This is a genomic window from Bacillus sp. DWP3-1, assembly GCF_049896565.1.
Taxonomy (GTDB): Bacteria; Bacillota; Bacilli; order Bacillales; family Bacillaceae; genus Bacillus.
This window is the reverse complement of the sequence record NZ_JAFCUN010000001.1, coordinates 113,648-170,381: the sequence shown is the minus strand read 5'-3', so window position 1 is coordinate 170,381 and position 56,734 is coordinate 113,648. Positions and strand designations below refer to the sequence as shown.

Annotated in this window: 65 protein-coding genes (1 of these 65 only partly in view); 18 read left to right on the top strand and 47 right to left on the bottom strand. The window is 40.8% G+C overall.

The features are described from left to right. Window positions 1-318 carry the 3' portion of a YhcN/YlaJ family sporulation lipoprotein gene (locus ACP7A0_RS00920; RefSeq protein WP_034662638.1) on the top strand. Its footprint begins 300 nt before the window's first position, so 318 of the gene's 618 nt are visible here — the last part of the coding sequence; its start codon lies beyond the left edge, outside the window; its stop codon occupies window positions 316-318. Window positions 319-419: 101 nt separating this feature from the next. Continuing rightward, window positions 420-650, top strand: coding sequence for a YlaI family protein (locus ACP7A0_RS00915; RefSeq protein ID WP_012009835.1), 231 nt, complete (start codon window positions 420-422; stop codon window positions 648-650). A gap of 31 nt (window positions 651-681) precedes the next feature. On the opposite strand, the gene ACP7A0_RS00910 is transcribed toward ACP7A0_RS00915, so the two are convergent. Next, window positions 682-963: a YlaH-like family protein gene (locus tag ACP7A0_RS00910; RefSeq protein ID WP_044334035.1), complete on the bottom strand. Its 282-nt coding sequence runs from the start codon at window positions 961-963 to the stop codon at window positions 682-684. A gap of 96 nt (window positions 964-1,059) precedes the next feature. Continuing rightward, the gene (typA, locus tag ACP7A0_RS00905) at window positions 1,060-2,898 is read right to left on the bottom strand and encodes a translational GTPase TypA (protein WP_034662645.1); all 1,839 of its coding nucleotides are present in this window, start codon (window positions 2,896-2,898) and stop codon (window positions 1,060-1,062) included. Between the two features lie 113 nt (window positions 2,899-3,011). Between typA and ACP7A0_RS00900 the strand changes: the two genes are divergently transcribed. Together ACP7A0_RS00900 and ACP7A0_RS00895 are read left to right on the top strand one after the other, a co-directional pair. After that, complete coding sequence (locus tag ACP7A0_RS00900) at window positions 3,012-3,191, top strand: DUF5325 family protein (protein WP_375567390.1); 180 nt, start codon at window positions 3,012-3,014, stop codon at window positions 3,189-3,191. A 275-nt stretch (window positions 3,192-3,466) separates the two neighbouring features. After that, complete coding sequence (locus ACP7A0_RS00895) at window positions 3,467-4,102, top strand: hypothetical protein (protein ID WP_106036758.1); 636 nt, start codon at window positions 3,467-3,469, stop codon at window positions 4,100-4,102. A gap of 41 nt (window positions 4,103-4,143) precedes the next feature. Here the strand turns inward: ACP7A0_RS00895 and ACP7A0_RS00890 are convergent, their stop codons facing one another. The 6 genes from ACP7A0_RS00890 to ACP7A0_RS00865 all read right to left on the bottom strand — a co-directional run bounded on the left by ACP7A0_RS00890 (window position 4,144) and on the right by ACP7A0_RS00865 (window position 8,379). Next, on the bottom strand, window positions 4,144-4,440 hold the full coding sequence (locus tag ACP7A0_RS00890) for an anti-sigma factor family protein (protein WP_060596170.1): 297 nt from the start codon (window positions 4,438-4,440) through the stop codon (window positions 4,144-4,146). Next, on the bottom strand, window positions 4,437-4,955 hold the full coding sequence (locus ACP7A0_RS00885) for a sigma-70 family RNA polymerase sigma factor (RefSeq protein ID WP_060596398.1): 519 nt from the start codon (window positions 4,953-4,955) through the stop codon (window positions 4,437-4,439). The genes ACP7A0_RS00890 and ACP7A0_RS00885 overlap by 4 nt, the downstream gene beginning before the upstream one ends. Then, window positions 4,955-5,218, bottom strand: coding sequence for a hypothetical protein (locus tag ACP7A0_RS00880; RefSeq protein ID WP_060596169.1), 264 nt, complete (start codon window positions 5,216-5,218; stop codon window positions 4,955-4,957). Before ACP7A0_RS00880 ends, ACP7A0_RS00885 begins: the two co-directional genes overlap by 1 nt. Beyond that, window positions 5,208-7,139, bottom strand: coding sequence for a hypothetical protein (locus ACP7A0_RS00875; protein WP_106030792.1), 1,932 nt, complete (start codon window positions 7,137-7,139; stop codon window positions 5,208-5,210). The genes ACP7A0_RS00880 and ACP7A0_RS00875 overlap by 11 nt, the downstream gene beginning before the upstream one ends. A 111-nt stretch (window positions 7,140-7,250) precedes the next feature. Beyond that, complete coding sequence (locus ACP7A0_RS00870; RefSeq protein WP_060596168.1) at window positions 7,251-8,057, bottom strand: inositol monophosphatase family protein; 807 nt, start codon at window positions 8,055-8,057, stop codon at window positions 7,251-7,253. Between the two features lie 133 nt (window positions 8,058-8,190). Beyond that, window positions 8,191-8,379 (bottom strand): hypothetical protein, encoded by a 189-nt coding sequence (locus ACP7A0_RS00865; RefSeq protein WP_003211901.1) that lies wholly within the window; start codon window positions 8,377-8,379, stop codon window positions 8,191-8,193. Between the two features lie 288 nt (window positions 8,380-8,667). On the opposite strand from ACP7A0_RS00865, the gene ACP7A0_RS00860 reads away from it, so the two are divergent. Beyond that, complete coding sequence (locus ACP7A0_RS00860; RefSeq protein WP_060596167.1) at window positions 8,668-9,303, top strand: DUF1054 domain-containing protein; 636 nt, start codon at window positions 8,668-8,670, stop codon at window positions 9,301-9,303. A 229-nt stretch (window positions 9,304-9,532) separates the two neighbouring features. Here the strand turns inward: ACP7A0_RS00860 and ACP7A0_RS00855 are convergent, their stop codons facing one another. Continuing rightward, window positions 9,533-9,802 (bottom strand): UPF0223 family protein, encoded by a 270-nt coding sequence (locus tag ACP7A0_RS00855; RefSeq protein ID WP_060596166.1) that lies wholly within the window; start codon window positions 9,800-9,802, stop codon window positions 9,533-9,535. Between the two features lie 190 nt (window positions 9,803-9,992). Between ACP7A0_RS00855 and ACP7A0_RS00850 the strand changes: the two genes are divergently transcribed. Then, on the top strand, window positions 9,993-11,465 hold the full coding sequence (locus tag ACP7A0_RS00850) for an aminotransferase class I/II-fold pyridoxal phosphate-dependent enzyme (protein WP_106036756.1): 1,473 nt from the start codon (window positions 9,993-9,995) through the stop codon (window positions 11,463-11,465). A 43-nt stretch (window positions 11,466-11,508) separates the two neighbouring features. On the opposite strand, the gene ACP7A0_RS00845 is transcribed toward ACP7A0_RS00850, so the two are convergent. Continuing rightward, on the bottom strand, window positions 11,509-11,628 hold the full coding sequence (locus ACP7A0_RS00845) for a GapA-binding peptide SR1P (RefSeq protein WP_003212464.1): 120 nt from the start codon (window positions 11,626-11,628) through the stop codon (window positions 11,509-11,511). Window positions 11,629-11,944: 316 nt separating this feature from the next. Between ACP7A0_RS00845 and ACP7A0_RS00840 the strand changes: the two genes are divergently transcribed. Further along, window positions 11,945-12,325: a hypothetical protein gene (locus tag ACP7A0_RS00840; RefSeq protein ID WP_223250460.1), complete on the top strand. Its 381-nt coding sequence runs from the start codon at window positions 11,945-11,947 to the stop codon at window positions 12,323-12,325. A gap of 117 nt (window positions 12,326-12,442) precedes the next feature. Here ACP7A0_RS00840 and lpdA read toward each other — a convergent pair whose 3' ends face one another. The 5 genes from lpdA to ACP7A0_RS00815 form a co-directional block, all read right to left on the bottom strand. Then, entirely contained in the window at window positions 12,443-13,855 is a 1,413-nt protein-coding gene (gene lpdA, locus ACP7A0_RS00835; protein ID WP_034662665.1) for a dihydrolipoyl dehydrogenase, read from the bottom strand. A 4-nt stretch (window positions 13,856-13,859) separates the two neighbouring features. After that, entirely contained in the window at window positions 13,860-15,200 is a 1,341-nt protein-coding gene (locus ACP7A0_RS00830; RefSeq protein WP_024426891.1) for a dihydrolipoamide acetyltransferase family protein, read from the bottom strand. Between the two features lie 107 nt (window positions 15,201-15,307). Next, window positions 15,308-16,285: a pyruvate dehydrogenase complex E1 component subunit beta gene (gene pdhB / locus ACP7A0_RS00825; protein WP_012009824.1), complete on the bottom strand. Its 978-nt coding sequence runs from the start codon at window positions 16,283-16,285 to the stop codon at window positions 15,308-15,310. A 3-nt stretch (window positions 16,286-16,288) separates the two neighbouring features. Further along, window positions 16,289-17,404 carry a pyruvate dehydrogenase (acetyl-transferring) E1 component subunit alpha gene (pdhA, locus tag ACP7A0_RS00820; RefSeq protein ID WP_060596162.1) on the bottom strand — a complete coding sequence of 372 codons (1,116 nt, stop codon included), beginning with the start codon at window positions 17,402-17,404 and terminating at the stop codon, window positions 16,289-16,291. Between the two features lie 411 nt (window positions 17,405-17,815). Next, window positions 17,816-18,484, bottom strand: a complete 669-nt coding sequence (locus ACP7A0_RS00815) for a YkyA family protein (protein ID WP_066030955.1) — start codon at window positions 18,482-18,484, stop codon at window positions 17,816-17,818. 234 nt (window positions 18,485-18,718) lie between these two features. On the opposite strand from ACP7A0_RS00815, the gene ACP7A0_RS00810 reads away from it, so the two are divergent. Together ACP7A0_RS00810 and def are read left to right on the top strand one after the other, a co-directional pair. Further along, complete coding sequence (locus ACP7A0_RS00810) at window positions 18,719-18,910, top strand: YjcZ family sporulation protein (protein WP_106030973.1); 192 nt, start codon at window positions 18,719-18,721, stop codon at window positions 18,908-18,910. Between the two features lie 112 nt (window positions 18,911-19,022). Next, window positions 19,023-19,580 carry a peptide deformylase gene (gene def, locus ACP7A0_RS00805; RefSeq protein ID WP_034662672.1) on the top strand — a complete coding sequence of 186 codons (558 nt, stop codon included), beginning with the start codon at window positions 19,023-19,025 and terminating at the stop codon, window positions 19,578-19,580. A 39-nt stretch (window positions 19,581-19,619) separates the two neighbouring features. On the opposite strand, the gene ACP7A0_RS00800 is transcribed toward def, so the two are convergent. Next, window positions 19,620-20,399 (bottom strand): Cof-type HAD-IIB family hydrolase, encoded by a 780-nt coding sequence (locus ACP7A0_RS00800; protein ID WP_106041769.1) that lies wholly within the window; start codon window positions 20,397-20,399, stop codon window positions 19,620-19,622. Window positions 20,400-20,794: 395 nt separating this feature from the next. Between ACP7A0_RS00800 and ACP7A0_RS00795 the strand changes: the two genes are divergently transcribed. Both ACP7A0_RS00795 and rnjA read left to right on the top strand, forming a co-directional pair. Further along, a complete protein-coding gene (locus ACP7A0_RS00795) occupies window positions 20,795-21,004 on the top strand; it encodes a DNA-dependent RNA polymerase subunit epsilon (RefSeq protein WP_003211882.1) in 210 nt (69 codons plus the stop codon). A gap of 5 nt (window positions 21,005-21,009) precedes the next feature. Continuing rightward, window positions 21,010-22,677: a ribonuclease J1 gene (rnjA, locus tag ACP7A0_RS00790; RefSeq protein ID WP_012009818.1), complete on the top strand. Its 1,668-nt coding sequence runs from the start codon at window positions 21,010-21,012 to the stop codon at window positions 22,675-22,677. 101 nt (window positions 22,678-22,778) lie between these two features. On the opposite strand, the gene ade is transcribed toward rnjA, so the two are convergent. The 5 genes from ade to ACP7A0_RS00765 all read right to left on the bottom strand — a co-directional run bounded on the left by ade (window position 22,779) and on the right by ACP7A0_RS00765 (window position 28,052). Then, window positions 22,779-24,509 (bottom strand): adenine deaminase, encoded by a 1,731-nt coding sequence (ade, locus tag ACP7A0_RS00785; RefSeq protein WP_106038782.1) that lies wholly within the window; start codon window positions 24,507-24,509, stop codon window positions 22,779-22,781. A gap of 262 nt (window positions 24,510-24,771) precedes the next feature. After that, window positions 24,772-25,440: a potassium channel family protein gene (locus tag ACP7A0_RS00780; RefSeq protein ID WP_034662681.1), complete on the bottom strand. Its 669-nt coding sequence runs from the start codon at window positions 25,438-25,440 to the stop codon at window positions 24,772-24,774. A gap of 37 nt (window positions 25,441-25,477) precedes the next feature. After that, window positions 25,478-26,314, bottom strand: a complete 837-nt coding sequence (locus ACP7A0_RS00775; RefSeq protein ID WP_106030785.1) for a gamma-glutamylcyclotransferase — start codon at window positions 26,312-26,314, stop codon at window positions 25,478-25,480. Window positions 26,315-26,318: 4 nt separating this feature from the next. Further along, the gene (locus ACP7A0_RS00770; protein WP_034662683.1) at window positions 26,319-27,629 is read right to left on the bottom strand and encodes an ATP-binding protein; all 1,311 of its coding nucleotides are present in this window, start codon (window positions 27,627-27,629) and stop codon (window positions 26,319-26,321) included. Between the two features lie 144 nt (window positions 27,630-27,773). Continuing rightward, a complete protein-coding gene (locus tag ACP7A0_RS00765) occupies window positions 27,774-28,052 on the bottom strand; it encodes an AbrB/MazE/SpoVT family DNA-binding domain-containing protein (RefSeq protein ID WP_034662686.1) in 279 nt (92 codons plus the stop codon). Window positions 28,053-28,328: 276 nt separating this feature from the next. On the opposite strand from ACP7A0_RS00765, the gene mreBH reads away from it, so the two are divergent. The 3 genes from mreBH (at window position 28,329) to ACP7A0_RS00750 (ending at window position 30,882) form a co-directional block, all read left to right on the top strand. Beyond that, the gene (gene mreBH / locus ACP7A0_RS00760; RefSeq protein ID WP_012009812.1) at window positions 28,329-29,336 is read left to right on the top strand and encodes a rod-share determining protein MreBH; all 1,008 of its coding nucleotides are present in this window, start codon (window positions 28,329-28,331) and stop codon (window positions 29,334-29,336) included. A gap of 74 nt (window positions 29,337-29,410) precedes the next feature. Further along, on the top strand, window positions 29,411-29,542 hold the full coding sequence (locus ACP7A0_RS00755) for a protein YkpC (RefSeq protein ID WP_003210922.1): 132 nt from the start codon (window positions 29,411-29,413) through the stop codon (window positions 29,540-29,542). Between the two features lie 107 nt (window positions 29,543-29,649). Next, complete coding sequence (locus tag ACP7A0_RS00750) at window positions 29,650-30,882, top strand: aminopeptidase (protein WP_375567376.1); 1,233 nt, start codon at window positions 29,650-29,652, stop codon at window positions 30,880-30,882. Between the two features lie 236 nt (window positions 30,883-31,118). Here ACP7A0_RS00750 and ACP7A0_RS00745 read toward each other — a convergent pair whose 3' ends face one another. Continuing rightward, a complete protein-coding gene (locus ACP7A0_RS00745) occupies window positions 31,119-32,738 on the bottom strand; it encodes an ABC-F family ATP-binding cassette domain-containing protein (protein ID WP_034662692.1) in 1,620 nt (539 codons plus the stop codon). Window positions 32,739-32,881: 143 nt separating this feature from the next. Between ACP7A0_RS00745 and ACP7A0_RS00740 the strand changes: the two genes are divergently transcribed. After that, a complete protein-coding gene (locus ACP7A0_RS00740) occupies window positions 32,882-33,157 on the top strand; it encodes a hypothetical protein (RefSeq protein ID WP_060596158.1) in 276 nt (91 codons plus the stop codon). Window positions 33,158-33,222: 65 nt separating this feature from the next. On the opposite strand, the gene lepB is transcribed toward ACP7A0_RS00740, so the two are convergent. The 8 genes from lepB to ACP7A0_RS00700 all read right to left on the bottom strand — a co-directional run bounded on the left by lepB (window position 33,223) and on the right by ACP7A0_RS00700 (window position 41,521). Then, window positions 33,223-33,795 (bottom strand): signal peptidase I, encoded by a 573-nt coding sequence (gene lepB / locus ACP7A0_RS00735; protein ID WP_034663870.1) that lies wholly within the window; start codon window positions 33,793-33,795, stop codon window positions 33,223-33,225. 211 nt (window positions 33,796-34,006) lie between these two features. Continuing rightward, entirely contained in the window at window positions 34,007-35,902 is a 1,896-nt protein-coding gene (locus ACP7A0_RS00730; RefSeq protein ID WP_375567374.1) for a PTS fructose transporter subunit IIABC, read from the bottom strand. 13 nt (window positions 35,903-35,915) lie between these two features. Continuing rightward, on the bottom strand, window positions 35,916-36,827 hold the full coding sequence (pfkB, locus tag ACP7A0_RS00725; RefSeq protein ID WP_106047741.1) for a 1-phosphofructokinase: 912 nt from the start codon (window positions 36,825-36,827) through the stop codon (window positions 35,916-35,918). Then, on the bottom strand, window positions 36,824-37,579 hold the full coding sequence (locus ACP7A0_RS00720; RefSeq protein WP_034662703.1) for a DeoR/GlpR family DNA-binding transcription regulator: 756 nt from the start codon (window positions 37,577-37,579) through the stop codon (window positions 36,824-36,826). The genes pfkB and ACP7A0_RS00720 overlap by 4 nt, the downstream gene beginning before the upstream one ends. Window positions 37,580-37,900: 321 nt before the next feature. Then, a complete protein-coding gene (locus tag ACP7A0_RS00715) occupies window positions 37,901-39,094 on the bottom strand; it encodes an ABC transporter permease (RefSeq protein ID WP_060596155.1) in 1,194 nt (397 codons plus the stop codon). After that, complete coding sequence (locus ACP7A0_RS00710; RefSeq protein WP_060596154.1) at window positions 39,081-39,782, bottom strand: ABC transporter ATP-binding protein; 702 nt, start codon at window positions 39,780-39,782, stop codon at window positions 39,081-39,083. The genes ACP7A0_RS00715 and ACP7A0_RS00710 overlap by 14 nt, the downstream gene beginning before the upstream one ends. Then, the gene (locus tag ACP7A0_RS00705) at window positions 39,779-40,885 is read right to left on the bottom strand and encodes an efflux RND transporter periplasmic adaptor subunit (RefSeq protein ID WP_375567370.1); all 1,107 of its coding nucleotides are present in this window, start codon (window positions 40,883-40,885) and stop codon (window positions 39,779-39,781) included. The genes ACP7A0_RS00710 and ACP7A0_RS00705 overlap by 4 nt, the downstream gene beginning before the upstream one ends. Before the next feature lie 9 nt (window positions 40,886-40,894). Continuing rightward, on the bottom strand, window positions 40,895-41,521 hold the full coding sequence (locus tag ACP7A0_RS00700) for a YIP1 family protein (RefSeq protein WP_375567368.1): 627 nt from the start codon (window positions 41,519-41,521) through the stop codon (window positions 40,895-40,897). 516 nt (window positions 41,522-42,037) lie between these two features. On the opposite strand from ACP7A0_RS00700, the gene ACP7A0_RS00695 reads away from it, so the two are divergent. Next, window positions 42,038-42,415 carry a hypothetical protein gene (locus ACP7A0_RS00695; protein WP_003211488.1) on the top strand — a complete coding sequence of 126 codons (378 nt, stop codon included), beginning with the start codon at window positions 42,038-42,040 and terminating at the stop codon, window positions 42,413-42,415. Between the two features lie 46 nt (window positions 42,416-42,461). Here the strand turns inward: ACP7A0_RS00695 and moaD are convergent, their stop codons facing one another. Genes moaD through ACP7A0_RS00665 form a run of 6 tightly spaced genes read right to left on the bottom strand, consistent with a single transcriptional unit; the run spans window position 42,462 to window position 46,596 of the window. Then, window positions 42,462-42,695, bottom strand: coding sequence for a molybdopterin converting factor subunit 1 (gene moaD, locus ACP7A0_RS00690; RefSeq protein WP_060596152.1), 234 nt, complete (start codon window positions 42,693-42,695; stop codon window positions 42,462-42,464). Beyond that, window positions 42,688-43,179: a molybdenum cofactor biosynthesis protein MoaE gene (locus tag ACP7A0_RS00685; RefSeq protein WP_060596151.1), complete on the bottom strand. Its 492-nt coding sequence runs from the start codon at window positions 43,177-43,179 to the stop codon at window positions 42,688-42,690. The genes moaD and ACP7A0_RS00685 overlap by 8 nt, the downstream gene beginning before the upstream one ends. Next, window positions 43,176-43,700, bottom strand: a complete 525-nt coding sequence (gene mobB, locus ACP7A0_RS00680; protein ID WP_034662725.1) for a molybdopterin-guanine dinucleotide biosynthesis protein B — start codon at window positions 43,698-43,700, stop codon at window positions 43,176-43,178. The genes ACP7A0_RS00685 and mobB overlap by 4 nt, the downstream gene beginning before the upstream one ends. Further along, on the bottom strand, window positions 43,682-44,959 hold the full coding sequence (gene glp / locus ACP7A0_RS00675; RefSeq protein WP_034662728.1) for a molybdopterin molybdotransferase MoeA: 1,278 nt from the start codon (window positions 44,957-44,959) through the stop codon (window positions 43,682-43,684). Before glp ends, mobB begins: the two co-directional genes overlap by 19 nt. Before the next feature lie 9 nt (window positions 44,960-44,968). Then, a complete protein-coding gene (locus ACP7A0_RS00670; protein WP_106030779.1) occupies window positions 44,969-45,985 on the bottom strand; it encodes a thiazole biosynthesis adenylyltransferase ThiF in 1,017 nt (338 codons plus the stop codon). Window positions 45,986-46,014: 29 nt separating this feature from the next. After that, window positions 46,015-46,596 carry a molybdenum cofactor guanylyltransferase gene (locus tag ACP7A0_RS00665; RefSeq protein ID WP_106038788.1) on the bottom strand — a complete coding sequence of 194 codons (582 nt, stop codon included), beginning with the start codon at window positions 46,594-46,596 and terminating at the stop codon, window positions 46,015-46,017. A gap of 84 nt (window positions 46,597-46,680) precedes the next feature. On the opposite strand from ACP7A0_RS00665, the gene ACP7A0_RS00660 reads away from it, so the two are divergent. Continuing rightward, window positions 46,681-47,598: a sigmaE regulated sporulation protein gene (locus tag ACP7A0_RS00660; RefSeq protein WP_375567366.1), complete on the top strand. Its 918-nt coding sequence runs from the start codon at window positions 46,681-46,683 to the stop codon at window positions 47,596-47,598. Between the two features lie 49 nt (window positions 47,599-47,647). On the opposite strand, the gene ACP7A0_RS00655 is transcribed toward ACP7A0_RS00660, so the two are convergent. From ACP7A0_RS00655 to ahpA, 3 genes are all read right to left on the bottom strand, one after another. Next, on the bottom strand, window positions 47,648-48,229 hold the full coding sequence (locus ACP7A0_RS00655) for a hypothetical protein (RefSeq protein ID WP_034662739.1): 582 nt from the start codon (window positions 48,227-48,229) through the stop codon (window positions 47,648-47,650). Window positions 48,230-48,710: 481 nt separating this feature from the next. Then, window positions 48,711-49,169, bottom strand: coding sequence for a TlpA family protein disulfide reductase (locus tag ACP7A0_RS00650; RefSeq protein WP_375567363.1), 459 nt, complete (start codon window positions 49,167-49,169; stop codon window positions 48,711-48,713). Window positions 49,170-49,251: 82 nt separating this feature from the next. Then, window positions 49,252-49,794, bottom strand: a complete 543-nt coding sequence (ahpA, locus tag ACP7A0_RS00645) for a biofilm-specific peroxidase AhpA (protein WP_034662744.1) — start codon at window positions 49,792-49,794, stop codon at window positions 49,252-49,254. Between the two features lie 271 nt (window positions 49,795-50,065). Here ahpA and ACP7A0_RS00640 point away from each other — a divergent pair, with 271 nt between their 5' ends. Further along, the gene (locus tag ACP7A0_RS00640) at window positions 50,066-50,875 is read left to right on the top strand and encodes a mechanosensitive ion channel family protein (protein ID WP_060596146.1); all 810 of its coding nucleotides are present in this window, start codon (window positions 50,066-50,068) and stop codon (window positions 50,873-50,875) included. A gap of 26 nt (window positions 50,876-50,901) precedes the next feature. On the opposite strand, the gene ACP7A0_RS00635 is transcribed toward ACP7A0_RS00640, so the two are convergent. The 8 genes from ACP7A0_RS00635 to ACP7A0_RS00600 form a co-directional block, all read right to left on the bottom strand. Next, the gene (locus ACP7A0_RS00635; protein WP_003211408.1) at window positions 50,902-51,144 is read right to left on the bottom strand and encodes a YkuS family protein; all 243 of its coding nucleotides are present in this window, start codon (window positions 51,142-51,144) and stop codon (window positions 50,902-50,904) included. A 50-nt stretch (window positions 51,145-51,194) separates the two neighbouring features. Beyond that, entirely contained in the window at window positions 51,195-52,325 is a 1,131-nt protein-coding gene (locus tag ACP7A0_RS00630) for an N-acetyldiaminopimelate deacetylase (RefSeq protein ID WP_060596145.1), read from the bottom strand. Window positions 52,326-52,409: 84 nt separating this feature from the next. Beyond that, complete coding sequence (dapD, locus tag ACP7A0_RS00625; RefSeq protein WP_375567360.1) at window positions 52,410-53,120, bottom strand: 2,3,4,5-tetrahydropyridine-2,6-dicarboxylate N-acetyltransferase; 711 nt, start codon at window positions 53,118-53,120, stop codon at window positions 52,410-52,412. A 109-nt stretch (window positions 53,121-53,229) separates the two neighbouring features. Further along, on the bottom strand, window positions 53,230-53,688 hold the full coding sequence (locus ACP7A0_RS00620; protein WP_081311417.1) for a flavodoxin: 459 nt from the start codon (window positions 53,686-53,688) through the stop codon (window positions 53,230-53,232). Window positions 53,689-53,704: 16 nt separating this feature from the next. Next, complete coding sequence (locus ACP7A0_RS00615) at window positions 53,705-54,598, bottom strand: WD40/YVTN/BNR-like repeat-containing protein (RefSeq protein WP_060596393.1); 894 nt, start codon at window positions 54,596-54,598, stop codon at window positions 53,705-53,707. Then, window positions 54,588-55,064, bottom strand: a complete 477-nt coding sequence (locus tag ACP7A0_RS00610; protein WP_060596144.1) for a flavodoxin — start codon at window positions 55,062-55,064, stop codon at window positions 54,588-54,590. The genes ACP7A0_RS00615 and ACP7A0_RS00610 overlap by 11 nt, the downstream gene beginning before the upstream one ends. Window positions 55,065-55,250: 186 nt before the next feature. Then, entirely contained in the window at window positions 55,251-55,673 is a 423-nt protein-coding gene (locus ACP7A0_RS00605) for a DUF4275 family protein (protein WP_066030966.1), read from the bottom strand. 118 nt (window positions 55,674-55,791) lie between these two features. Further along, a complete protein-coding gene (locus ACP7A0_RS00600; protein ID WP_003211236.1) occupies window positions 55,792-56,673 on the bottom strand; it encodes a LysR family transcriptional regulator in 882 nt (293 codons plus the stop codon). Window positions 56,674-56,734 lie beyond the last annotated feature (61 nt).

Genomic DNA, 56,734 nt, shown 5'->3' with positions numbered 1-56,734 from the left:
ATTAAATATTCAGTTGCAAAAGCGCTGAAAAATGACCCAGAAGGTGCGAATGCTGTTGTAGTCGCTGATCCGGATACAGTCAGCCGGTTAAAAGAAATGGGCAAAGAAATACAAGCAGGCCGTCCTGTAAGTGGGATTATGGATGAACTAGCTGCCATTGTCGGCCGCGTGATGCCAGAGATGCCGAGAAATGAAATCGATCGTCACGAAAAAGACCCGACGAATGAGCCAAATGATCAGCTCAAACAAAACGATCAAAAGCAGTTAGACAAACATCAAAATGATCAATCAAACCATCATATGAATCAGAAGAAATAAAGAGAACGGCTTATATCTCCTGTGATATAAGCCTTTTTCTACGCTGATTTCAAGTGCTTGGAAAACATGCTATAATAAATGCAATAAGTGAGGTGAAAATGATGAGAGTGAAGTGCTCATTATGTGAGAAGCTTGAAACAATTGATGATGATACACTCGTTGCTAAGCGGTTAAGAAATCGACCGATTCATACATATATGTGCGATGACTGTCAGGAACGCATTAAAGTAAAGACAGAAGCACGCATCAAAACTGGCAGATTCTCTCTTTATCAAGATCCTGCGACGAAAGAGAAAAAGAAGAAAAAAGGAAAAAAAGAACAAAAGACATAAAAAAGACCTGACACATGTTCAGGTCTTTTTTTTACGTATTCACTGTTCCTTCTTTTTTTGCACGATGCAGCCGTATTTTATAAATAATCAAAATGGCAGCTGCCACGACTAGGCCTTCCGCTACTGGCAGAAAGATTCCTAGAAATGTGAGAAACGTGCAGCCAAAAATCAAAAACAAGTAAATCACGAGTGCTTTTAAAATCGGTAAACGTCTAGCAAAGCCGAGCTTAAAAACAATAATCGCTAAAACAAGGATGGTACCATATAGGAGCCACATCCCTGTTTGCGGATTTTCATCGACACGAAACAGCATCGCGAAAAAGGATAGATTTTCACTTACTTCCTGATCATTCAAAAAGATTCCCTCCCCTTATCTTTCAGGGTTCTATCTTTTTAATTCTTCATGGAATTACGATAATCCTGCTAGCTTTTTCTTCTTCGCTGCTTTCTCACGTTCGTTTTTATCTAAAATTTTCTTTCTTAAACGAATCGATTCAGGTGTAACCTCACAGTATTCGTCTTCATTCAAGTACTCAAGAGATTCCTCAAGTGACATAATACGTGGTTTCTTCATGCTCACCGTTTGATCTTTCGTCGCTGAACGTACGTTTGTTTGTTGTTTCATACGGCTCACGTTGACAACAAGATCGTTCTCACGGTTATGCTCACCAACAATCATTCCTTGGTATACTTCAGTACCCGGCTCAACGAAGATCACACCGCGCTCTTCAACGCCTTGGATTCCGTAAGCAGTCGCTTTACCTGTTTCCATTGAAACAAGTACACCTTGACGGCGTCCGCCAACTTGGCCAGACTGCATTGGCTGGTAGCTGTCAAACGTATGGTTTAAAATACCAAAACCACGAGTTAATGAAAGAAATTCAGTTGTATATCCGATTAAACCACGTGATGGCACTGTAAAGATCAGGCGAACTTGACCGTTACCATTATTGATCATGTCAATCATTTCACCTTTTCTTGCGCCCATTGATTCCATGATAGAGCCAGTGTGCTCTTCTGGCACATCAATTTGAACGCGTTCAACAGGCTCACATCGAACACCATCAACTTCTTTTACAATAACTTCTGGCTTCGATACTTGTAATTCAAATCCTTCACGTCTCATATTCTCAATAAGAATGGATAAGTGAAGCTCTCCGCGTCCAGATACAACCCAAGCATCAGGTGAATCAGTTGGATCCACACGAAGACTGACGTCTGTTTGAAGCTGCTGCTCTAAGCGCTCTTCAATTTTACGTGATGTCACGTATTTTCCTTCACGGCCTGCAAATGGGCTGTTGTTTACAACAAACGTCATTTGAAGTGTCGGCTCATCAATACGAAGGATTGGCAGGGCCTCTTGGTGTTCTACCGGACAAACCGTTTCACCTACGTTGATGTCTTCCATTCCCGATACAGCAACAAGATCTCCTGCTTTTGCTTCGTTGATTTCCACTCGTTTTAACCCTTGGAAACCAAAAATCTTTGTCACACGGAATTGCTTCACACTGCCGTCAACTTTCATTAAGGCCACTTGCTGTCCTACTTGCATTGTTCCTCTGAATACACGGCCGATCCCGATTCTTCCAACATAATCATTGTAATCAAGTAGTGCCACTTGGAATTGAAGCGGCTCTTCATGGTTATCAACTGGGCAAGGGATATGGTTAACAATGGCTTCAAACAAAGATTCCATGTTTTCATCTTGCTTGCTCGCATCGTTACTTGCTGTACCATTGATTGCTGATGCATAGACAACTGGGAATTCAAGCTGTTCTTCTGTTGCATCCAATTCAATGAACAAGTCAATTACTTCATCGACTACTTCAGCCGGACGAGCAAAGTCGCGGTCAATTTTGTTGACAACAACGATTGGTGTTAAGTTTTGCTCAAGTGCTTTTTTCAGCACAAAGCGTGTTTGAGGCATACAGCCTTCATAAGCATCCACAACGAGAAGTACACCATCTACCATTTTCATGATACGCTCAACTTCACCACCGAAATCGGCGTGTCCTGGTGTATCTAAAATATTAATGCGTGTATCTTTATAATGGATCGCAGTATTTTTAGCTAAAATCGTAATACCGCGCTCTCGCTCTAAATCATTTGAATCCATGGCTCTCTCAGCGATATTTTCATTCGCACGGAAAGTACCAGCTTGATGGAGCAATTGGTCAACAAGCGTCGTTTTACCATGGTCAACGTGGGCAATAATTGCGATGTTGCGAAGATCTTTTCGAAGTTTCACATTTTCATCTCCTAAAATAATTAGATAACTTTCATATTATATCACAATCCCCTTTAAATGCCGATCGTTTTTCTGTAAACTTATATTAACTCTAAAAAAAGGGATGGAGACAAATGAAACAAATCAAATGGCTTCTATTATTATGTGCATTACTTGCAGTTGTCAGTATGGCGTTTATTGGGGTATCTCTTGCAGAAAAAAACGTGCTGGGTATTTGTCTAAGTATTATGTTGGCCATGATTTTCATGGGTACAGGATTTACATTAAAAAGAAAATTAAACGTGCAATCATAAAATTCCTCAAAAGCCTTTTACATTCTACATGTAGAAGGCTTTTTATTTTGAGTAAAAATAAGACCAACCACCTATGAAAGCTCGAGTGTAGAGACAAAACATATCATATAGAATTGGCAAAAGTAAGCAATCTGAACCTCTTCATTTTTCGACAATAATGTTTATAGTTCTCCAAAACCAAACATAAAGTTACAATTTTCCTATTCTTCCACAAAGTTTCTCATGGTATGCTGTTCTTGCAACAAAATTTAACAGAAAAGGGAGAGAAAAGAAGCATGAAGAAGTTTTTGAGCAAATCGCTCAGCTCTGTTGTATTTTTCGCTTTAGCTATTATCCTTACTTTCACAACAGTAGCTCCTGGGCAAGCAAGTGCTGCAACTTTCAAAGGGATTCCTTTTGAACAGCAGCAAATCATTAAAGAATTATTGGAGAAAAACGAGCGCGTCATCAACATTCTCATCAATTCATTTGTTGAAGAAGACAACAGCTACACATTTGATGTGAAAAAAGCTGTTGAGCTCGGACTAACTGAAGAAGAAGCGGCGACTGCTGAGAAATTCTTAGATCGCGCAGCTGTTCTTACAATCGTTTTCAGTGAAAGCATCACTAAAAACGAAAAAGGGAAATTGATCTTTGATGCAGCAAAAGCTGTTGAACTTGGTCTTACGAAAGAAGAAGCTGCTAAATTCGAAAAACTTTTCAAATCAGTGATCAGACTTGCTGATCTTGCTGGTGATGCACTTGTTCTAGACAAAAAAGGAAACGTTGTAATTGATTCAAAAATTGCAAAAGGTCTTGGATTCAGCTCTACTGAATTACTTGTTTTCAACCAAATGCTGAAGAAAATTCCTCAAGAGCAATTAAAAACGTTCTATGATGCAGTTCAAATTGCGAAAGAAAAATTAAGCTAAGCTCGAAAACCCCCCACCTGGTTCGCCCAGATGGGGGTTTTTTATTTCAGCCAATAAAGAATGATCATCATGACGTACCCTAAACCAAACACGATGCTTGCTCGGAATATTAACTTGCCATAGTAGCGCTTCTCGAACCTTCTTTTTTCTTCCTTTTCATTTATATATGGCGTCCGATCAGGTGTCTGTATAAGAGTGATTGGTTCTTTCATTTCTTGATAAAGTTGCCGGCAGCTCTCGCAAGATTGTAGATGCTCGGCTATTATTTTATTGGTTTCTGCACTTGTGTCTCCCTCTATATAAAGTGGTAACAATTCTTCGATCAAATAACAGCTCATTTATTGAACTCCTCACAATGTAGCATTCGCTTCAGCTCTAATCTGGCTCGATGAAGGGTTGTTTTGACTTTAGATAAAGTCCAATTCAAAATTTCAGCTACTTCTTCATATGACAATTCCTGAATATCTCTTAAAATGAGGACCTCTCGGTATGAATCCTTCAGCTGATTGATATGATGCCACAGCCTTTGAATGTCAGCTTGTGTTTCGATGTGGTCCTCTGGTGTCATAAAGGACTGCTGCTCTAAGTAATCAACATCTTCTACATTCGTAAATGTCCATTTGATTTTCCGGCGATAGTCATTCACAAATGTATGATAAGCAATGGTATAAAGCCATGTTTTCATACTAGAGTGTCCTTTAAAAGAGGATAATCCATGTAAAGCCTTCATAAAAACATCCTGCGCAAGATCCTTGGCCGTTTCCATATTTCCTGTCCGCCGATATAAATATTTGGTGATTTCCTGAAAATATTCTTCATAGATTTTTTCAATTTGATCAGCTGGTCTGGACATTAGAAATAAAACCACACAGTCATCCAAATCGATAAGACAATGAAAAAGAAGTATAACGAGTAAATAAACCCCTTCATGCGCTTTAACTCATTATAGTCATTCTGATCTTCAATCAGCGCTGAACCCTGTTCATTCCCTATGACAACATGCTGAAATTGCTGTTCATGTGTCTTCATCCAGCTGGCTGCCTCGTCACCCAGCTCCCCTTCTTGATACAGTTCATATAAGTCTTGAAAGATGGCTTGTTTTTCTTTATCTGTCAAAACGGTGCACCTCTTTTGTTCGTCCATTTACTTCATAGATTTTACGCTCATTTGATCCGAAGGTTTGAATGATGACAAGCCATGAAATGTCCATGTCCCCTTCTTCGTTGATCATTCTGACTGGTTTTATTTGTTTTTTATAAATCATAGATGGTTTTTCACTTTTCAATACTTGTTGATAGACTTCATCACGATCTTTATTCGATACGGCATCCGGTATAAAGGACACTGGTTCCAGCCTCAGTTCAATTCCATCATGATCTCTAAACACACGCAGTAGATGAGAGGATCGGTTAAATGTATACTGTTTGGTTTCATTAGTGCCTGTCTTTTTCTTCACGTCTTCTGGCTTTTTCTCTATGAGCTTTAACAAATTCTCATCGCTGATTTCCCCTTTTTTCTGTTGAAGAAGCGATTTAGACAGCTTTAAATTGATAACATCTTTTGTGGAGCCATTAAACCGAAACTCCGATTGATCATTTGTTGTCACATTCACTTCATGCTGCCAATCCAAATAAAAATCATCAATACCTGTGATTTGATAAACTGGCGGCTTTAGATGTAAGTTTTGATACAGACTGTTTATTGTGTTTTTTATCTCAGTTTCCGTTATATTGATTCCGTCAATATCCTTTAATTTAAAGATGGCATTTCCATATTGCGCTTGTCGAAGTGTCCCCTTTTTCCAAGTAGCAAACGCAAAGCTTTCACTCTCGTTATGAGACATTTTTACTTTTGGCAGAAGAAGAACACTCGTCTCCCCGCCCTCTTTTTTGACAACTACTTGAATGCGATTGAGATCTATTGACCGTCCGCTTCTTTCAAAAAATTCAATTGTTTTTTTTCTATATTCTTTATCGGTCAGTTCCTTCCCCTCTACACGGCCTCGATAAGAATAACCGCTCAATTCGCCCGTAAATGCAGAAATGTTAACTTCATACTGATCAGCTGCAAACACATATTGATAAGGAATAGGCTCAGAACTAGCATTTAAATATAATTTCTGATCAGCTGGTACAAATTTTGAAGCAAGTTCTTTTGCACTTATGGCAGATAAAGGGCGATATTCTTCTGAGAAAGTATCGACCAATTCCGTTTTGGTGAATTGGAACATGGTATGAGGGATATTAACGATCGGGTTGAGTAATAGTAGAAAAAAGACAGCTATACACCCAGCACCCCACTGCCTTAGCCTCACCTTGTCTCGTAGTAAAGCACATAACAAATAAATCATCATAAAGCTTCCTGCTGCTGCAGCTAAAATCACAATCGATTTAAATGAAGATTGAAGCTCATACTTCGTGATAGAAGGATAAAAAATATAAAGCAGGGCAGCGAAAATCAGGCCATAAAACAACAGCGATTCCTTCCACTTCTGCTGCCAAAACAAACGGAAAAAAAGGTACAGTACCAAAACGGCAAAGCCAACCATGATCACTACAGTGATAAGGTCTCTCCATACTAGCCCTGTATCACCGCTGAGAAAGAACTTTTTACTTTCAGCAAAAAGGATAAACACTGTCTGACATAAAGGCAGAAGCAAGACAGATAAATCAAATGCAAAAAACATGCCTTTATTCTTTAAATAAGGAAGAGAGATCACATAATAAAGTGATGCAAGCAAGACATACCCATAGATGAGAAATTGCATGAAATCCGTCAGCACTTCAAATGTTTCAATCGTATACTGTCTGGCTAGGACTTGGTGGCTCATTTCAAGTGTCATTCCGCCTAGCAGGACTACTCTTAATACAAGCCCAGCATAAAATACATAATCACTTTTCTTTTCTTTCCATATAGGCAGTGTAATAAAAAGGACAAATAGTCCAAGTACACACCATTGAATGATGTGGATACTGTACTCATTTAAAATAAAATATCTTTCAAAATGGAGGGATAAATCACTAAACAAATCTAACATTAAAACACAATCCTTTACATCAAATTAAGGCCTCGTTCGTATAGACATTTCTCCTACCAAAAAGTTTCATCAAACACAAAAAATCACTTCATTCTCATGAAGTGATTTGGTTTATTTTTTATTTCCTCTGCCTTTTATGTAATCGTGTAAAATCTTTTCACAAACGGATCGATTTCCGGCGACTATACTGTTTTTCTCTAGAAAAGTTAGGCGTTCTCCATGTATATTTGAGTAGACAGCCCCTACTTCATCTAGAATCACACAGCCTGCTGCATAATCCCACGGCGCAAGCCTTAACGTGACGTATGCGTCACTTCTGCCGCTTGCGATATAAGCGAGCTCAAGGGCAGCTGATCCAATCGTTCTCGTCCCTCTCACATCACGCACGAGACGGGCAAACGGTTTAGCATCAAAATAAGGGCTTTCGATCGCCCAGGTCGGGTTAATGCCGACAATGGCTTTTTCAATCGCTACATCTTTTAATGGCGGAAGCAGGGTATCATTCATATAGGCCCCTTCCCCTTTGACCGCATGGTAAAGCTCGTCATGAATGACGTCATAAATGAGACCGATTTTCCCTATGCCATTTTCAAATATCCCGATGGAAATGGCAAAGTTGCGTTTTTGATGGACAAAGTTCATTGTGCCATCGATTGGATCAATGATCCACACAATCCCATCCAGCGAGGTCACCTCTTCCCCTTGTCCCTCTTCTCCTAAAATGTGATGATCTGAAAATGTCGATTGTATCTTTTCAATGAAAAAACGTTCTGTTTCTTTATCGATATTAGTGACAAGATCATTTGGATTTGATTTTGTTTCAATTGATAGACCTTCCTGCATGGACGCTTTAATACGGCTTCCTGCTTCTTTTACCCAAAGCTTTGCAAGACGGTCAATTTCCACCCAGTTTGTCATCAGACTGTAAACCTCTTTTCTATGTAATACCTATTTGTTTTAGCATACTGATATTATGTACGTAAAAGCAAGAAAAAAGCAGCTTCATACAAAAACGAACCGATGTATTGGTTCGTTTTTACCTCACCTTGTTTTACCCTTTAAGCTGCTCCCATTCTTTTCTTAGGCGCTCAAGCTTTCGTTTGCTGCGTTCGATTTGGATGTCATCTTTTTGCTCGATGGCTTCATGAAGCGTAGAAAGCTCATAATCCACCTCTAATCTCCACACAGCGATGCGATTCTTCTTCTCCTGTCTATACCCCTGCTTCACGATTTGCTTCATTTGGTCAACGCCCCTTCCAGAGAATGATTCATTCCTTGTCAGTTTTCATTGATAAAAAATTCAATCGATAAGAGAATTGGTTCTTGCTTATATCGTATGAAGCGATCGCATAACCGCAACGACATTCTAAAAATTGTGTCTTTACCTATTTGTTATGTACCACAAAATCGTTGTTTTTAAACGCTGCCCTATTTCCTCTACAATCTTTGATCTGTTGGTGCATCTTTTTTTGAGCTTAACCCAAGCTATGATAAAATATGATCAGCTAAAGAATACAGGAGGCATAATATGAGTGAAATGCGTTTTAGAGATGAAGATTTTGAGACATTTACAGTTGACGGTTTAGATGAACGAATGACCGTATTAAAAGAAAGAGTCCGTCCAAAGCTTGAGGCACTTGGTGAACACTTTGCACCACTTCTTTCTTCTATTACAGGAGACGAAATGTTTGTACATGTCGCAAAGCACGCTAGAAGATCAGTCAATCCGCCAAATGATACGTGGGTTGCTTTTGCAAACAGCAAGCGTGGGTATAAAAAACTCCCTCATTTTCAAATTGGGCTTTGGAAAACACATGTCTTTGTATGGTTTGCGCTCATTTATGAATCTCCTGTGAAAGGCGAGTATGGTCAGCTGTTCGAAAAAGAACTAGATACCATTCAGAAGAAAATACCACAAGATTTTGTTTGGTCTAAAGATCATATGAAACCAGATGTCATGCGTCACAGCGAGCTTGATGCAGAACAGCTGAAAACGCTGTTTGAACGTGTCCAAACGGTGAAAAAAGCTGAGCTCCTTTGCGGCATTCAGCTGCCTAGAGAAGAAGTCGTTCAAATGAATAATGAAGAATACTTATCAAAAATCGAAGATGCCTTCCGCACGTTGACTTATCTATACCGCTTTACACAAAAAGAATCTGTATAAAAAAAACGAGCCCATGCGGCTCGTTTCTGATTGTTGACAAAAGGCTAAAATGATCTTCATTTTAGCCTTTTGTCTTCTTTTCAGCGTGATAGAAAACCTTTGCAGTCTAGGAAGGACGAGTACCGGAGCGGAGCGAATTTGACATTCGGGAGCACCGGCACGCAGGACTGACACCGAATGCGAGGGTTTGTCTACACGCTGAAACGAGCCCATGCAGGCTCGTTTTTTCTTACATACGTATAACGGCTGTCTCTTCTGCCTCTCTTGCAGATTTCACTGTACGATAAGGAGAATACCCGCTTTCCTTTTCAAACGCTGCACAATGCGTCTTTTCCTCTGCTTTTGATGGCACAACCTCTTTAAATCGTTTATAAGTATCTAATAACTCCTGCTTCGCAATTCCTTTTTCATAGGCTTTTTCAACAGCTTGAAAAAACGAAATAACGGCAATCTTTTCCTCTGTCGTCCAGTCGACATCCATTGGATATTGATATTCCATTTACTTGTCCCTCACTTTAACACTCATTTCTTATTTGAACTTTTATTATAGCATCTGTTCGATCAGAAACCGATTGATTTTATGCTTTACATTCCGATCAGTTCATAATATAATTCTTTTGTTTTATGCAATGAAATCTGCCATTATTGGCACAATAATAGCAGGTATTTCGATGAAGGTGGGAAAGCAATTGTCACAACATGATACACCCTTATACACTGGACTAAAAAAGCATGCTGCAACCAATCCAGTCCAATTTCACATTCCAGGCCATAAAAAAGGAGCCGGGATGGACCCTGAATTCAGAGCATTCATTGGCGACAATGCATTAAGCATTGATCTCATTAATATAGAACCTCTCGATGATTTACATTCACCTCGAGGGATGATAAAAGAAGCACAGGAGCTCGCTGCTGAAGCATTCGGTGCTGACCATACATTTTTCTCTATTCAAGGAACAAGCGGCGCCATCATGACAATGGTGATGACCGTATGCGGACCTGGAGATAAAATCATCATTCCGCGCAACGTCCATAAATCGATTATGTCCGCCATTGTATTTTCTGGCGCAGTTCCTGTTTTTATTCACCCAGAAATAGACAAAGAACTTGGCATCTCTCACGGCATTACACCAGAATCAGCGAAAAAGGCGCTCACGGAGCACCCAGATGCAAAAGGTCTGCTTGTGATTAATCCGACGTATTTTGGGGTTTCAGCAGACTTAAAATCGATTGTAGACATTGCCCATTCATTTCATGTGCCTGTCCTTGTCGATGAAGCACACGGCGTGCATATTCATTTTCACGATGAGCTTCCACTATCTGCGATGCAGGCAGGTGCCGACATGGCAGCAACGAGTGTCCATAAACTCGGCGGTTCCCTTACCCAGAGCTCTATTTTAAATATGAAGGAAGGGCTTGTCTCAAAAGATCGCGTACAATCGATTTTGAGCATGCTGACGACAACGTCTACTTCTTATTTGCTCTTGGCGTCACTTGATGTCGCTCGAAAGCGATTAGCCACTGAAGGAAAGGCACTTGCAGATGAAGCCATCCGTTTGGCTGAATCAGCGAGAAACCGTTTGAACCAAATTGATGGCATTACGTGTATTGGCAAGGAAATACTCGGTTCAGCTTCTACGTACGATTATGACCCAACGAAATTAATTATCTCAATTAAAGACCTTGGGCTAAATGGCCATGATGTCGAAAAATGGCTGAGAGAAAGCTACCGGATTGAAGTGGAGCTCTCTGACCTTTACAACATTTTATGTATTGTGACCCCTGGTGATTCTGATGAAACAATCGATACGCTTATAACGGCTATGAAGGAAATTGCCGCAACCTCTACAAGTGAGAGCGGCACACAAGCGGTCACAGAAGTCCTGCTGCCTGAGATTCCATCGCTTGCCATGACGCCCCGTGACGCCTTTTACGCCACAACAGAAGTGGTTCCGTTTAAAGAAGCAGCGGGCCGCATCATCGCAGAGTTTGTTATGGTGTACCCGCCAGGCATTCCTATTTTTATACCAGGAGAAATTATCACAGAAGAAAATATCTCATATATCTTTAAAAACATTGAAATTGGTCTCCCTGTCCAAGGACCAGAAGATTCAACGCTTGAAATGATCCGCGTGATTAAAGAACAAAAACCAATTTTATAAAAAAGAAACATGCAGCCCCAAATGGAGCTGCATGCTTTTTTATTTATTCAGAGGCTTCATCACAGCAATGACAGTGACCACACGTTCCGTATAGCGTTGTCACTTTTTCATTTTCAAATTGATCAATGGTTTCATTGCAATCTTGACAAATAATTGTACCCACGTACATTCCCCTTTTCTTCATTCATAATTTGAAAGCGTTTAATCTATTTCATATCTCTATAATATGATGTCACATTTAAGTTGTCAACGGTTAATTGTATGACACATTTAAATATTTTTTATGAATATGTGCTTTTTTCTCATCATATTGAGGGAACGTTTCAATTGTATTTTGCTTCATATCAATTCTGTAACAATTGAGTAACAATCGAAAATTGTCAAAAAGGACATGATACACTAGAGTGACTAACAGGTAACCAGCTCCTAAAAATGTTGGGACAACCCCAAAGGATTTTGAGGTGAATAGATTGAATTTTATGAGGTCACTTCTCATTATATTCCCCATGCTCTTTGTACTTAGTTCATGCTCATTTGCGTATATCATACCGAATCAGACCGACCAAGTCAGTCATATTCAGAAACCAAGAATTCTCTTTTTTACAGATGCAGAAAATCTTGATAAAGAAAGTCCTTATTATGATGCAGTCCTCGATTTAAAGAATGAATATCCGAAGGAAATGTCAAAGATGATTGTGAAAGAAGATCGTAAAGGCTGGAAAAATGAAGTAGACGAATTGCCGGCTATTTTACTTGTAAATAATGAAAAAGTCATTGTGAAGATTGAAGGAAATGTCAGCAGCAAAGAGGATATTTTATCGCCCTTATGCCACGCTTTAGACCGCGTGAATACAAATTAATGGCCTACCCTTGCACTTATATATCCATATGAAAAAGCCCCTCATCTCATGAGGGGTTTTTCATATGGGAGCGCTCAAAAAAACCCTCTCCATCAAGAGAGGGTTTTAATAGGTTCATTATTTTACGATATGAATTGGGCTTCCAATTGCTACTTCAGCCGTTTCCATTGTAATTTCACCTAAAGTTGGATGAGCGTGAATTGTCATTGCGATATCTTCAGCAGTCACTCCAGCTTCGATTGCAAGGCTAAGCTCTGAAATCATATCAGAAGCGCCAACACCTGCGATTTGTGCACCGATAACAAGACCATCCTCTTTACGAGTGATCATTTTCATGAAGCCATCAGTTGCATCAAGAGAAAGTGCACGTCCGTTCGCTGCGAATGGGAATTTCGCTGCAACGATTTCGATTCCTTCTTCTTTTGCTTCTGCTTCAGTGTACCCAACAGTTGCAAGTTCTGGCTCAGAGAATACAACAGCAGGAATACCAAGGTAATCAATTTCAGCTGGCTCTCCAGCGATTGCTTCAGCTGCAATTTTACCTTCGTAAGAAGCTTTGTGTGCAAGTGGTGGTCCATCAACGATGTCACCAATTGCATAGATGTTAGATACGCTTGTACGGCATTGTTTGTCTGTTTTGACAACTCCGCGATCAGTCAATTCAACACCAACTTGCTCAAGACCAAGCTCATCCGTGTTTGGACGACGACCAACTGTAACAAGTACGTAATCAGCATCAACTGTTTTTTCTTCACCTTTTACTTCGAAAGTAACAGTGACACCATCAGATTTTTCTTCAACGCCTTTTGCAAGAGCGTTTGTATGAATTTCAACGTTTCCTTTTTTCTTCAAGTTACGTTTAACCAATGAGCTCATTTGCTTTTCGAAACCTGGAAGGATTTCGTCTCCACCTTCAAGGATGACAACTTCTGTTCCAAAGTTTGCATAAGCAGTTCCAAGCTCAGTACCGATATATCCACCACCGATAACAACTAACTTTTTAGGTACTTCTTTAAGCGCCAAAGCACCAGTTGAGTTGATCACGCGGTCTGTGTATTTAAAAGTCGGCAATTCAATTGGACGAGATCCAGTTGCAAGAATTGCATTTTTGAAAGTGTAAGTCTGTGCTGAATTTTCATCCATTACACGTACAGAGTTGCTGTCTACGAAATAAGCTTCACCTTTAACGATGTCTACTTTATTTCCTTTAAGAAGACCTTGAACTCCACCTGTTAATTTGTTAACAACAGAAGCTTTCCACTCTTGAACTTTTGTGAAATCAACTGTTACGTTTTCAGCTTTGATACCCATGTCTTCAGAATGCTTAGCATTTTCGAAACGATGGCCAGCATTGATTAATGCTTTTGAAGGAATACAGCCAACGTTTAGACATACGCCGCCAAGTGTTCCTTTTTCAACGATTGTTACTTTTTGTCCAAGCTGTGCAGCACGAATAGCAGCTACATATCCACCAGGACCTGCACCGATGACAAGAGTATCTGTTTCGATTGGGAAATCTCCTACTACCATGACATTACGCCTCCATTAAAATTAATTGTGGATCATTCAATAAACGCTTGATGTGGTTAAGGGCATTTTGCGCAGTAGCTCCGTCGATCATACGGTGGTCAAAGCTAAGGGAAAGAGCTAAGACTGGAGCTGCAACGATTTCGCCATCACGAACAACCGCTTTTTCAGCGATACGGCCAATACCAAGGATCGCTACTTCTGGGTGGTTGATGACTGGAGTAAACCATTGTCCACCAGCAGAACCGATGTTTGTGATTGTGCAAGATGCACCTTTCATTTCAGCTGGAGCCAATTTACCATCACGTGCTTTTGTTGCAAGCTCATTGATTTCGTTAGACACTTCGAAAATTGCTTTGCGATCTGCATTTTTCACAACTGGAACGAGCAGGCCTTTTTCAGTGTCAGCTGCAATTCCGATGTTGTAGTAATGCTTTTGAACAACTTCATCTGTTTTATCATCGATAGAAGTGTTAAGTACTGGGTACTTTTTCAAAGCAGAAGTTAGAGCTTTTACAACGTAAGGCAAGTAAGTTAACTTGATTCCTTGATCAGCTGCAACTTGTTTGAATTGTTTACGATGTGCAACAAGGTTCGTTACATCAACTTCATCCATTAATGTTACGTGAGGAGCTGTATGCTTAGAGTTCACCATTGCTTTCGCGATCGCTTTGCGGATGCCGCTCATTTTCTCGCGAGTTTCTGGGAATTCTCCTTCAAGAACTGGAGCTGCTGCCGCTTTTGGAGCTGCTTCTTCTTTCGCACTTTCAGCTGCTTGAGGTGCTGCTTCTTGAGCTGCAGAACCACCATTAACGAAGCTGTCGATATCTTCTTTTAACACACGGCCGTTTTTACCAGAACCTGCAACTTTGTAAATTTCAACGCCTTTTTCGCGAGCATATTTACGTACAGATGGCATAGCGATGACGCGTTTGTTTGGATCAGCATCTACTTGCTCTTGTGCGCCTGCACCAGTTGCTGCTGCCGCTTCTTCTTGTGCCACTTCTTTCTTCTCTGGCTCGTTACCAGCTTCAGCAGTACCTTGTACTTGAGCTTCAGTTTTTGCTTCGCCTTCTTCTTCGCTGCCTTTAAATTGAAGATTTTCGTAACCAGGTGCATCAAACGTAATGATTGTTTGTCCTACAGTTGCAACTGTTCCCTCTTCAACTTTTAATTCTAATACTTTTCCTTTAACAGGTGAAGGAATTTCTACAACTGCTTTATCGTTTTGTACCTCTGCTAAAACGTCATCTTCATTAATTTCGTCGTTTGGTTTAACAAACCACTTAACGATCTCACCTTCGTGGATACCTTCTCCGATGTCCGGAAGTTTAAATTCAAATGCCACTGTTTTTCGCCTCCTAGATTTTGTTGAATCCTTGTTGTGTATGTTTACACGGTCTTGTAATTGATAAAGGGGAAGAGAAATAAATTCTTTTCCCCTCTGTCATTTAATTAAAATTCAAGAACTTTCTTAGCTGTTTCAAGCACGTCTTTATGGTTTGGAAGCCATACGCTCTCAGCTTGAGAGAAAGCAAATACAGTATCAGGTGCAGCTACACGAAGTACTGGTGCTTCTAGGCTAAGGATTGCTCTGTCATTGATTTCAGCTACTACGTTTGCAGCAATACCAGCTTGTTTTTGTGCTTCTTGAACAACGATCGCACGACCTGTTTTTTCAACAGAAGCGATGATTGTTTCAATATCAAGCGGGCTTACTGTACGAAGGTCGATCACTTCAGCAGAAACGCCTTCTTTTTCAAGTTCTTCAGCAGCTTTAAGTGATTCGTGAACCATTGCACCATAAGTGATGATTGAAAGGTCAGAACCTTCACGTTTCACGTCAGCTTTACCGATTTCAATTGTGTACTCTTCTTCAGGAACTTCCTGACGGAAAGAGCGATAAAGTTTCATATGCTCAAGGAACACAACCGGATCGTTGTCGCGGATTGCAGAAATTAATAGTCCTTTTGCATCGTAAGGTGTTGAAGGAATGACAACCTTGATACCAGGCTGTTGTGCGATAAGACCTTCTAAGCTGTCAGCATGAAGCTCAGGAGTATGAACCCCTCCACCGAATGGAGAACGGATTGTCACTGGAGAATGCCAGCGTCCGCCAGAACGGTAACGCATACGAGCCATTTGTCCAGAAACAGAATCTAATACTTCGTAAACGAATCCGAAGAATTGAATTTCCATTACTGGGCGGAATTCTTGTAGTCCAAGGCCAATTGCAAGACCGCCAATACCAGATTCAGCAAGTGGAGTATCGAATACACGATCCTCACCAAACTCTTTTTGCAATCCTTCAGTCGCACGGAATACGCCGCCGTTTTTACCAACGTCTTCTCCGAAAACGAGAACGTTTTCGTCATTTTTCAGTTCTGTGCGTAACGCATCAGTGATCGCTTGAATCATTGTCATTTGCGCCATGGCTTACTTCGACTCCTTCTGTTTGTAAATTTCAAGCTGTTCAACTAAGTTGAATGGTTTCACATCGTACATGTTTTCAATCAAGTCAGTGACTTTTTGCTTAGGCTGTTCGTCAGCTTCTTTGATCGCTTGTTTGATTTGTTCTTTTGCATCTTCGATGACTTTATTCTCTTCTTCTTCAGACCATAGGCCTTTGTTTTCCAAGAATCTGCGGTAGCGTACCAATGGATCTTTTTGCTCCCACTCATTTTCATCTTCTTTTGTACGATATCTTGTTGGATCGTCACCAGCCATTGTATGTGGACCGTAACGGAATGTAAGAGTTTCGATTAATGTTGGACCTTCGCCATTTACAGCACGCTCACGAGCTTCAGCAGTTGCTGCATATACAGCTAATGCATCCATACCGTCAACTTGTACGCCTACGATACCAGCTGCAGCTGCTTTTTGTGCAATTGTTTGTGCAGCAGATTGCTTTTCAACAGGTGTAGAGATTGCATATCTGTTGTTTTGGACAACAAAAATCGCTGGCGCTTTGTAAGCCCCTGCAAAGTTGATACCTTCGTAGAAATCACCTTGTGAAGCTCCGCCATCACCAGTGTAAGTGATTGCAACAGCATTTTTACCGCGCTTTTTCAAACCAAGAGCTACACCAGCAGCTTGAATGATTTGTGCACCGATAATGATTTGTGGAGAAAGTGCATTCACATCTTCAGGCATTTGGTTACCAACAAAGTGTCCACGAGAGAACAAGAACGCTTTTGTTAATGGAAGGCCATGCCAGATTAATTGTGGTACATCACGATATCCTGGAAGAATGAAATCTTCTTTCTCAAGTGCAAAGTGAGTTGCAAGCTGAGAAGCCTCTTGTCCAGCTGTAGGCGCATAGAAGCCAAGACGTCCTTGACGGTTCAATGAAATTGAACGTTGATCTAATACACGTGTAAACACCATACGGCGCATTAATTCTTTTAATTGGTCATCTGAGAGATCCGGCATTGCCGCTTCGTTTACGACTTCGCCTTTTTCGTTTAAAATTTGAAACGTTTCAAACTGCTTTTTGATGGCATCAAATTGCTTTTTGCTATCAACAATTGCTTTTTTTGTTTTTGCAGCCATTCTAAAGTCACCTCTTCCTTTCTTTTAACAGTCAATTTGTCGTGAATCCATTTATACATACAGATATAGGATAACCCAAAATACTCATATGACTCCTGTATTTAATAGCCACTAGGATCGTTGTCGAAACATTAGATGATCGCTCGTTTTTGAGTTCTTCTAACTGTATTAACGATAGTTCACAAAAAACTAATACAACTTCTGTTAACAAGGACTAGTTTACAACAAGAAAAATAGTCCGTCAATTGATTTAACGGCTTTATTTAAATAAATGTATTCGCTTTACTTTTTATAGTGAGCTGTATCAATCTGTTTAACAAACACCTCGAACTGTACTAGTATAGATTGTACTACTGTACTACAATAGAAAATGTTTGTTTTTGTCGAAAAATAAAAAAAGAGCTGTTTTTTTCAGCTCTTTTGGGATTCTTGATCTGCCGCTTTAGACAAAGCCTGTTTATGCTCATTCAATTGCTTTGTATATTGATTGAACTTCTTACCTTCTTTTCTGACTTTGCTATAAGAACGGTTCACCGTCTTCAGCTTGGATTTCAACTCTTCATATCCCAAGTCCTTCTTCTTTAAAGATTGATACAAATGCTGATCTTGTTTCAGCGCCTTTTGATATTCCTTGTAAAGCTGGTCATACGACGCATATCTTTTCTCAAGCGATTTGACCGTTTCATCTGCTTTTTCTTTTAAATCCGTATCTTTTATACGTCCGGCAGATTCCTTTACCGTTTTCAATTCTTTTTTCGATTCATCCATGCTGTCTTTTTCTGTTTTTAAATGTTCTTTTCGTTTCGCTGCAGATGCTAACGCCTGATCAGAAAGGCTTGACACTGTTTTTGTATGATCTTTTGTGGTTTGAATCATTTTTGTATAGAGCTGCTGCTCTTTTTTCTCATAGCTTTGCAGTGTACCTTGCTCTTTTTCAAAGGATGCCTCTTTTTCGCTCATTTTCGTCATCGCATCTTGCATGTCATGAAATGGACTTTGACCTCCGCATCCCGCCAGCAAAAGGGTACATATCCCCGCTAAAGCAGCACATGCTTTCATGCTTCTTCTCATCTGTCTCATCACAAGGTTCCCCCTTTACATCTCCACATACCACTATAATTTTTATAGACGCTTGTGACAAGGAAAGAGGTCATCCTGATGAGCCGGAGAAGATTTTTTTCAAGTGATAGGCGCATGACTATACAAATAGTGCATTCATACATAGTTTATATTACACGCTTCGCCTTCACTTATGAGAGGCCGAGTGTATTTCCAAAGGAGGTCAAAAGTATGTCTAATTATAGTCATGGAAGTATGTATGGTGGATACGGCGGTCACGGGTATGGATACGGTGGTGGATATGGCGGTGGCTGTTGTTACCCAAGTTATGGCGGTGGCTACGGATACGGTGGAGGACGGACATTCGCTTTAATCGTTGTCCTTTTCATCCTATTAATTATCGTTGGCGCAGCATTCTTAGGCGGCGGCGGTGGCGGCTGCTGCTAATGGCTGTTTAAGCCTCTGACCGGTCTCATAGGACCGGTCTTCTTTATTTCATTGCATATGTTGTGTATCATTTTATATACTTTACATACAAAGGAAATAGGAGTGAAGATTTGTGATTACCATGGAAGATATCGTACGGGACGGACATCCCGTATTAAGACAAACAGCTGAAGCGGTCGAGCTCCCGCCGACAGAAGAGGAAAAACAGCAATTAGCTGACATGATTGAATTCGTCAAAAATAGTCAGGATGCTGACATGGCTGAAAAGTATGGACTCAGACCCGGCGTTGGACTAGCAGCTCCGCAAATTAATATCAGTAAACGGATGATCGCTGTTCACTGTGAGGACGAAGATGGAGAGGAATACAGCTATGCCCTTTTCAACCCGCGCATTGTCAGTCACTCGGTCAAAAGAGCTTATTTAGCTACTGGTGAAGGCTGCTTATCTGTTGATGAAGCCATTCCTGGATTTGTCCCTCGATATCAAAAAATCAGGGTGAAGGCCACAACGCTTGAAGGAGAAGACATTGATATTCGCCTAAAAGGGTTCCCGGCCATTGTTTTTCAGCATGAAATCGACCATTTAAACGGCATTATGTTTTATGATCATATTCAAAAGGATCAGCCCTTCGCTGAGCCAGACAACTCTGTTGCGATCGGCAGATCATAAAATAAAAAGAAGACCCATTAGCCTAAGGGTCTTCTTTTTTTACTCTTCAATGAGGCCTAGATGAGTCACTGCATGGAATATGCCGTCTTCATCTACTGGCTTTGTCACAAAATCAGCCAAATCTTTTAATTCATTCACAGCATTACCCATAGCAACGCCAGTTCCAGCAAATGAAATCATCTCTCGATCGTTCAGACCGTCTCCAAAGGCAATGGTATCCTTTTGATCGTAAGGCAGCCTTTCGATGACTCGTTTAATGCCTTCAGCCTTCGACCCGCCTTTTGGCAGGACATCTGTTGACAGCTCGTGCCATCTGACAAGATCAATTTCTTCGCGGAACGCCTCGTATTGGACTTCCTCTTCAGCCTTACAGAATAACAGCATTTGAAAAATCTCGTTTTCTTTAAAGTAAGACAAATCATGCTCAGGATGCTCTGTTTTTAAAGTCCCAATCCCCTCATGGATAAACGGATGATTTGGCACAGAAGCCTTCATCGTTTTTTCCCCCATAAAAACAAGCGGATGATCATGACGATCCGCCGTTTCATAAATTTGCTCCATCAGCTCCAGTTTCAGCGGATTGCCGTAAATGACCTCTCCCTCATACATGACATACTGACCGTTATAAGCAATAAAGGAGTCAAGCCCTAATTCCTCTAAAATAGGCTGAATCAAAAAAGGCGAACGCCCAGATGCAATAAAGAGATGATGACCTTTTTCTTTTAATAAGCGAACCGCTCGCTTCGTTGATTCAGGTATTTTTTTATCATGATCATATAAAGTACCGTCGATATCAAAGAAGATGACTTTTTTATTCATATCCCGTCTCCTGTCTCTTGTTATGTATACCCACTCCCTTTCATCATACAGAAAGATTTCCTCTTTCGAAACCACTTCCTATGAAAACGCCTATTTCCCACATATAACCATGTAACATTCAATGGAATCGTCATATAATACAAGTATAAAGAGAGCACGGAATACATGGTCTAATCTGACTTCAAACCGAAAGGAGGCGACCTGTGATGCTTCGTCGTCTGCGCAAGAAAATTAGAAGACAATGGAAGGACATGCTTCGTAAAAAATCGATCGCTTAAAAGGATCTTCCGCACATTTGCCGAAGGTCCTTTTTTCTCAGAGACTTTTCTTATGCGCGTTTTTTTAATATAATAGAATTAGCGAGTGTAACATACGGTATTTAAGGAGAGATTTGGATGATATATAAGGTATTTTTTCAGGCAAGTACTACTGAGGTACCTGTAAGAGAACACACAGATTCACTATACGTTGAAGCGGTTTCTGAAAGAGACGTACGCGATAAGTTGAAAAAACATAGCTACAACATTGAATTCATTCAGCCTGTAGACGGTGCTTTTTTAGACTATGAACGAGAAAGTGAAAATTTTAAAGTATTGGAGCTATGAGAGGAATGAAATTTGTTAAAAACGATCAGGCGGCAGTTTTTGCGCTCGGCGGTTTAGGCGAGATCGGTAAAAACACGTATGGCGTTCAATTTCAAGATGAAATCATTTTAATTGATGCTGGTATTAAGTTCCCTGAAGATGAGCTTCTTGGAATTGACTACGTCATCCCTGACTATACGTACTTAGTTAAAAACGAAGATAAAATCAAAGGTCTTTTCATCACTCACGGACATGAAGACCACATCGGCGGTATCCCTTACCTTCTCAAGCAAGTGAATATTCCAGTTTACGGCGGCAAACTCGCAATCGGCCTACTTCGTAATAAATTGGAAGAGCACGGTCTCTTGAGACAAACAAAACTTCACATTTTTGAAGAAGAAGATACCATTAAATTTAGAAAAACAGCTGTGTCTTTCTTTAGAACAACACACAGTATTCCAGATTCTTATGGAATTGTCGTGAAGACACCTCCTGGTAACATCGTACATACAGGTGATTTCAAGTTTGACTTTACGCCTGTTGGCGAGCCTGCCAACTTAACAAAAATGGCTGAAATCGGGAAAGAAGGCGTTCTATGTCTTTTATCCGATAGTACAAACAGTGAAATTCCAGAATTTACGATGTCTGAAAGACGCGTAGGCGAAAGCATTGATGACATCTTTAGAAAAGTCGACGGACGTATCATCTTTGCTACGTTTGCTTCAAACATTCACAGACTTCAGCAAGTCATTGAGTCCGCTGTTGCCAACGGCCGAAAAGTTGCTGTGTTTGGACGCAGTATGGAGTCTGCCATTGATATTGGACAAGATCTTGGCTACATTAAATGTCCGAAAAACACGTTTATTGAACATAATGAAATCAACCGTCTACCAGCAAACAAAGTGACCATTCTTTGTACTGGGAGCCAAGGTGAACCGATGGCTGCTCTTTCACGTATTGCAAACGGCACTCACCGCCAGATTTCGATTAATCCTGGAGACACTGTTGTCTTCTCATCTTCACCGATTCCGGGTAACAATATTAGCGTAAGCCGCACCATTAACCAGCTTTATCGTGCTGGCGCTGAGGTCATTCATGGCTCACTCAATAATATTCATACATCTGGTCACGGCGGACAAGAAGAACAAAAGCTGATGCTCCGTTTAATTAAACCAAAATTCTTTATGCCGATTCACGGTGAATACCGCATGCAAAAAACGCATATTAAACTTGCGAATGATTGCGGAATTCCTGAGGAAAACTGCTTTATCATGGATAACGGTGAAGTTCTTGCACTAAAAGGTGACGAAGCAAGTGTCGCTGGCAAAATTCCATCAGGTAACGTGTATATCGACGGAAGCGGAATTGGCGATATCGGGAATATCGTCTTAAGAGACCGCCGCATTCTTTCAGAAGAAGGTCTTGTCATTGTGGTCGTCAGCATGGACATGAAAGAATTCAAAATCTCTGCTGGTCCTGATCTCATCTCAAGAGGCTTTGTCTACATGAGAGAATCTGGAGACCTCATCAACGACGCACAAGATTTGATTTCAAAGCATCTTGAAAAAGTAATGGAACGTAAGACAACTCAGTGGTCGGAAATTAAGAACGAAATTACGGACACACTTGCACCTTTCCTTTATGAAAAAACAAGGCGCCGCCCAATGATCTTACCGATTATTATGGAAGTGTAATAACAAAAAGAGACACGAGCCGACTGGCTGTGTCTCTTTTTTTCATCAAGCATTGAAAAAAACCGCACATATACAAGGTATACATGCAGTTTCTCATTCTTTTATGATTGAATTGGGAGGTGCTGAAAGCTTCTGACATCAAACAAGCCCTTTGTCGTCATTTTCACATCAGGAATGACTGGAAGTGCCAAGAAGGACAGCGTCAAAAACGGATTAAAGTCTAAGGAAAAACCAGTTTCTTTTAGTGCTTCATGGAGTTCATGGAGGCTTTCATTGACGAGATGTGCCGGCTGATCTGACAATAAACCGGAGATCGGTAATGGCAGCGTATGAAGAGACTGGCCTTCTTTGACAACGGTCAAACCGCCGCCTGCTTCTTTTAACGCCTCAATCGCTTTAATAATATCGGCATCATTTGTGCCAACTGCAATTAAGTTATGTGAATCATGTGCAACCGTTGTTGCAATCGCACCCTGTTTGATGCCGAAGCCGCTGACAATCCCTACCCCCATTTCAGATAAACCTTGATGACGTTCGACAAGCACCATTTTTAATACATCTCTGTCTGTATCACTTGTAAATTGTCCGTTCGTTTCTGAAGGAGAGACTTGTTCTAATTTTGTTTCAAGCTGATTCGGAATAATACGGATGACATTCATTTTTTGATCGTCTGTGATAGGCAGTGCAATATCTTGCTCTTGAACGTCTACTGCATGAACAGATTGTAATAATGCTGGGCTCGGTGCGATCTTTTCGACACTCGGTTTGTACTCTCCATGCTGCGCAACCAATTCTCCCGCAATAAATACGCTTGAGATGTCTACATGATGAAGGTCTGAAACGAGCATAAAATCAGCATCATAGCCTGGTGCAATGGCTCCCTTTGTATTAAGACCAAAACACTCTGCGGCATTTAAGCTTCCCATTTGATAGGCTAAAAATGGATCTAAGCCTGCTTTTATGGACATCCGTACTTGCTCATCAATACTTCCCTGCGCCATTAAATCATCTAAATGTTTATCATCTGTACAAAAGAAAAAACGTCTCGCATTCTTCTCATTCACAGCAGGTAAAACATTTTTCACGTTTTTGGCAACAGATCCCTCTCTCAGCATGACATACATGCCCCTTTTCACACGTTCAAGGGCTTCCTCTGCTGTTGTCACCTCATGGTCTGTTTGGACATTGGCCGTCCGGTAGACGTTTATTAATCGGTCTGTTAAGCCTGCTAGATGGCCATCAATTAATTTATTCTCGTTTTGAGCATCAAGCAGCTTTTGAAGCATATCTTCTTCTGCCTGCTCCACACCGACATAGTCCATCACCTCAGCAAGACCAAGCACTTCCTTCTCTTGATAAAGGGGCTTTAAATCTTTCGCTTTTAATATAGCACCTGATCGTTCAAAACTGACTGCCGGTACACAGGATGGCAGCATGAAATAAATATGTAAGGCAGCTTTTCTCGCTTCTTCCAGCATAAAACGTATGCCTGTTATACCTGACACATTGGCAATTTCATGCGGGTCTGTTACGACAGTTGTCACACCGCGCGGAACGACAGCTTTGGAGAATTCAGCAGGGGTAACCATAGAAGACTCGATATGAACGTGGCCATCAATAAAACCAGGTACAAGCATTTGACCTGCTGCATCCAGCTCCTGTTCTCCCTCGTACTCCCCTATCCCGACTATTTGTCCATTTTCAACAGCGACATCAGCGTCTATCCATTCCTGGTTAAACACATCCATGACTTTCGCATGTTTAATCACGAGGGCTGCTTTTTTTCTCTTTGCTGCTACCTCAATTTGATGTCTGAAAAGCTCCTTATCCAACGACACTGCCTCCTCCAAGTAAACAATATAATGTTTCTTATCGTAAACGAATCTGTTTGCCCAGTCAATGACATTTAGAGAAAATCAACCATATCAAAACACTGTTTTTTATTTCTGAATAGTGATAATTGCACGAAAAATATGATGACTCATTTTTGAGGTTATACATGAACAAAGCAACCCTTTTCAGTGTCGATTTCCGTCTCAATGTCCACCTGTCATGTACACATTCATATAAAAAAACACCCCGTCATCGGAGTGTTTAATAATCGTTCTGCATTTCTCGTTTTTCAAAGCGTCCTATATCGGCTACTGCCCCTATGACAATAAGAATATCTTCTTTTTGAATCATTTCATCTGCCAGAGGGGAAACGATGACTTCTTTTCCGCGCTTAATCGCCACAATGTTGATGCCGTATCTTGCCCGAATATCAAGATCTAAAAGAGAATGCCCCGCAAGCCTGTTGTTTGCAACAATCTCAATCAGGCTGTACTCATCTGACAGCTCGAGGTAATCGAGCACGTTATTTGAAATAATTTTATGTGCAATCCGTCTGCCCATATCTCGCTCTGGATGAACGATGCGATCCGCTCCAATTTTGTTGAGCACCTTTTCATGGTAGTCATTTTGCGCTTTCACGGTGACCATTTTGACGCCAAGCTCTTTCAGCATAATCGTTGTTAAAATACTTGCCTGAATGTTTTCGCCAATTGCAACGATGACATGATCAAAATTACGAATACCAAGATTTTTTAAAACGGATTCGTCGGTCGAATCGCCAATGACCGCGTGTGAGGCAATTTTCGCGTATTCGTTCACTCGATCTTCATTCATATCCATGGCCATGACTTCAAGTCCTTCTTCGCTCAGCGCCTTGCAAATACTTCCGCCAAAGCGTCCAAGACCAATGACTGCATATTCCTTTTTCATGTTCAGACTCCTTTTATCTCACTTAACATGCATTTTACTACGGTTTGATTAATGAATCCATATGCGAACGAATTTTTTTACGGAACGCTTCACTTAAGTAAAGGTCTGCTCCTTTTTCAATTTCACTGCGATAATGAGCTGGCGGAGCGATTTCTTCGCTCTTTTGAAGCACAAGAAAGGTTAAACAGTTCTCATAAATTTGATCACCTATTTTGACATCGACAAAAGCTGGACGATATGTACCTTCATATACTCCTTCTCGTTTATACAAATAACGAATGGCATCAAAAGGAACTTCATATAAAACACCCTCTGTTTCGCCGCCGTCTTCTACCATATCAGCTCTTGATCCATCTGGCCTCACCAATGTAAATCTCGTGGTAAAACCGCTTAGTACTCCTCCGCCGATGATTTGTTTGAAGTGATGATCGACTTCTGCCAGCTTAAATCTTGCATCATCCATACAGGAGCCATAGGCAAAATAATAGAAGGATGACGGCTTCTGCTGCCACAGTCTATAAGCTTTCCAGCTCCCTCTCTTTATTGCTTTCAGCGCTGATGCCTTCTGCTCTGGCAAAGTGTATGTCATGGCTGCTACCTGACCTTGATCCGTCATGACATTGATTTCCTGCTTGTCATACCCTTCCTCTAGTACGTCTATCTTATTCAACGTGTCAGCGGTCACCTCGTACAATTCCCCGTATACAGTGCCTTTTTCTGAGTGGACGCACGCTGGATATCCTTGACCTGTATCGTAGATCCTTCCACTCATCCAAGCTGATTTAGCTAATAGCCTGCTTTCCTTCATGTACGCTTCGTGGTGCTCTTCATGCTGCAATAACGTCCCATATACAAATAAAGCTTTCATCGTCATGACTTCACGTCCTCTCAACTTGCTGCTGCCTGCTTTTTTGACACACAGGCAAATAGATTTGAAAAGCTGCGCCTTTTCCAAGCTCACTGGATACGTCCATTCTTCCGTGATGATCTTTTAAAATCGTCGCACAGATGGTCAAACCAAGCCCTGTCCCTTCTTTTTTCGTGGAAAAGAAAGGATCATATATTTTTTGAATATCCTCTTCAGACATCCCTTTTCCTTCATCTTGAATGGTAATCTTCCATTCATTCAATACTTTTTCTGTAGATATGTATATGCTGCCACCTTCAGGCATTGCCTCAATCGCATTTTTAATTAAATTAATGAACAGCTGCTTCATTTGATTAGCGTCTGCTAGGATAGCACCGGCATCCTGCTTTTTAAATGGCTGTTTGAGATCAATATTTGAAAGAACTGCATTTGTTTTTAATAAGGTAATCACCTGTTCTAGGAGCTCATGAAGCTGGACTTCTTGAAAATGGACCGCTTGAGGCTTAGCCAATACAAGCAGCTCACTTAAAACAAAATCAATCCGTTTAATTTCGGAAAAGATAATGTCAAAATAATCGGTTCTTTCAGGATATTGTGTCTTCATCAGCTGCAAAAAGCCATTTACTGATGTCAGTGGATTTCTGACTTCATGGGCGATCCCAGCAGCTATTTGTCCAGCAACAGCCAGCTTTTGCGCCTGCATTTGCAATTGCTGATTGGATCTTTCAAGCTCAAGCTTTGCCTGCTTTTGTTTCGTAATATCAGCAACCGTCCCAATCCCTCCGGTAAACTGGTGATGCTCATCAAAATAGAGCTTGTAATGAACGTCTCCCCATACCTTCTTTCCCTCTTTATGGAGAAGCTGCAGTTCTACCCGCCCCGCATCCTTATGTTCCTTGATCACAGATAACAAATGCTGGACCACGCGCTCCTCTTGATCAAAGTACTGATTGTACATGGTGCCTAGACATTCATCTATGTCATAGCCTGTCATTTGTGTCCATGCTTGATTTAAGAAAATAATTTCACCTTTCTCGTTTGTTTCAAAGACGATTTCTTGCAAGTTATCTGTGATTCGATTCAGCCGCTCTGTCAGTTCGTGTGCTTCTTTTTCTCTCTTATTTAAGTCTGACACAAGTAGATTTAAGCGGTCTACATAGCCTGAGACAACCCAGATCCCTGTTAAAACCAAGACTGTAAAGGCTAGATCGAGCGGCCAATTAATTTGATAGCCGCCTAGATAATAAAAGAAATCCCAGCTTAAGATTAAAATAAATGCAAGAACAGATAACACGATCCGCACTTGATATGTTTTGTTCAAATGATTCCACCTGCCGCCCTGAGATTCTTTGTCAATTGTACCATTTTCCACTTATTTTTTGAGGGTGATGGGGCATTTTTAAGGAACTTTTTCAGAAAAAAATAGCCTGTTCTCAGCACAAAGGAAGAGAGCAGGCTATTTTAATTACTGCTGAAGAGCTTCTTGCAGCTCTTTTAACAGTAGTTCTGCGCCTTCAGCGCTTAATGTAATTTGACCATTTCCATAATCATGGTTCTCCGATGTAATCTCACCAGTCATGAGGCAAACGCCCTCTGGCTGGTATTTTTTCAAGACGATTTTCTCCCCATCTATAAAAAATTCCATACTGTCTTTAATAGCAATATCAAGTGCTCTTCTTAATTCGATTGGCATCACAATACGCCCTAGTTCGTCTACTTTTCTTACGACTCCGATAGATTTCAATTTCGTTCCCTCTTTCTTTCATTAGCTCAAGATCAATCTGTTTTGCACCAATTGATATATCGTAGACGTAAGAGATTCTCAAAAGGTTTCTCCTCTATAAAAAATTTTTTCATAAAAGAAAAAACAAAGGGAAAATTTATTGTGATTGTCAAAATGATACTTGAATTTTACAAGTTCATTTCAAGGTCATCACAAACCCCCACAAATGACATCAACCCTCTGAACTTTTAAATGTAAAATTGTTTAAAACAGCAAAAATAGAGATTGGGTGAAAACATGTTTCAAAATGCCGAAATTGGAATTGATTTAGGAACAGCTAACATATTGGTTTATAGTAAAAATAAGGGAATTATTTTAAATGAACCGTCCGTCGTGGCAGTCGATACAGAAACAAAAACTGTACTTGCCGTCGGAACAGAAGCAAAAGAAATGATTGGGAAAACACCTGGTAAAATTGTGGCGATCCGTCCGATGAAAGACGGTGTCATCGCTGATTATGATATGACAACAGATTTACTCAAACAAATCATGAAAAAAGCAGGGAAAAATATCGGGTTTACCTTCAGAAAACCAACGGTCGTGGTATGTACACCTTCTGGTTCAACAGCTGTTGAACGTCGTGCCATCAGCGATGCTGTGAAAAACTGCGGAGCAAAGCACGTGCATTTAATAGAAGAACCTGTTGCAGCCGCAATCGGCGCTGATCTCCCGGTAGATGAGCCTGTTGCAAACGTCGTGGTCGATATTGGCGGAGGAACAACGGAAGTTGCCATCATTTCGTTTGGCGGCGTTGTCTCTTGTCATTCCATTCGAATTGGCGGAGATCAGCTGGATGAAGATATCATTACGTTTGTCCGAAAGAAATATAATCTATTAATCGGCGAGCGGACAGCCGAGCAGGTTAAAATGGAAATTGGTTATGGTCTCATTGAGCATGAGCCGGAATCATTAGAAGTACGTGGACGTGATCTGGTGACAGGTCTTCCAAAAACGATCACACTTGAATCTCATGAAATTCAAGGTGCCATGCGAGAATCACTTCTTCATATTTTAGAGGCGATTCGTGCCACATTAGAGGACAGCCCTCCAGAGCTTAGTGGTGACATTGTAGACCGCGGCGTGATCTTAACTGGCGGCGGCGCTTTGTTAAATGGGATTCAAGAATGGCTCTCACAGGAGATTGTCGTTCCAGTTCATATTGCAGCAAATCCACTTGAATCTGTCGCAATCGGAACAGGTCGTTCACTAGAAGTCATTCATAAATTGCAAAAAACATTAAAATAATCTTCTTGTTCTACTTCTTTTTTTATCATTTCGATCATATCTTGAGAAATGGATAAACGTGAAGGAGGAAGAACATGTTGCTTGATTTAGGTAAACGGGTCGTTGTCACAGTCATTTTAACGGGTATTATTTTAGGAGGAATGAGCCTGTCGTTTTCACATATGCCCCCTTCTAATGCACAGCCTGTGAAACAACTGAACCGCTAAAAAAGCCGCATGAAAGCGGCTTTTTTATTTTGGCTTGAAACGTGCTCCCCATTTTCCTTTTCGGTCTTAAATCTGATATGATGAACATGACTAAAGGAGGGTTTTTTATGAGTTCATTTGAAAAACAACTAGATCAATATGCTAAGACCATCGTTGAAGTCGGTGTGAATGTTCAAAAAGGACAAGAAGTCGTCGTATCTGCATCTACTGAATCTGCAGACCTTGTTCGTCTTGTCGCGAAACATGCGTATGAGCGCGGGGCGAAAAACGTACATATCCGCTGGAGTGATGGTGTTCTTGCCCGTTTAAAATATGAACATGCACCGCAGGATGTGTTTGACCAATTCCCAGAATGGGAAGCTCAGATGATGGAAACCATCGCAAAACGCGGCGGCGCTTTTATCACGATCTTGTCAGAAAGCCCTGACCTTCTGCGAGGCATTGATTCGAAAAAAATCGCTGCACAGCAAAAGGCCGCTGGATCAGCCCTTCATACATATCGCCAATACGTTCAATCAGACAAAGTTGCTTGGACGGTCGTAGGCGCTGCATCAAAAGAATGGGCGAAAAAGATTTTCCCTGACCATACAGATGAAGAAGCTGTCGCGTTATTATGGGATCAAATCTTTAAAGTCGCTCGCGCTGATCAAGCAGATCCTGTTGAGGCTTGGAAAAAGCACGATGAGTCACTAAATGAAAAGGTCAAAATACTAAATGAGCGCCACTACCACAAGCTTCATTATGATGCTCCTGGCACAAATTTAACGATTGAGCTCCCAGAACAGCACATTTGGGTAGGTGCCGGCAGCGTGAGCGAGCGCGGCGTCTCTTTCATGGCCAACATGCCGACAGAAGAAGTATTTACCGTACCTAAAAAAGACGGTGTAAATGGGACTGTCTCAAGCACAAAACCGCTCAGTTATGCAGGAAATATCATTGATGAATTTACATTAATATTTGAAAATGGACGAATTGTCAATGTGAAAGCGAAGGAAGGCGAAGACATTTTAACTTCGCTCGTTGAAACAGATGAAGGCTCCCATTATCTAGGTGAGGTTGCTCTCGTACCAGACGATTCACCAATCTCAAACTCGAATATTCTCTATTACAATACCCTTTATGATGAAAATGCATCGAACCACCTTGCCATCGGCAGCGGGTATGCGTTCAATATCGAAGGCGGAAAAGAGATGAATCGTGAAGAATTGGATGCAGCTGGTGTGAACAACAGTATTACACACGTCGATTTCATGATTGGTTCAAAGGAAATGAATATTGACGGGATTACAAAAGACGGGAAACGCGAACCGATCTTCCGTAATGGAAACTGGGCGATTTAATCGAAAAAAAGACATCCACTTATGGATGTCTCAGATTGTTGACAAAGGGCTAAAATGATCTTCATTTTAGCCTTTTGTCTTCTTTTCAGCGTGATAGAAAACCTTTGCAGTCTAGGAAGGACGAGTACCGGAGCGGAGCGAATTTGACATTCGTGAGCACCGGCACGCAGGACTGACAACGAATACGAGGGTTTGTCTACACGCTGAGACATCCACTTTTGGATGTCTTTGCTTATTTATGCATAAAGCTCATCGAGTCTCTTTTGAATGTCTTGATCTGATAAGAACTCATCATATGTTGTTTGTTTATCGACGATGCCATTTGGCGTCACTTCGATGATACGGTTTGCCACTGTTTCAACAAACTGATGGTCATGAGATGAGAAGAGCATAGCTCCTTTAAAGCTCATTAAACCGTTATTCAGCGCTGTAATGGATTCTAGATCCAAGTGGTTCGTCGGCTCATCCAGCAGCAGAACATTCGCTCCTGACAGCATCATTTTCGATAACATACAACGAACCTTCTCTCCTCCTGATAAGACGCTTGCTTTTTTCTTTACTTCTTCCCCAGAGAAAAGCATACGTCCTAAGAACCCGCGTAAGAAGCTTTCACTTTGATCATTAGGAGAATATTGACGAAGCCAATCCACTAGATCGACATCGTTTCCTTCAAAGTATTCACTATTGTCTTTCGGGAAAAAGGCTTGAGATGTTGTAACGCCCCATTTAAACGTCCCGCTGTCTGGCTCCATCTCACCAGCAAGAATTTTAAATAAAGTGGATACAGCAAGCTCATTACGGCTTAAGAACGCAATTTTATCCTCGCGATTCATGATAAAGCTGACGTTATCAAGTACTTTCACACCATCAATTGTTTTCGATAGACCTTCTACTTGAAGGACATCATTTCCAATTTCGCGCTCTGGCGCAAAATGAACGTACGGATATTTACGTGAAGATGGCTTAATGTCGTCTAAAGAGATTTTATCAAGCAATTTCTTTCTTGAGGTCGCTTGCTTCGATTTAGAAGCGTTCGCACTGAACCGGGCAACGAACTCTTGAAGCTGCTTAATTTGTTCTTCTTTTTTCTTATTCGCATCTTGGCTGAGCTTCAGCGCTAGCTGGCTGGACTCATACCAGAAATCATAGTTACCGACATATACTTGAATTTTTCCAAAGTCTAGGTCCGCAATATGTGTACATACTTTGTTTAAGAAATGACGGTCATGCGAAACGACAATCACGGTATTTTCAAAATTAATGAGGAACTCTTCCAGCCACTGGATTGCTTGTAAGTCCAAGTGGTTCGTTGGCTCATCAAGAAGAAGAACGTCAGGCTTACCAAATAAAGCTTGGGCTAGTAGTACTTTTACCTTTTCAGAACCACCAAGCTCAGACATTTTCTTCGATTGAAGGCTCTCTGGAATGCCAAGACCTTTTAATAAGATCGCTGCTTCACTTTCTGCTTCCCAGCCGTTTAACTCAGCGAACTCACCTTCAAGCTCTGCTGCACGAATCCCGTCTTCATCTGAGAAATCAGGTTTCATATAGATCGCATCTTTCTCCTGCATCACATCATATAGACGTTTATGACCCATCATGACGACTTTTAATACTTCAAATTCTTCGTATTCAAAATGGTTCTGTTTTAAAATCGCTAAACGCTCACCAGGGCTCATATGAACATCGCCCGTCTGAGCTTCAATTTCACCTGAAAGAATCTTTAGAAACGTTGATTTACCAGCTCCATTGGCACCAATTAGACCGTAGCAGTTGCCAGGAGTGAATTTAATATTTACTTCTTCAAATAGTTTACGATCAGCAAAACGCAAACTAACATTATTTACTGCAATCATTTATTAATCCTCCATCACTCATTCATCATTATGAAGTATAACATGAATAACGTTTGATAGAAACGTCTCTCGCTAAGAACGAAGGCAATTTGTCCATTATGGTATAATAAATGGGAATGATTTATTGAAGGAGTTCGTGCGATTTGAGATTACTTACACTTATGGAATACTGTTTATTGATTTTCTTTATGGGTATTTATTTATCTGCAACAGGCTTTAATGCAAGGGATTTTGGCCTTTATATTGGGCTTGTGCTTATTTACACACTGGTACACATCTTTTCGAAACGCTTTTTACAAAAGCGAGGGAAAGAAAATCAAAAGGTCGGATTGTTTCGGTCCGTTTTAGCCATTACTGGGTCTGTCTTCGCTTCTGTGTTGGCGATTGTGATCATTGTTACGGTGCTCACGCCAAATTAAAACGACCCTTCTTTTAAAGGGTCGTCCATTCAAGCACTTTTCTCACACACCTGAGAAGGGTGCTTTTATTTTGTTTGCCGAATGTCGCCAAATGGGAAGAAAACAAATTCTGATGTCCCGACAACCCGATCCTTTTCAATGAGTCCAAGTCCATTTCTGCTGTCCATGGAATTGAGTCTGTTGTCCCCCATCACAAAGTAATCGTTTTTCGGTACTTTCACTGGACCAAAATCCCCTGTTAAATGCACTTCATACTCTTTCGCATGTGCCTTGTTCTCTTTTAAATAAGGCTCATCAACTTTTTTACCATTAATGTAAAGCGTATCATCCTTCATTTCAATCGTGTCTCCCGGAAGGCCGATCAATCGTTTTACATAATGAATCTTCTGGCCATCTTTTCCATTAATAATCACGATGTCACCTCGTTTGACACCACCTAGATAGTTAATGGTTTTGTTGACAAACAGCTTTTCCCCATCATGAAGAGTCGGTTCCATTGACTCTCCTTCCACCACATACGGCTCAAATATAAACGTACGGATGAGCAGGACGAGCGCAAGTGCAATTAAAATGGCTTTGATCCATTCAAACAGTGAACTTTTCTTCTCTGTTTTGTCTTGCTTTGCATCAGATTGAATATCATTTTCGTTTTGTTTGTTTTCTTCGTTCAAAATACTGCTTCCTCCTAAGACTTTCTGCTAAAAGACTTGAAACGTGAATTGAATAACTTTACTTTATCACATGTCATTTAAAAATTCACAAGACAACCATTCAATTAGATATTTTTTCCTAATTTGTTCATGATTAAACAAAAAGAAGCACCGCTCTTCACGATGCTTCTCTTCTGAATTACGCTTCTAGTTTGACTGGTTTTTTCAAAATACCCAGTAAAATCGCTGTTACAACGGCACCGATTAAGATGCTGATGATATAAAGAACCGGATGATTTGTTACCCAGAAAACGAATAGTCCGCCGTGCGGCGCAGGAAGCGTGACTCTAAAGAATTCCGTTAATCCGCCAGCCACTGCTGCTCCAATGACAGCTGAAGGAATTACGCGCAGAGGGTCAGCCGCTGCAAACGGGATCGCCCCTTCAGTGATGAAGGCAGCTCCCATGAAGTAGCATGTAATCCCTGCTTCTCGGTCACGTTTTGAGAATTTATTTCTAAAGATTGTTGTAGCAAGTGCAATACCTAATGGTGGTACCATTCCGCCTGCCATAATGGCAGCATGCGGTGCATAGTTTCCAGCAGCAATCATCGCAAGACCGAATGTGTAAGCCGCTTTGTTAATTGGGCCCCCCATATCAATCGCCATCATACCTGCCAAAATAATGCCCATTAAGACAAGGTTTCCAGTACCTAAAGTTTCAAGCCAGTGAGTTAATCCATCCATCACCATTTTTACCGGTGTGTTAACAATGTAATGCATGATGATGCCTGTGAAGAAAATACCGAACAATGGATACAGCAGAACCGGTTTAATCCCATCGAGTGACTGCGGTACGAATGTGAATACTTTTTTAAGTAGCACAACGACATAACCTGCAAGGAAACCGGCAATTAGTCCGCCTAAGAATCCTGCACCTGCTGCCGACGCCATAAATCCACCGACCATACCTGGCGCAAAACCTGGACGATCTGCAATACTCATTGCAATAAATCCGGCTAAAACAGCAACGATTAAGGCAAGCGCATTATCTCCGCCAATTCCTTTTAATACAGCTGCAAATGAATTAAATGAAGGGTCCTTAGGATCTGCTGAGTTAATTCCCCAGAAAAATGAAATTGCAACAAGGATACCGCCCCCGACAACAAATGGAAGCATGTTGCTTACACCACTCATTAAGTGCTTGTAGAAACCACTTCTACCTTTGCCAGATGACTCATTTTCGTCTTTTGAAGAACTGCCGCCTGAGCCTTTATAAATCGGCGCATCTTGATTGACTGCTTTTTCAATTAATTCCTGAGGACGGCGGATTCCAGCTGTCACAGGTACTTCAATGACATGTTTGCCTTTAAAGCGTTCCATTTCAACTTGCTTGTCCGCTGCCACAATGATGGCTGGTGCTTCTTCGATTTCTTTTGCCGTAAGGGCGTGTTTAATACCGCCAGAGCCGTTTGTTTCGACTTTAATGTCAATGCCCATTTCTTTTGCTTTTTCTTTCAAAGCATCTGCTGCCATAAATGTATGCGCAATACCTGTTGGGCAAGCTGTTACTGCTAAAATCTTAGCTGGTTTACCTGATACAGCCGGCTCTTCTTGAACTTCCTCTTCTTCTTCATCATCGTCCTTGTCATGCTTATTGATGATATCGATGATTTCATCTTCAGTAGCCGCTTCAAGAAGCTGCTTTCGGATTTCTTCACGCATGAGAAGTGTTGATAAACGAGAAAGTGCTTCTAAGTGCGTGTTGTTTGCGCCTTCAGTTGCGGCAATCATAAAGACAAGATGACTCGGCTGCGCGTCCAGTGATTCATAATCTACACCAGCTGTCGAGCGGCCAAATGCAATGGCAGGCTCTTTTACACTTGCTGTTTTAGCGTGAGGGATAGCAATTCCTTCGCCAATACCAGTAGAGCTCTGTTTTTCACGGTTGATCACTGCTTCTTTGTAGCCCTCTTTATCATTTAGCTTGCCTGCTGTATCTAAAACAGTGACTAGTTCTTCAATGACTGCTTCTTTCTGCTGGCTGTCTAATTGAAGCTTAATTGTCTGCTTTGTGAGTAGTTCTGTAATTTTCATGATGACTCCTCCTTTAAATGCGTGTGACTTTTACTTGTGGTAATAGTGTGTCGACAAGCTCTTTTGTTCCAAGCTCCTCAGAAAATGCTGTAGCGCTGCCTGATGTGACGCCAAGCTTAAATGATTCTTCAATCGAAAGGCCTTTCGAAACGCCGGCTAAAAATCCTGCAACGACTGAATCCCCTGCACCAACTGAATTAACAAGCGTGCCCTTTGGAACATTGGACTGATAAACCCCTTCCTTACTGAATAAGAGAGCTCCATCTCCAGCCATTGATACGATGACATGTTCAGCACCTTGTTCTAACAGCTTCTTCCCATAAGGAATGGCTTCTTCCGCAGATGAGATGCTCGTCTCAAACATTTCACCTAGCTCATGATGGTTTGGCTTCATTAAGAACGGTTTCAAGCCTGCTGCTTTTTTTAGTGCTTCCCCGGAAATATCAAGGACAACTCTGACACCTTGCTTTTCGCACACCTCAGCAATACGTTCATACGTGTTATGAGGCAATGAAGAAGGAATGCTGCCAGCTAAGACAACGACATCTCCTTCAGTCGATGAAGAAAATTGAGACAGAAACGACTCAAATTGCGCTTCAGTAATAGATGGGCCGAGTCCGTTGATTTCGGTTTCTTCACCTGTTTTTAGTTTCACATTAATTCGTGTATCTTCTGACACCTCGTGAAAGGCTGTTTGTAATTGTTCGTTTTGTAAAAAGTCTTGAATATATTTTCCTGTAAATCCGCCTATGAATCCAAGCGCTTTTGATTCAACACCGTGACGTTTTAAAAGCCTTGAGACATTGATCCCTTTTCCACCTGGATATTTTTTGTCATAGGTTGAACGATTCAAACCGCCGACTGCGAAATCCTCCACGTGTACGATGTAATCAACTGATGGGTTTAAAGTAACTGTATAAATCATGTTTTCACTACCTTTATAACCGTTTTTTCATGGTAATTATCGAATGAATCCTCTTTTGCGTCGTTTGTGATAATGGTGGCTTCCTGTAAACTAGCAAAGGCTGAAAACGATATTTCGCCAAACTTAGAGGCATCTGATAAGATATAGGTTTTTTTCGCCTGCTTCATGGCTCTTTTTTTCATGAGCGCTTCCTCTGGATCAGGGGTTGTAAACCCCGCCTCGGGATGAATGCCGTTCGTCCCAACAAAGCTTTTGTCAAAACGGTAATTTTCCATCGCTGTCAAAGCTGCGGCTCCCACCATGGCTCCTGTTCGATGTTTCACTGATCCGCCTATCAGGTAAAAAGAAATGCCTTTTCTCATGAGTGCTTCAATGTGCATAACACCGTTTGTCACCACAACAATATCTTGATCGGGATCGATATATTCAATCATTTGCTGTGTGGTCGTACCAGCATCTAAATAAATACAATCGCCTTGTTTTAAAAGTGAAGCAGCTGCCTCTGCAACCAATGACTTTTCTTGAAGGTTTTTGGCAGATTTCTCAAATACATCTGGTTCAAGACGGATACTTGATATCTTGGCTGCTCCCCCATGGACTCTTTTAAGAAATCCTTTTTCTTCAAGGGCTGATAAATCTCTTCTAATTGTAGATTCAGACGCATCTGTCATAATCGTTAAGTCCTGTATTTTGATGACATCATTTTCTTCTAAACAGTCGATAATGAGTTGATGTCTTTCCGGTGTCAACAAGAAAACACCCCCTTTTGAAAACGTATTCATTTTGCGCGCACCTTTATTGTAATCGCTTTTTTCAACATTATCAATACAAAACAATCAAATACATTCAATAACTATCAAAATCTTTCACAATGGTCATCTTACCTTTATATGTACCATTTGTAAACTGAAAAATATGTGACATTAAGATGAAAGTCATGATCTTAGCATTTCTATCATTTTTCATTTCATTCAATGGAACTAAAAAAAGCTTTTATGCGATGTGCATAAAAGCTTTTGATGGTGGATTACAGGCGAATTCACACTGTTTGTATGCTTTTGTTCTTCTCCAAATTATTCATATCTAAGAGAATCAATAGGATCTAGTCTTGCTGCTTTATTCGCAGGAATTAACCCAAAAACAATCCCAATAAGCATACTAAACAGCACACCGCCACAGATGACTTGCCAAGATACTAAGGACGGCCAGCCGGCAACTAGTGATACTAGCGCGGCGCCACCTAAGCCAAGTGCGATCCCCATCAACCCGCCGATCAATGTTAAGACGACAGATTCAATTAAAAATTGAACGAGTATTTGAGCCCTTGTTGCCCCAATCGCCTTTCGGATACCGATTTCCTTTGTCCTCTCTGTCACAGAAACAAGCATGATATTCATCACACCGATACCGCCGACAAGCAAAGAAATCCCAGCTATTGAGCCAATGATTGTTGTCATAACAGATGTGATTTGACCAATGCCTTCTGCGATTTCTTCCATATTGATCATTTCATAAGCATCTTCTGTATGATGATTTTCATTTAATAATGCAGCCGCATTCTTTCCTACTTCCTTCATTTGATCAGCATGTGCGACTTGAATTGACAACTTATCATATTCATTGATCCCAAATGTGGAGGTGAGCATAGCAAACGGGACAAATATTTCGTTCATATCAAATGAAAACATCCCTTTCTGTTTTGCTAAAACACCGATGACTTCAACAGGCTGTCCGTTCATCCAAATCATTTCGCCTAATGCCTTCTGTCCATTAAATAATTCTTTTTGTAAGCCTTCAGAGATGAGAGCGGCTCTTCTGCCGCTTCTAAAGTCAATATCTCTTAAATTCTGTCCTTCTGCTATTTGTAATGAATGTACATTCGTATACCCTTCATTTATACCGTTAACTGTCGCATCCACTGTCGTATCTTGAAATCTCAGCTGCATTCCTTGTGCAGTCGAAGAGGCAACCTGATTCACCCCGTTGATTGTCTTAACGCTTTTTATGTCTTCCTCAGTAAATGTGGCGTCGAATAAAGCGTTTGGATTTGCATTTAACTCTTCGTCAGAAGGCGTATATGTCATATCAATGGTATTGTTTGGACCTGAAATCGACCCTTTTAACATTTGCTCGCCGCCTTGACCGATAGCCACGACCGCAATGACCGATCCAACACCAATAATAATCCCAAGCATCGTTAAAATAGAACGTAATTTATGAGCTAAAACAGAATTCATCGCTATTTTGATATTTTCAAAGAGTTTCATTCATAGCGTCCCCTTGTGTCAATCTATCTTCAACGAGCCGTCCATCTCTTACAACGACCGTCCGATTTGTATACGCAGCCATTTCTTCTTCATGGGTGACAAGCACAATCGTTGTCCCCTCCTCATTCAGCTTAGTAAACTGTTCCATGATTGAGAAGCTTGTTTTTGAGTCAAGAGCGCCTGTTGGTTCATCTGCTAAGATAAGCTGCGGCTTATTGACAATTGCACGAGCAATAGCCACTCTTTGCTTTTGCCCTCCAGACAACTCACTTGGCATATGCTTCATTCGGTCTGCCAAACCAACCTTTTCAAGTGCCATTTCTGCGCGTTCTTTTCTTTCCTTTTGACTGATACCAGCGTAAATCATCGGAAGCTCAACATTACGCCTCGCATTTAACCTCGGCAGCAGGTGAAATTGCTGAAAGACAAATCCAATGAATTGATTTCGAATCACTGCAAGCTCTTGATCCTTTGCAGCTGACAGCTCTCTTCCTTGAAAATGATATTGTCCTGTGGTTGGTCGGTCTAAACAGCCAATGATATTCATTAACGTCGATTTTCCAGAGCCGGACGGGCCCATAATGGACATATACTCGCCTTTTTCAATGACAAGATCGATCTCACTTAATACATCAAATGTTTCTTGGGCGACCTCATAGCTTTTTATCACGTTTGAAAGCTGAATCATTCAGCATTCACTTCCATTCCGTCATACATGTCATCTGATGGATGAGCAATGATTTGATCCTCTGCCTTGACACCTTTTGTCACTTCAAGGTCATTACCTGACGTTTCCCCTAGCACCACTTTTACTTTTTTAAATACATTCTTTTTGACAACATAAACGTATTGTCCATCATCCTCTTTTTTTACAGCTGATTCAGGAATCGTTTGGGCTTGACGCTTATCTGTTTCAATTTCCATGATCATTTTAAAACCAGGTTTCGCTTCAGGTTTTTTTCCCTTTATTTCGATTTCAACAGGATATTGTACCGTTTGATCACCCGCAGTTGTTTCGGATGCTGCCTGTGCAGGTACAGCCCCCACTTTTTTCACGACCCCTTGCCAGCTCTTTCCGCGAATGACATCAGATGTAACCTTTACTTTTTGTTTCTTTTTCACTTTTATGGCGTCATACTCAGAAATCAATCCTCGCACAATCATTTTTTTCTCATTGCCAATATGAATGATCGGCTGTCTTTCTTCCGGCTTTCCTGCCCCTTCTTCTTGCTCAATGGAAATCACTGTACCGTCAATTTTACTATGTACGGTTAAATCTTCTATTTGTGCTTTTACTTTTTCTTGGCTGATCTCTGCTTGTTTTTGTTCTAATTCAGCCGCTTTCAGCTCTAATTCGAGCTGGTCTCGCTCGTTTTTAGGATGGGCGACTGAGTCGCCTGCTTGTTTTTCATCTAATTCGCTCAGTCTATTTTGTAATTGTTCGCGTTTTAGCGTACTTGATTCAGCCGCAAGAGCTTGCTGCTGCTCTTCAAGCTCCAGCTCCCTATTTTCATATGTAAGAAGCGGCGTTCCAGCCTTTACCTTTTCTCCTTCTTTCACAGAAATCCCCTTCAAGTGTCCTTTTTCCTCTTCTGCATAAATGAACTGCTCTTCAGAGAATGAAAGTGTCCCTGGCGTCATTACCGTAGTGGTGATTTCTTTTTGTGTGGGTTTTACTGTTTTAATAGCTGCTGTCGAAGCAGGCTTTGATTGATTTTTCGCAATGTTAAAGCCAATAAATAGACCGATGACAATAATAAAAATGGATCCGATGATGATTTTCTTTCTCATAAAGACATTCTACCCCCTGCTTACTGATATGTTGATTGCGGTTCCTACATATTGAAGAATGAAAGAAATGACATAAAAGACTCCTATCATGATCCAAGATATTCTTGGAGATATATGACCGACTTTGATCAATAAAAAGCCTGTTAAAACAAGATTCCAGATCACAAAGAGATCAATATTAGCAAACACACCGTGCCATGGACCAGAAGTTTGAATGAGTGCATTTAATGAGGTTATTGTGATGTTTTTTGGCACATGGAACAGGATGACGGACAGATGAGAAATAATCGTACCAATGATCGTAACTGGTGTAATAAACAGGACCGCTGAAAACAGCTGCTGAAACGATGCATCACCCTTTGCTAAAAATACGATGAACTTATATATAGCAGCATTAATCACAAGCCCGAGAATTAGACCAATTAGCGTCACCACATAAACGACCGATACCGGCAAGCTTAAATCTGCCCACATTCCTTCATTCACTAGCTCTGACAAATAAGTCACAATCACTGTTAAAAGAAGCACACAGGATAAAGGCCACCAAACCACCGGGTTTTCCCATACTCTTTTCAGGTGCTCTGAAGGTCTTGTGCTCACTCCAATGATCGTGGGCTTTTGCATATTTTCTTTCATCAAATGTCTCCTCTCTATGTCATGCAAGTATGCAAACGCACATGTTCTCTCTTGTTCTTTCTATTTTATCAAAAGATTGCCAATAAGTGATGGATGATTTGATTTTCTTATTTTCATTGAGGAAAAAATTTATCTATTATTCTATTATCACGAATGACATCCTCCAAATGACACCATGACCAGACCATATTCATATCAAAAAATAGAGGTTTTACTGACCTAAAAACATTTTATCAAAAAACCACATGTCTTTCGGAATAAATATCCTTTTCCTTTGAATTCGGATGGTCTTAGTTAGACACAACAATTTTTTGTTAAAATAATCCTAGTAATTTCGACAAATCCCGGCTTTATAGGACTATGATTGGTTTCTTTTATAGAACAAATGAGCCTTTAGTATCAATACTTTCATATTAAAAAATGAAAAATATAAGGTTTTTACTTGATCAAAAGTTATTTTTTCATATAATGTAAAATAGAGGTAGGTTAAATGATAGTGGAAATGGAGTCAAGTGAATGTTAAGAGAAAAATTGAAAACACAATTGATTTTACTTTATGAAAAGGAACAAGAAGCATGGCAATACTTTCGAAAGGAAAGAGAACTGATTTATCATGAGCTCAAATTACTTGATATGAAAGAAAGTAGACCCTCTAATGACAAAATATACTACGCTGCTAGATGCGTAGATATTATTAAAGAGAAAAAGGGAAGCATTGTGAGTACAAAAGAATTAAAAGAACAGCTTCAAGCCCAGACAGATTTCAATGTGAGACGAATTAGCGAATTGTATGATCTGATCCAGCAGCTCGACCCTCACATTTCTAAAGCACGAAGGGGATGTTTTATTTACGAAGATCACACCCAAATACCTCTACAATCTTTTCACACATAAAAAATTGGTTACAGCCGCTGGCCATAACCAAATCCTCTAATATCTATTATCCACCGCTTACAGGAGGAATGAATGCAACAGTGTCCCCGCTACGCACTTCAGCGTTTTCCCTCGTATATAGTTCGTTGACTGCAACCATCACGTTTTGTGCAGCATCAACACCATATACCTCCTGTAATTCTAATTTAATCTCATCAACCGTTGTTTGATCTTTTTGAATGATGATTTGTTGTTTACCGGCCTTCTCAGCAAGGCCGGCGAACAATAATACACTAATCAAGCTGATCACCTTCTTTCTTTGCAAGTTGAAGATCGCTAGGTTTCCCCTCTGGATATGAAACCGTTTCAAGCTGATCACCTATCCAGGCTTCCCCGTCTTCCCAATATTCTTTTTTCCAAATTGGAACGATTTCCTTAATTCGCTCAATGGCATATTCGTTCGCTTCGTATGCAGCCTTCCTATGAGGAGATGAAACGGCTATCACAACAGCAATATCCGTTATATCAAGTGTCCCGATCCGGTGCACAATGGCTGCTTCAGTTTCAGGCCACTGTTTCTTGATTTCTTGTCCAATTTGACTTAGCATGCTTTCAGCCATTGGTATGTATGCTTCATAAGTTAAACGCAATGTTTTTTTGCCGTTTGTCCACTCTCTGACCGTCCCGATAAACGTCGTAATGGCCCCTGCCTTTCGCCTTGTCACATGCTGAATCAATTCGTTTACATCAATCGGCGTTTTTGTTATTTTAAAAAATTCACTCAAGCAGAGACGCCTCCCTTCAATAAGTTAAAACCAAATGTGACTGCGCCCTTTTCAAAGGCTGAAAACACTGGAAACGAGTAATTTTCGATTAATTGAAACTCTTGAGAAAAATAAATAGCTGCTTGTATATTGGAAAGAGTTGAAAGATCAATGAGCTCCTCTTCATTCTTTACACAAACGATTTTGCGGTATGGTGCCTGTTTATACCCTTCTATCAAGACAGCGTCTAATGGAAGATGCTGACACATGTTGAGCAACTGCTCTAACGTGATGTGCTGCATTGAAAAGTGAAATTCACCCTCTCCTTCCACGCCAGCGGCAAATGCACCTGCTTGAACATATCGATCGGTGTCTTTTTCTTTCAAAAGACGATCTGGTTTACCGCCATGTCCATGGTGTTTAAAGCAGCCTAGCTTCAGCCCGTCAAGTACAGCCAGCTGACAGAGCTTTTCAATCAACATAGTCTTGCCGCTGTTTTGATAACCGACCACCTGTAATATGCTTAATGTGTCATCCAGCATGGGGAACCCTCTCCTTCGTGCTGAAACAGCAGAACATGGACCTGATCACCGGCCTTAAAACCTCTTGTTCCTCCGGGCAGCACGATGAAACAGTTAGCATCTGCAATAGAGGTCACGGCACTTGATTTATCAAGACCTGTTGGGGTCACACTGAGCTGACTGCCCGTGAATTGTAGTGCCGCTCTGACAAATCGAGTGAACGGATTGGCTTTTGGAAAATCGTGTGTCAGCTTCGCCTCAGCAAAAGCAGGAAACGGCTGCTTCTTCAAAGACCATTTATAGATCATCGGTTTCACAAATAATTCAAAGCCAACAAAACAGGCAGCGGGATTTCCTGACAGCCCAAACAGCAGTTGACCATTTGGCATTGCAGCAACCGTCGTCACACTTCCGGGTCTCATGGCCACTTTATTAAACAGCACCTCAGCTCCCAGCTTTTCATAAATCGCAGGGAGAAAGTCAAAATCACCTACTGACACACCGCCTGTTGTGATTAAGAAATCTACCTTGCTTAAGGCTGCTTTGACTGCATGATAGCTTTTGTCAAAATCATCAGACACACCGCCTAAATCTAGCGGCTCTCCCCCGGCCTCAAGTACCTGGGCATAAACCATACTAAGATTACTGTTTCTAATCTTACCGTCCACCATCGCATCACTCACTTGAAGAAGCTCTGTACCTGTTGAGATGATGCCGATCACTGGCTTTTTGACAACTGGCACTACACCATATCCAAATGTCGCCAATAGGGCCGTAACGCCCGGAGTTACTTTGGTTCCTTTTTTGACCATCACATTTCCTTCAAGTACTTCTTCTCCTTGACGAGAAATATTGTCCCCTTTTTTCAGCGTTCTTTTAAGTGACATGTATGATTTGCCGTCTTTTTCGAAGGTCTTAGTCAGCTCAAGCATGATGACGACATTTGCTCCATCCGGGATTTTTGCTCCTGTCATGATACGGATGGCTTGAAAGGGACCGATGGTTTTTGCTGAGACCATTCCTGCACCAATATGGTCAATGACCTCAAATTCAACCGGATGCTCGCTTGACGCTTCTTTTGTATCTTCTGCCCGAAGTGCAAAACCATCATACGGGGAACGATCAAATGCAGGAACATCATGATCTGCTAAAATATCTTCTGCAATGAACCTTTCAAGACTATTTTTTAAAGGCACCCATTCTGCTTCTCCATGCTTTTCATATTGATGGACTTTCTGAATGGCTTCTTCTACTGGAATTGGCTGACGTCTTTCCATCACACTTCACTCCTATATCCCTAGCAGTCTTGCTAGTAATGAATTGGCTGCTTTTTCATCATTCGTCCCATGGATTAATGCACGTCCACCTTTGAAAAAGACAATACGATAAGATTCATAGCGGACATGGATTAAGAAGTCATTCACTTCCACCTCACAAATAGATGACAGCCTCTCTTTCACATGCTGAAATGATAGATTTGCTAAATCTTTAGATACAACTTGAACTGTATCCCGTCCGCAAAGAATCGTCGTTTTTTTACGCTGCTCATGTAAATAAGGATAGGTTCTTTCTTCACCGCAGGATGGGCAGTTCTTCTGCTTAGTACGAGACAAATCCATTTTAAACGATGTCGCCTGCCAAAGATCAAATGTGACAAATTTCCGTTCGATTTGATCTTCATGTCCTGTTAAATATTTTAGCGCCTCTGTTTGCTGATAAGCAGAAACCATTTGAACTGCTGGAGAAATAATCCCCGCTGTATCACACGTCAAGCCGCCAACAGGCAGTTCTGTAAAGACACACGATAAACACGGCGTTTTATCCGGCAAAATGGTCATATACATCCCCTGGCTGCTCACACAAGCGCCATATATCCACGGCGTCTTCGTTTCCTGCGATAAATCATTCATCACCATTCTCGTCTCAAAATTATCCGTCGCATCAATGACAATATCTGCGCTCTGAAATAACGGTCTTAACAGCCTTGCGCCTGCATCTTCAATCAGGGCGTGTATGATCACTTCATGATTGATCTCTTGGAGACGTTTTTTTGCCGCAGCTGCTTTTGGCACATGTGCCTTTGCATCATGTTCTGTGTACAGCTGCTGCCGCTGTAAATTTGAAAACTCTACATAATCACGATCAACAATCGTCAACGTGCCGATCCCAGACCGGACAAGCCCTTCAGCGGAGGCAGTTCCAAGTGCACCGGCTCCAACGATCAGAACATGACTGTCAGCAAGCGCACGCTGACCCTTTTCCCCAACCGGAGGGAACAAGATTTGTCTTGAATATCGGTCATTCAATGCTGTTCTCTCCTCACCATTTTTATGTATCATATCATACCGTTTTCAGGTAAATCGCTTCTTTTATTGATATTTCGAAATTCATTTGGTGTTACGTTCAGTTCCTCCTCTGGAACGATGCGCACCTTAAGCCTTTGAAGTAACTCTTTGATGGCTAATTGATTCTCTTTTAAACACGCATCAATGGACGGCAGACAGCGGCGGTGATAAAGCGCAAATAAAGGCTGTAATCTGCCCTGAACAAGCGGGATGATAGCATCTACGTGCTCGCTGCAATAGGTCGATAATGCTTCGGCGGTCTCCCTCCGTATGAAGGGCATGTCACATGCCATCACCAAATACCATGCTGCTTCTTGCTTTTGCATCGCCGTATACATGCCGGCAAGCGGCCCGCATCCGCGCACCTGTTCATCATCTAACCACACACTTCGTTCACCTCTTTCTTTAAAAAAGGGCAGAAGTGATGGATGGCTGATGATGACCGTCTGTCCTTTCAAAAGCTGATTTTTCACATGCTCATATAGTGGTTTTCCTTGATACATATAACTTGCCTTTGGCTCTCCAAAACGTCTGGAAGCTCCTCCAGCTAAAATGACATTCACTACATCCATTCTCTCACCCTCCTTGGATATGGTTGTTCTAATCGCACTCATTTCGCATACTTTATTGGTAACATGAATAAGGAGGGTCTATCTATGAACAGGCGCCATGCTTCTCCCCTATTCCATGACCTATCTCAAGAGAATTTATACTTAAAAGCTGAAACAGCCAAATATCAACAAATGATCTCTGATTTACAGTCCTCATATACGTATTCTAAAAATAAGAAGTTAACTCAAGAATATCATGAGATGAAAAAGGATTACACGCTATTAAAACAACAATTGGATGAAATGACCATTGATCAAGACGATGCAGCCTCAAAAATACAGGATCTCTCCTACAGCAAATCTGAATTATTACATAAAATAGTCCTTCTTCATGAAATGCTGCAAAAGGAAACCTTTCATAGAAGAAAAGAAACGGAAGAAAAACACCGGCTGCATTTAAAAGTGATCAAATATAAAGAAATCTCTCAACAATTAAATGAACGGATGCAAGATCAAGATCAACGGCTTGCAAAAGAGGAGAAAAAAGGAAATACTTTATCCGCTGTGATTGAGAAACTGCAGCAAACATTGGGTGATAAAAACTCAGAGCTCCATTTATTACAGGAAGGCGTCAGACACCTTCAGGAGCGTTTTTATGAAACACAAGAGAAATTACTGCAAATTGAAAAAGCAAAGGAAACGATTTTTTATGAAACGCTCACAAGCTATCAAAAGCAGTTAGCAGAAAGTGAGGAATGGATCGCATCTCATTTTGCTGATATTGACCAGTCAGCTCAAACAAATTCACAGCCATTCTCTCGAGACAGCTTCCTGCAAACAACGGAAGAAATCGAACCCATCTTGAAAAAGCTGAACGAACAAGTTCAAATACTCCAGGCACAAGTCGATGCGGTGCAGCGAAATGGAGAGATCATGACAGTGAAGATCGATGGCTTCAAAAAACAGCGTGATCACCTGTCAAAGGAACGAAAAATTGTCTATACAGTTGACCAAAAAAAGTAATTCTCGCAATAAAAAACTGCTGGCTTTTACGTCAGCAGTTTCTTTTTATTTATTCGTCTTCTGTTTGAATGTCGCCTTCTAAAATATACTGTCCGCGATATGGCTTTTTCACTTCAGGATACATTTTAATTAAGCTTTGCATAAACGTTGTCATATTTGGAATTTCAAGACCGCTCTCTTTTTCAATCTCTTTTTGAAGCTCAGAGCTTTTAATCGCCGCATTATGACGCTTTAACGTTTTAATCGCAGCTTCACGAAGCTTAGCTGCCTTTGAACCAGGGCGGGCTGTGCCTCTTCTGCGTCTAGTAGATCCTTCAGGAATACCTACAGGTACACCGTTTAGCTGTCCTGTTCCTAAAGATGATGCAGGATTTGATTGTGATTGTGCCGGCGGCTGGTAGCTTCTCATTTCTTGTGCAGCCAGTTCAGCTAATACAGGCAGCGAATCCGTCTTTCTTTCTGTACGCACTTCTTTTTTTGTATCTGACACTAGACCTGTTCCTTGACGGTCTAATTCTCTTAATTTTGCATAAATCGCATCTCGCTCAATTTGATATTCACGGATGACCTTTACTTCTGCTTCGTTTAGTTGTTCCAATCGTAATCGTAACGCTTCCCTCTCATTAAACAATGGATTTCCCCCTCATCATATAAAAAATATTCTATAGTAAATATTAGATTAGAAAACTAATTTTATCAACTATTTTTTTATCATTTTACAGTTTGCTATCAGATAGGTATTTTCAACTAAAATTTTGCCAAAGAGGAACAATCGGCATCCATTTCATTGCCACTAAAGGCTTTTGACAAACTTTAAAATATTGTAAAAAATTTGAATAAACACTTATACTACTTGATTTACATCGTTATTTACCAAACTGAAATTTCTTTTGTGCAAAAACGTTCTGAATAGTAAAAAGTTAAAATCTTTACATTTTCATTTCAAAACAAAAAAGTAAATAGGTCTTAATGCCCTTTTGTTTCAGGAATATTTTTTAATAAACTCCCTCAATTTCTCTTTTCTTAGGAAGGACACGTACATAAAAAGTCCATTCCGTGCAATAGGTCGCCTATTTTTGTCCATGAAAAAACCCCCATTTATGGGGGAAAGCCTATTCTGCAGCCTTTTCAGACTCAGAAAGCACTCGATTGACACGTTTCTCAAGCATTTTCATTCCGCTTCCGCCAGCTTGGAAGTGGCGCAGAGCACCTGTTTTATCAAATACATAATATGCTGGTACATATTCATTTTCAAAGGCTTCTGTTAAGTGATGATCACTGTCCACAAAAATTGGCTGCGTGATTTCATGCTCTTTCGCAACCTCTTTGATTTTATCTAGATCTAGGTCATCCTCTGAACGCGGCATATGAACGGCTACAACGTTTAGTTGATCCTTGTATTCATCACGGAATTGATTGACTTGAGGCATGGCCTCTTTACAAAGATGACAGCTGACTGACCAGAAATGAATCAATGTTGGTTTGTTACCAATTAGATCTTCTTTTGTTACTTCTCCATTTAACCATTCTTTTGCACCAGTTAGTTCTGGCATTGGTTGACGTAATTTCATTTTGAAGCGCCTCCATCCATTGTATGTGTCGAAACAAAAAGGTCTAACATCAGTTAGACCCTCCTGTTTCTTCAGCTATCAATTAAAGTGTTTTTTGACCAGGCTTCCAGTTAGCTGGGCAAAGTCCACCAGTTTGTAATGCTTGAAGAACACGTAATGTCTCATCTACATCACGACCGATATTGTTGTGGAATACTGTTTGATATTGAAGTTCGCCTTCTGGGTTGATAATGAATAGACCGCGAAGTGCAATACCTTCTTCTTCAATTAAAACGCCGTATTCTCTAGATACTGTGTGGTTTGTGTCAGCAGCTAGCGGATATTTCAATTCACCTAGACCATTTTCTTTACGGTCTGTGTTGATCCAAGCAAGATGCGTATGGATTGTATCAGTAGATACACCAATGATTTCTGCATCTAAATCTTCGAACTCATCATAACGATCGCTCATTGCTGTAATTTCAGTTGGGCAAACAAATGTGAAATCCATTGGATAGAAGAAAAGAACTGTCCATTTGTCATTCTTCATGTTTTCCTCTAAACTCACTTTTCCAAATTCCTTGTTAGCAAGTACTGCTTCCATTTCAAAACGTGGAGCTTGTTTTCCTACAAAACGCTCTGCCATATGTAAATCCCTCCAAAAAATAATATCTTTATACAGACTTCTAAGCTGTATATAAAATGAGAATCAAAAGTTGAAATTCTCATTTAGTTAATAACTTCACAATTACAATTATAATACTTAAGCGGTTTTTAGTCAATATTAATTAATAATAAATTTAATTAACGATTTGTCACAATCTCTTGCTCCACTTAACAAAAGTTTAACATGTCTTGCATAAGGGAACAAATGATTAGCTTCTCTATTAGAGCATACATAGAAAGGTTTGAAGAACATGAAAGCATTTGAACAAGTAGATTGGGTTTCCATTATCCTCAATAGCAGTATGATTTTGCTAAAACTAATCGTTATTTTTGCGATTTATTTTATCATCAGAGTCATCGGAAACAAGATGATTAGGCGTGCCTATTCCACATTCTCTGAAAAGCATGACGTCTCTTTATCAAGAGCTCAGACGCTGCAAAGTCTCACGTTAAATATTTTCGCCTACATATTGATTTTTATTCTAGTGGTCATGATCCTCGACTTATTTCATTATAACCCGACCGCTTTGCTAGCTGGCGCAGGCGTTGTGGGGCTTGCGATCGGTTTTGGCGCTCAAGGACTAGTGAGTGATATTGTGACAGGATTCTTTATATTATTAGAGAAACAATTCGATGTGGGAGAATATATAACAGTTGCTGGCTTTGATGGGATCGTAGAACAAATTGGACTTAGAACCACTCAGCTTCGAAGCTTTGACGGCACCCTTCATTTTATCCCAAATCGAAGTATATTGAACGTGAGCAACCATTCAAGAGGGACGATGCAGGCACTCGTTGATATCGAGTTATCTCCAGAAGAGAATGTGGATCAAATGATCACAGCCCTTCAAGCTGCGTGTGATGAGGTTCGGGAAGAAATCCCTCAAATTATCGAAGGACCTCAAGTTGTCGGCGTGGAGGCGTTCGGCTCCTCTTCCCTCGTACTGCGCATCATAGCTAAAACCGAAACAATGGAGCAATGGCGGGTAGAACGAATCTTGCGCAAAAAAATGAAAGAAGTACTCGATATAGAAAAAGAGCAAAAAGAACCGGGATTATAATCTACCGGTTCTTTTTCTTGTTTGTTTTATTGAACACGCTGTTCTACTTCTTGACAAATTTCATCAGCCGTCATACCTGACGCAGTAATCACAGATGCTTTTGTCGTTGTGTCTGAAATGCCAAGAACATTTGAATCCAGCCCTGTGACCACATAGCAGTCACACTGATCCATTTGCTGTTCATTTTGAATACGTACGACGTCATACCCTTTTTGCTTCAGTAGTTCTTCTACATCGGATAAAGATGGTTCTACACCAATTCTTGTCATAATCAAGAACACCTCCTGTTCATAAGGTGTACAGGAGGCAGCTTGATTATTCATTCACCTGCTTGCTTTTTGAAATAAGCTGTCATAACGTTTACAGCTGTTTCTATCGCTTTTTCATCAGGCATGAGTTTTGCATGATGCAGGCCATATTCTGAATCGACCCCTAACCAAAACATGAATCCAGGGTATTTTTTCAACATGTAGCCAAAGTCTTCTCCTGTCATGGCTTCTCTGCATTCAACCACATTCGCAAGCCCTTCTCCGGCAACATATGACATAAATTCCTCTGTCAGATCCTTTGAATTGTCCACTTCGTAATAAGATGAAGGGTATCGCACGGTTGCCTTGCATTCGTAGCCAATTTCAATCCCTTTTGCTAGTGCTTCAATTCGCTTTCTCACCTTATCCATAGACTCTGGTGAAAGTGTACGAATAGTGCCGTCAAGCTTTGCATGCTGGGCAATGATATTTTGAGCCGTTCCGCCGGTAATTGTGCCAATCGTAATGACCGCACTATCAAGAGGATCGACATTACGAGAAATAACCGATTGCAGTTGACCTACAAGTGCACTCGCAGCCACAACCATATCATTCGCTAAATGAGGGTAAGCAGCGTGTCCGCCTTTTCCTTCAAGATCAATCACAAGCTCACTCGTATTAGCAAATAACAGCCCTGGCTTTGTGGCTATCGTTCCGACAGGATATTCAGGTGCAATATGCAGCGCTGTAATAAAGTCTGGCGTCCACTTTTTCAGCACATCGCTTGTAAGCATCGGTTCAGCTCCGCCTGGACCTTCTTCTGCCGGCTGGAACATAAATAATAGATCTTCTTTGATTGGCTCATGAACGAAATGATCAATGATTCCAAGTGCGATGGTCATATGAAGGTCATGTCCACATGCGTGCATGTTCCCTTCATGTACTGATTGAAATGGATACCCTGTCTCCTCAGGAATAGAGAGGCCGTCCATATCTGCACGATAAGCAAAAACGCGCTCAGGATTTGTTCCCTTTACTTTAACAAAAAGTCCAGTGCGCCACGTTTCCATCTCAACTCGATCTTTTGAATAAGCACCAAGATGCTTGATGAGATACGCTTGTGTTTTGAATTCCTTAAAACCAAGCTCAGGGATTTGGTGTAAATCTCTTCGAATGGATATTAATTGCTCACGATTTAACAAGTGAACTCGCTTCCTTTCCTCTATACGAATAAGACGTGGATATATATCATCCACGTCTATGTCTTCAACTGCGAATTATGTGAATTAAAGCTGACGCAGTTCTTGTTTGATTTCCGTTTTACCTTTTGTTTTTTCATCAATGTCTTTGATTTTCTTTGCAGGTGTACCTGCTACAACTGTGTAAGGCTCCACATCGTTCACAACGATCGCACCAGCTGCTACGACTGCACCTTTACCAATTGTCACACCTTCTAGAACAACAGCGTTCGCACCGATGACAACATCATCTTCTACAACAACTGGTTTAGCAGACGGCGGCTCAATGACACCTGCAAGAACAGACCCAGCACCGATATGACAGTTCTTACCTACTGTTGCACGGCCACCAAGCACCACGTTCATGTCAATCATCGTACCTTCACCGATCACAGAACCGATATTAATAGAAGCTCCCATCATGATGACTGCATTATCACCGATTTCTACTTGGTCACGAATGATAGCACCTGGCTCAATACGTGCTTTAACGTTCTTTAAATCTAACATCGGGATTGCAGAGTTGCGGCGGTCATTTTCCACGACAACATCTTCAATTTTATCTTTGTTCGTTTCCAGCGCTTCTTGGATTTCGCTCCACTCACCGAAAACAACTCCAGTGTTTCCTGTGATGAACGTTTTTGCATGTTCACCAAATTTAATACCTTCTAAATCACCTTTGATGTAGACTTTCACAGGTGTTGATTTTGTACTATTTTGAATAAATGAAATAATTTCATTAGCGTCCATTTGTTTCATGTATGTATGTCCTCCTCTTAATTTATACTTCATTACTGTACCAAAGGAGAGTTTTAATGACAAGTGAAAGAGTTGACTCTTCAATGGAAAATAAAACAAGCGAGACCGATTACCCCGCTTCCTGCTGGTGAAGATGAACAAATTGTTTGCCAAAAGAAATCAATTTCTCTTCTTCTTCTCCTTCTGGATTCAGCTCAATCTTGACTGATGGCAAGACAATGTCACCGCCAAGTTCCTTCACTTTTTCTTCGATTAGGTCAACAGCTCCGCAAAAATGCTCATAAGATGTATCCCCAGAACCGAATATAGCAAATGCTTTTCCCGTTAAATCAAGCTCTTCCATTTCTTCATATAAATCAATAAAATCATCAGGAAGGTCACCATCTCCCCATGTGTACGCACCTAACATAATGTGCGTGTAATCATTGAGAAGCTCTGCATCAATATCCATCGCTTCATGCCGGTCCACGCTAGCTCCCGCTTCTGTTATTCCTTTTTCAATTAAATCTGCCATCGCTTCTGTATTCCCAGACATCGTGGCATACACCAATAAAACCTTTTCTGTCACTTTTTCTTCCTCCTTATCAATGAATCAATGCCGGCTCCTCATATGGCCTCACAAACTTGCTTTCATATAAACCAGCACAGAAAAAGTTTTCATTTTGATTGGCTACACGAAAACCGTGTCCTTTGATCGTATCAAACCATTTGAGCTCTTTTTGCTCAATATCAAGCTGATACACTTTAGAAAATCCGTGTTCATCTTGTGAGGTGGTCACATATACAATTCCATTATCCTCTGACACATCCAAAAATGATTCCTCTCTAGCAAAGGCCTGTGATTGAATATCATGCAGCATATTTGTATGTAAATCTAAAATTTGAACAGACCCCTTTTTTCCTTTTTTTGATCCTAATGCGCAAACAAGAAGATGTTCCTGACAGAGCAGCATAGAAGCTGTCATCCGGTGCTCCTCTCTGTTTAGGAGGAAAACCTGCTCACTCTCCAAGTCATACATCCATATTCCTCCGTGAACCTCATGAATCTGTGTTCCAATATAAAGGTGATCACCTGCAGCACATAAAGAACGAATAACAGGCGGGTGGTTCACATGAGCAAATGGCTTCATAATTTCCCAGGAAATCCCGAAATCATTTGACACATAAATACTATGTTTTCCATGTGCACACACAAACCCGTCTTTGCGACCTGTAATAGACCAAACGACTGCATTTGTTGGAAATGATGATAGCGCCCATGTATTGCCTTCATCTCCTGATCTAATCACTGTGCCATTTTCACCAACACCGAATAAATAAGGTCCGATATAGCTGATGGCATGAATTTTATGCTTGAGCTTAAAGAGCTGCTGCCACCCGCTCTCCACACTGTAGTGAAAAATACCTTCCCGTTTTACAGCGACAAAGTATCCACCACTTTTAGAAGCAGCAACAGCTGTCGCTCCTTTATGAAACATGATTTTCAACTCGTTTCTCAGATAACGCCGCCCACGTTAAGAAGCTCGTAGCAAATTCCTGACAGCACGCCACATCCTCATCTGTATCTGGCGCAAGCTCCATTTTCAATGTTTCAGGAAATACGGATGCACCGGTTGATTTGAGCATGTTATGAAATGTATGGACAGCCTCACAAAACTTCGGGTAGCTGTAATCTCCAGATCCGAACACAGCTGCTTTGATGTCACTTAGTTCAAGCGTAGAGACCTCTTCATAAAAATCCTCAGCTTCATAAGGTAAATCACCATCACCCCATGTATAAGAACCGATGAACACATAATCGTATGAAGAAAGGTCCTCTGCATTCGTATCATCAAATTCCATCATCTCCGTATCTATCCCTTTTCCTTCAAGTGTTTGCTTTATGATTGCTGCCATATCTTCTGTATTACCAGACATACTCGCAAATGCAATTAGTGCTTTCATCTATCGGTCACCTCATCTAAATGATAATCATTTTCAATTATTATATGTACACTTTAAATGATAATGATTTTCATTGTCAAATGATTTTATGAAAAAGCTTTGACCAATCATTACTATAACCCAATGAAAAACCCGCTCATTCCAATTGGAAGGCGGGTTTTTCATATCGAAGAGATCATCGGTTCCTCATTCGTTCAATTCATCTATTCGAATAAAATATGGACCATAATCCGTTTCGTGCGTCATCACAAATGTCCATTTTTCATTCCAATCCATCACATACATATCGTTATAATCCATATTATTAGACTCATATCGTAAATCATTGATTAAAAGAGAGCTGGCATTTTCGAAAAGATACGCCTCGTCAACAAATTGATAAAAAACAGTACACTTATCCTTTGATTGGTGAAAAAATGCGTCTATCGCTTCAGCCTTTTCAAGGCATGTAACCATTCCAAAACTGCATAAATGCCATAAAAAATCATCTATTGATATCTCGTTTTGTTCTTTAATTGAAAGATGACTAGCAAAACGTTCACGCCACCTCACGCGCAAACGATCTCCCCATTCAGGTTTGTTCATTTTGATTAATTGATTGTTTTTCATAAGATCGAAGTCTCCTCTATGATTCGCTCCATCTATCTATTGGATATGCGTGCAATAAGTAAATTTAATCAAACTGATTATTTACCTAAAAAAGCACCTTCCTCTTCCAAGAAGGTACTTACACCGCATCACTTTCAAGCATTTCTTTGACCACACCGACAAATGCTTGCACCTGTTTTAATTGAAAAGAAGCTTCATAGCCTAGCAGCCATGTGTCACGTCCGATTTGCTCTCCATTCACGTCAACAAGCGGTGTTTTATGAACACTTTTTTCGTGGTCATATAAGGTGACTGAAGGCAAAATGGCGTAGCCGATGCCGTGGTAGGCCATTTGTTTACATGTCTCAATCTGGTCCACTAGAATCGTCTGCTTTGGAGACACTTTAAATTTTTGGTGCCACCAGTGCTGGATTTCCTGATAATACGTGCTGTCACTTTTAAATTGAATAAACGGGCGTTCTGTCTCGATTAACTCGTCCACGTCTTTGATGACAGAATCGACTAAATATAAATGATCTGTCATCAAATATTCCTTTGTTCCCTTCCAATCAGGGTTTCCGCGAATAATTCCAATGTGCACGTGGTCCTCGTATAAGCTTTTGAGCATTTCACTACTCCAGCCGGTCACAAGTGATACCTTCGCATTTGGATATTTTTCGACATACCGCTTTAACACTTTCGGCAACCAGTGCTGTCCAATAATGGATGCAACCGCAAGCTTTAGTGTACCGTGAATTTCCCCTTCAAGTTCATCGATTCGTTCTCTCACTCGATCTTGCTCAACCGTCACCTCTTTTGCAAATTGAATGATCTGTTCACCTGCCGAAGTCACGGTGAGCCCTTTCTGAGAACGAAAAAAGATTTTGGTTCCCCACTCTTTTTCGATCGTCTGCAATCTTTGGGATAAAGCAGGCTGAGAGACAAAGAGCCGCTCCGAAGCCTTTCTCATATTCAATTCTTCACTAAGCACAACAAGCATATGTAACTCCTGAAGCTGCATGGGTGTCCCCTTTCTCTCTATAAGATTTTCTTATTCCATATGGTCATTATATAAATTATAG

Bases quoted from the DNA above. Each gene is read 5' to 3' on its own strand.
- ACP7A0_RS00910 (WP_044334035.1), bottom strand. From the start codon at position 963: ATGCTGTTTCGTGTCGATGAAAATCCGCAAACAGGGATGTGGCTCCTA.
- ACP7A0_RS00695 (WP_003211488.1), top strand. From the start codon at position 42,038: ATGTTAAGAGAAAAATTGAAAACACAATTGATTTTACTTTATGAAAAG.
- ACP7A0_RS00870 (WP_060596168.1), bottom strand. From the start codon at position 8,057: ATGACAAACTGGGTGGAAATTGACCGTCTTGCAAAGCTTTGGGTAAAA.
- ACP7A0_RS00840 (WP_223250460.1), top strand. From the start codon at position 11,945: ATGAGGTCACTTCTCATTATATTCCCCATGCTCTTTGTACTTAGTTCA.
- ACP7A0_RS00885 (WP_060596398.1), bottom strand. From the start codon at position 4,955: ATGTCCAGACCAGCTGATCAAATTGAAAAAATCTATGAAGAATATTTT.
- ACP7A0_RS00875 (WP_106030792.1), bottom strand. From the start codon at position 7,139: ATGTTAGATTTGTTTAGTGATTTATCCCTCCATTTTGAAAGATATTTT.
- ACP7A0_RS00750 (WP_375567376.1), top strand. From the start codon at position 29,650: ATGAGTTCATTTGAAAAACAACTAGATCAATATGCTAAGACCATCGTT.
- mreBH (WP_012009812.1), top strand. From the start codon at position 28,329: ATGTTTCAAAATGCCGAAATTGGAATTGATTTAGGAACAGCTAACATA.
- ACP7A0_RS00610 (WP_060596144.1), bottom strand. From the start codon at position 55,064: ATGAAAGCACTAATTGCATTTGCGAGTATGTCTGGTAATACAGAAGAT.
- ACP7A0_RS00600 (WP_003211236.1), bottom strand. From the start codon at position 56,673: ATGCAGCTTCAGGAGTTACATATGCTTGTTGTGCTTAGTGAAGAATTG.
- ACP7A0_RS00890 (WP_060596170.1), bottom strand. From the start codon at position 4,440: ATGAGCTGTTATTTGATCGAAGAATTGTTACCACTTTATATAGAGGGA.
- ACP7A0_RS00605 (WP_066030966.1), bottom strand. From the start codon at position 55,673: ATGAAAAACAATCAATTAATCAAAATGAACAAACCTGAATGGGGAGAT.
- pdhB (WP_012009824.1), bottom strand. From the start codon at position 16,285: ATGGCGCAAATGACAATGATTCAAGCGATCACTGATGCGTTACGCACA.
- ACP7A0_RS00815 (WP_066030955.1), bottom strand. From the start codon at position 18,484: ATGAGACAGATGAGAAGAAGCATGAAAGCATGTGCTGCTTTAGCGGGG.
- ACP7A0_RS00640 (WP_060596146.1), top strand. From the start codon at position 50,066: ATGAAAGCATTTGAACAAGTAGATTGGGTTTCCATTATCCTCAATAGC.
- pdhA (WP_060596162.1), bottom strand. From the start codon at position 17,404: ATGGCTGCAAAAACAAAAAAAGCAATTGTTGATAGCAAAAAGCAATTT.
- ACP7A0_RS00650 (WP_375567363.1), bottom strand. From the start codon at position 49,169: ATGAAATTACGTCAACCAATGCCAGAACTAACTGGTGCAAAAGAATGG.
- ACP7A0_RS00775 (WP_106030785.1), bottom strand. From the start codon at position 26,314: ATGACGATGAAAGCTTTATTTGTATATGGGACGTTATTGCAGCATGAA.
- ACP7A0_RS00615 (WP_060596393.1), bottom strand. From the start codon at position 54,598: ATGTTTCATAAAGGAGCGACAGCTGTTGCTGCTTCTAAAAGTGGTGGA.
- mobB (WP_034662725.1), bottom strand. From the start codon at position 43,700: ATGCTGGATGACACATTAAGCATATTACAGGTGGTCGGTTATCAAAAC.
- ACP7A0_RS00895 (WP_106036758.1), top strand. From the start codon at position 3,467: ATGAAGAAGTTTTTGAGCAAATCGCTCAGCTCTGTTGTATTTTTCGCT.
- ACP7A0_RS00660 (WP_375567366.1), top strand. From the start codon at position 46,681: ATGAACAGGCGCCATGCTTCTCCCCTATTCCATGACCTATCTCAAGAG.
- ACP7A0_RS00705 (WP_375567370.1), bottom strand. From the start codon at position 40,885: ATGAGAAAGAAAATCATCATCGGATCCATTTTTATTATTGTCATCGGT.
- lpdA (WP_034662665.1), bottom strand. From the start codon at position 13,855: ATGGTAGTAGGAGATTTCCCAATCGAAACAGATACTCTTGTCATCGGT.
- ACP7A0_RS00710 (WP_060596154.1), bottom strand. From the start codon at position 39,782: ATGATTCAGCTTTCAAACGTGATAAAAAGCTATGAGGTCGCCCAAGAA.
- ACP7A0_RS00865 (WP_003211901.1), bottom strand. From the start codon at position 8,379: ATGAAGCAAATCGTGAAGCAGGGGTATAGACAGGAGAAGAAGAATCGC.
- ACP7A0_RS00810 (WP_106030973.1), top strand. From the start codon at position 18,719: ATGTATGGTGGATACGGCGGTCACGGGTATGGATACGGTGGTGGATAT.
- ACP7A0_RS00755 (WP_003210922.1), top strand. From the start codon at position 29,411: ATGTTGCTTGATTTAGGTAAACGGGTCGTTGTCACAGTCATTTTAACG.
- ACP7A0_RS00915 (WP_012009835.1), top strand. From the start codon at position 420: ATGAGAGTGAAGTGCTCATTATGTGAGAAGCTTGAAACAATTGATGAT.
- pfkB (WP_106047741.1), bottom strand. From the start codon at position 36,827: ATGATTTATACAGTTACTTTAAACCCATCAGTTGATTACATCGTACAC.
- ACP7A0_RS00855 (WP_060596166.1), bottom strand. From the start codon at position 9,802: ATGGAATATCAATATCCAATGGATGTCGACTGGACGACAGAGGAAAAG.
- ACP7A0_RS00780 (WP_034662681.1), bottom strand. From the start codon at position 25,440: ATGAAAAAGGAATATGCAGTCATTGGTCTTGGACGCTTTGGCGGAAGT.
- ahpA (WP_034662744.1), bottom strand. From the start codon at position 49,794: ATGGCAGAGCGTTTTGTAGGAAAACAAGCTCCACGTTTTGAAATGGAA.
- ACP7A0_RS00800 (WP_106041769.1), bottom strand. From the start codon at position 20,399: ATGAATAAAAAAGTCATCTTCTTTGATATCGACGGTACTTTATATGAT.
- ACP7A0_RS00700 (WP_375567368.1), bottom strand. From the start codon at position 41,521: ATGAAAGAAAATATGCAAAAGCCCACGATCATTGGAGTGAGCACAAGA.
- ACP7A0_RS00730 (WP_375567374.1), bottom strand. From the start codon at position 35,902: ATGAAAATTACAGAACTACTCACAAAGCAGACAATTAAGCTTCAATTA.
- ACP7A0_RS00715 (WP_060596155.1), bottom strand. From the start codon at position 39,094: ATGAAACTCTTTGAAAATATCAAAATAGCGATGAATTCTGTTTTAGCT.
- ACP7A0_RS00635 (WP_003211408.1), bottom strand. From the start codon at position 51,144: ATGACAAGAATTGGTGTAGAACCATCTTTATCCGATGTAGAAGAACTA.
- ACP7A0_RS00745 (WP_034662692.1), bottom strand. From the start codon at position 32,738: ATGATTGCAGTAAATAATGTTAGTTTGCGTTTTGCTGATCGTAAACTA.
- ACP7A0_RS00900 (WP_375567390.1), top strand. From the start codon at position 3,012: ATGAAACAAATCAAATGGCTTCTATTATTATGTGCATTACTTGCAGTT.
- rnjA (WP_012009818.1), top strand. From the start codon at position 21,010: ATGAAATTTGTTAAAAACGATCAGGCGGCAGTTTTTGCGCTCGGCGGT.
- ACP7A0_RS00665 (WP_106038788.1), bottom strand. From the start codon at position 46,596: ATGGATGTAGTGAATGTCATTTTAGCTGGAGGAGCTTCCAGACGTTTT.
- dapD (WP_375567360.1), bottom strand. From the start codon at position 53,120: ATGAAACAAATGGACGCTAATGAAATTATTTCATTTATTCAAAATAGT.
- ACP7A0_RS00860 (WP_060596167.1), top strand. From the start codon at position 8,668: ATGAGTGAAATGCGTTTTAGAGATGAAGATTTTGAGACATTTACAGTT.
- ACP7A0_RS00795 (WP_003211882.1), top strand. From the start codon at position 20,795: ATGATATATAAGGTATTTTTTCAGGCAAGTACTACTGAGGTACCTGTA.